Below are 53,664 nucleotides of genomic sequence, written 5' to 3' on the forward strand. Positions count from 1 at the left end.
ATCGGCGAACACCTGGACGCCGTATGGCCGCGGGTGCGGCCCGAGGAGGTCGTCGCCGAACTCCTCGGTGATGCACAGGTGTTGGCGTGCTCCGCCGACGGGCTGTTCGACGCCGACGAGCAGAAGGCGCTGCTGTGGGCGCGTCCGCCGCGGTCGTGGAAGTCGGCGCGCTGGTCGGCCGCCGATCTCGTGCTGCTCGACGAGGTCGCCGGGCTGCTGGAGCATCCCCAGGGGTACGGCCATCTCGTCGTCGACGAGGCGCAGGACCTCTCCCCGATGGAGTGCCGGGCCATCGCCCGCCGGGCGTCCTTCGGGTCGCTGACCGTGCTCGGGGACCTGGCGCAGGGGACCACGCCGTGGGCCGCGCGGTCCTGGCCGCCGCTCCTCGCCCACCTCGGCAAACCCGACGCCGCCGTGGTGCCGCTCACCATCGGGTTCCGGATGCCGCAGGCCGTCGTGGGTCTGGCGAACCGGCTGCTCGCGCGGCTCGACGTCGAGGTGCCGGCCGCCCGGTCCCTGCGCGGCGACGGGGAGTTGAGATTCCGGGAGGTGCCGCCCGGTGAGCTGCCGGGGGCCGTCGTGAACGCCGTACGGGACGCGCTCGATCGCGAGGGCTCCGTCGGGGTCGTGGCCGCCGACGTGGACGTGGACCGGGTGCGGTCGGCGCTCGGGGCGGCCGGAATCGAGGTGGGCGGGCCGGACGAGCTCGGTGCCCGGGTGTCGGTCGTCCCCGCGAGCGTCGTCAAGGGGCTCGAGTACGACCATGTCGTCGCCGTCGAGCCCGCGACGATCGCGGAGGCGGAGGAACGGGGGCTGCACCGGCTGTACGTCGTGCTGACGCGGGCGGTGTCGCGGCTGGAGGTGGTGCACGGGCGGCCGTTGCCGTTCTGAGGCTCCGGCCGCCCGTCACTTGACCTAGACGCCCTCCAGCAGCGGGATCAACTGCTCCTCCTCATACGTGAGATGAGCCTCCAGCTCGGTCGCCAGGCGTTCGATCTCGGCGCGTGCGTCCGGTCCGTCGCCTCCCTCGCCGCCGTCGCCGCCGTCGGCTTCGGAGGACACCGCGGCGCGCAACTCCTCCACCAGCGCGGCGATCTGCTCGTGCTCCTCGCGCAGCCGGGCCAGGACGGGTGCGGACTCGGGGTTGCGGTCGGCGAGGACCGGGAACATGCCGAGGTCCTCGCCGGTGTGGTGGTTGTGCAGGCCGTGGCAGAAGGTGAGGCAGTTGACGCGGAGCTGTGCGCCGAGTGCGGTGCCGTCGGCCATCTCCTTGCGGATCAGGGCGAGTTCACGGCGGAAGCCGTCATGGACGACCTTGATCGCCTCGCCGAACGAACTCGCCCTGATGTTCGGCGGGCCGTCCTGGGCGAGCTCGTACAGGGCGACCACGGGGAGCACCCGGCCCGCCTTCTCCTCGTACGCCGCCCAGCCCGGGTCCGTGTCCACGGCCCGCGCGAACGCCTGGTCCCGCTCCTCGCCCTCAAGGACGGCGGCCCGCGCGGGATAGGTGAACGCGCCGCTCTCGACGGTGACTTGGGGGTCGGCGAGGACGTTGTGGTACCAGGCGGGATGCCGGGGGGATCCGCCGGCCGAGGCGATGACCAGGACTCGGTCGCCGCCGTCGGGGAGGTAGCCGAGAGGGGTGGTGTGCGGGGCTCCGGTGCGGGCTCCGGTGGTGGTCAGCAGGAGGAGCCGGCCGCCTTCGAAGTAGCCGCCCACAGCGCCGTTGTTGGCGCGGAACTCGTCGATGATCTGTTGGTTGAAGTCGTTGGGCATACGTCTCTTTCTCGATCGCTGATGTCCCATGCGATCGGTCGCATGGGCAAAAGATTCGGCGAAGAGAAAGAACGGGCGGGCTTCTCGCCCGCGGTGGCCTCACTCAGAGGCCGGGCACCCAACTCGCTCACGGCACAAGGCCGACCCGGCAGTCATGGAGGGGACGCTAACCGGGGGAGAGGATGCGCGGCAAGCTCATATGTCCGATCCTGTTGAACGATGCTCCTTTTCCTCGATGTGGACGGGACGCTGATCCCGTTCGGGGCGACCTGGCCCTACCCGGAGTACGAGGCGCGTTTCGCGCTGCCGGAAGGCGCCGGCCATCCCCTGCTGCCCCGCGTCGACCCCGGGCTCGGGGCTCGGCTCGCGGCGCTGGACTGCGAGCTGGTGTGGGCCACGACCTGGATGGACGACGCGAACCAGTGCCTGGCGCCCTGGCTCGGCCTGCCCCCGCTGCCGCTGGTCGACTGGCCGGACGACGACGACGGCGACGGGGACTGGGGCAAGCCGCGGGGGCTGCACTGGAAGACCCGGCCACTGGTGGCCCGGGCGGACGGGCGGCCCTTCGTCTGGGTCGACGACGAGATCACCGACCTGGACCGGGCGTGGGTGGCCGCCCATCACCCCGTACGGGCACTGCTGCACCGCGTCGATCACCGGTACGGGCTCACCGACCGGGACTTCGCGACGCTGCGGGAGTGGATCAGTGGCGGCTCAGCAGCTCGGTGACCCGGGTGATCCCGTCCGTCCCGTGCCCGAGTCCGATCGCCCGGCGGGCCTGGCCCTCGGCGGCGCGCATCACGCCCGCGTCGATGCCGTGGGCCTCGGAGGCGTGGACGACATGGGCCATGGTCGAGACGGCCGAGGTGATCGGGTTGAGTTCGCCGGAGTAGGTGCCGTGGTCGGCCTGACCGGCTTCGGCCGCGAACTCTCCGAACTCCTCGCTCCCCTCTCCGACTGGGGTCACCGTCGCCTGGATCGGCTCACGGCCTCCTGACCACCCGGCTTCAGCCTCGCCCGACGGCCGCGCGCTGCCAAGTACCCACAAAAAAGTGGGTACTCCGGGACGGCGCCGGCGGGGGCTGTCCGGTACGCCGACGCGAGTACGCGGGGTTACTCCCGTTGTCAGACGACCCCGCCGTCCCCGCCCGGCACCGTGGTTCCCATGAAACTGAGCCGTCCCGCACGCCGGGCTTCCGTTGTCGTCCATGTCGTCGCCTCGGCGAGCTGGCTCGGGCTCACGCTCGGGCTGTTCGCGCTGGCCGTCACCGCCGTCACCACCGGGTCCGCGGTGACCGTCGAGGCATCCGTCCGGGCCATGCAGCTGTTCTCCGACTGGCTGCTGCTGCCGGTCGCGTTCCTCACGCTGCTGAGCGGCCTGCTGCTGTCCCTGGGCACCCCCTGGGGACTCGCGCGGCACCGCTGGGTCTACATCAAGTTCTGGCTGACCCTCGCCACGATCGCCGCCACCACCTTCGCGCTGCGCCCCGGCCTGAGCTCCACGGTCGACGCCGTCGTCGCGAGCGGGTCCGTGCCCGACACCACCGACATCGTGATGGGGCCGATCGTCTCCCTCACCGCCTATGTCTTCATGACCGTGATCTCGGTCCTCAAGCCGTGGGGGCTGACCCGGCGGGGCCGGAACGTGCGGGCGGCCGCCCGTCGTCCGGTGGGGGGCGAGCGGGTGCGGCAGGCTGCCTAGTGTCCCGTCCCGGACAAGTCCGGGACGGGAGTTGTGCACCGGGCCATCAGATCGTGTCGAGGTCCCGGTCCTTGGTCTCAGGCAGGGCCAGGGCGCACAGCAGGGAGAGCAGGGCCATGGCGCTCATGAACCAGCCGCCCACGGAGGCGCTGTAGTTCTCGGCCAGTGCCGTGACGATGAGCGGGGCCGCGGCGCCGCCGAGTACGCCGCCGAGGTTGTAGGAGAAACCGGCGCCGGAGTAGCGCATCCGGGTGCCGAACAGCTCGGGCATGTAGGCGCCCGCGGGGCCGTAGATGATGCCCATGCACAGCAGGGCGCCGCTCAGTGCCACGGCGATGAGGGCGTAGTTGCCGGTGTCGAGCAGGGGGAACAGCACCGCGCCCCAGACGACGCCGAAGGCCGCGCCGCCGACGATGAGCCTGCGTCGGCCCAGCCGGTCCGACCAGCGTGCGACGGCGTACGTGGACACGCCCAGGACCGTGACCGCGACGAGGGTGAGCAGGAGCATGTGGTTCTTGGGGATGCCCAGGTCGTCGGTCGTGTACGTCATGCAGTAGGTGGCGGCCGTGTAGAACATCACGTACACGACCGTGATCATCCCGGCGCCGAGCAGCATCTCCCGGGGGTGCTTGCGGAACGCCTCCGCCAGCGGTGCCTTGGCGGTCTCCCGCCGGTCGGTGACCTTCGCGAAGGCCGGCGTCTCGGCGATCTTGAGGCGGATGACCAGGCCTACGGCGACGAGGACGAAGGAGATCAGGAACGGGATCCGCCAGCCCCAGCTCTCGAAGGCGTCGTCGTCGAGCACCGAGGACATCAGCAGGAAGGTGAGCGTGGCGACGAAGTAGCCCACGGGAGAGCCCATTTGGGGCGCCGCCGCGTACAGGCCGCGTTTCTCTTTCGGTGCGTGTTCCACCGCGAGCAGCGCCGCGCCGCCCCACTCGCCGCCGAGGCCGAGGCCCTGGATCAGGCGCAGCAGCACCAGCAGGATCGGCGCCGCGACGCCGAGGGTGTCGTAGCCGGGCAGGAGTCCGATCAGGCCGGTGGACAGGCCCATCATCAGCAGGGAGACGACCAGGACGGCCTTGCGGCCCACGCGGTCGCCGTAGTGGCCGAAGATCGCGGCACCCAGCGGACGGGCCGCGAATCCGACCGCGAAGGTGGACAGGGTCGCCAACGTGCCCGCGGTCTCGGAGAGTTCGGGGAAGAAGGCGTCGTTGAGGACGAGCGCGGCCGCGGTTCCGTAGATGTAGTAGTCGTAGAACTCGATGGCCGTGCCGATGAAGCTGGCCGTGGCGATCCGGCGCATGCCGGTCGGGGGTACGGCGGGGGCGGTGCCGGACTGGGTGCGGCCGGGGGGTGCGGCTGAAGCCATGGCTGGCCTCCGGAGGGAGCGGTGAGGGACAGGACGCCGTCGCGGATTGCGAACAGGGTGTGAACGTAAGCCGACGGGTGTCTCCCGCTCCTTGTCCGGCCGGACAGCTCTCGGGTGCGCGTTGTGTCCGCTACGACAGTCTCCGCGCCGCTCCTGCCGTGCTCAGGGCCCCGGAAAGGCGGCCGCGTCCGGTTCCCGCAGATCCAGGCGCAGTTGGAGCATGGCCGCCAGCCGGTGCTCGGGGTCGTCGAGGTCGAGGCCGGTCAGCGCCACGGCCCTGCGGATGCGGTAGCGCAGGGTGTTGGGGTGCACGTTGAGCTGCTTGGCCACCGCCCCGACGTCCCCGAAGCCGTCGAGGTAGAGCAGCAGCGACCGGGCCAGCTCGGTGCCCTGGGTGCGGTCGCGGTCGGCGAGGGCGGCCACCGCGGGGAAGCGGAGCCGCGGCGCCTGGTCGAGCAGTTCCAAGGTGTCCCGGACGAGCAGGGCGGGGGCGAGCCGGGTGTGGGTGCCCACGGCCACTTCGGGGGTACGGCCGAGCAGTTGCAGCGCGCGATGGCCGCGCAGCTTGACGGACGGGATGTCGGCGAGACGTTCGGCGCGACCGGCGACGACCGCCTGGGCCGGCGTTCCGGTCAGCCGGCGCAACGTGGTCACCAACTCCTCGGCCCAGCGCACGAGGGGCGCTTCCTCGGCGGGCGTCGGCAGGATGGCGTAGAGCTGACCGCAGGCGTGGACGACGAGGGCGTTGTCGCGATGGGCGGCGGCATGCACGGACATCACGCCCGCGGCCTCGGCGCGCCGCGCGTCCGCCCCTACGGCGGTGGCGGCGCCCTGCTCACGAAGGTCCACGGCGATCACGTCGGCCTCGGCCGCCGGGTCGATGCCCAGGTGGGCGGCGAGCGCGGCGGCGTCGAAGCGGCCGGTCAGCAGCCCGTGGCTGAGCTCCTCACGGGAGGCGAGCCGGGCCCGGGCGTCGCCCTGGAAGTAGTGGTCGACGAGTTGGGTCGCGGCGATCCGGGCGGCGCCGCGCAGCAGCTCCGGCGCCCGTTCCGCGAGCGGCCGGTCGCCCTCCTGCACCCAGATCGTGCCGAGCGGCCGGCGCCCGGCGTTGATCCCGATCACCAGCCGCCGCCGGGCGCCCAGCTCCGGCTGCTCGGCGACCATGACGACCTCCTCGCCGGCCCGGACGCGCTGATGGACCCCGAGCCGCCGCAGCAGCGCCAGATACGGCTCCGGGCAGCTGCGGCCGAGGATGGAGCGGCGGCGCAGTTCGTCGGCCTCGTCGCCGGAACCGGCGTACGCGACCACCCGGTGGGCACCGTCCTCGACACTGACCACGCCCTGGGTGAGCGTCGCCACGGTCTGCGCCAGCGAGAACAGATCCCGGCTCGGCCCGAAGACGTCTGCGGGTGCCGCCAGGGCCGCCCGTATCTCCGCCTCCGCATGGTCCCAGCGCAGCCCCCGTGGCAGCCCGAGCACGACCACCCCGGCCTCCTCGGCCGCCACGCCCACCGCCTCCGGCAACTCCTCACCGACGATCCGCACCGCAACGGCCACGGCGCCCACGGCCCCGGCCGCCGTCACCATCGCCGCCGCCTCCCCCTCGCGCGCCCCGACCGCCAGCACCAGGGCCCCGGCCGCCCCGTCGAGCGGCTCCCCCGGCTCGGCGATGACCACGTCGACGATCTCCCCGTCGAGCGGCCCGCGGCACACCGGCCCCGGCGACACGACGTCCGCGAGCCGGCGCACCACGACACCGACGGCTGCGCGGGCGGGGGCGGGGGCGAGGGGTATGGGGGTCTCCGGCGGGGTGTCGGTCATCGGGGCAGGGTAGACGGCGGGGCTGTCATCTCGGTTGGGGACTGTCCTGTCTCAGGTAAGTCCGGGTAGTGCGAGTCGATGACCTGCGGTGCCCGGAGTTCAGTGAGACGGTTCAGCTTGTGTTCGTCTCGGTTGAGTCCAGGCATCCGAGCCGCTGCGGTGGGACCGCACCTGGGTTGAGCCGGATAGTCACGGGAACGACGGCCACCGCTCGGTGGCCCACTCCAGCCAACCCGACCACCCAGGAGGCGGACCGTCAATCTCATGACCATCGAGTTCTGAGGCGTCGGGCTCCTCGAACAGCGTCCTCCAGTGCAAGAGGTCCGCATCGCTCATGAGGAAGGTCTGATCCGGAGTGGTCGATTGGCGATTGGCGATCCGAGCGCGTTGGGTCTCATGGTCCACCGGAAGGTAAACGAGGTGACAGGACGCGCCCACAGACTTCACCAACCAGCGGATCGCGGACCTCTCGTCACGAGACCAGCATCCGAAATCCAGGATCACGTTGGTTCCGAGCCTCAGTGCCTCCAGAGCAAGCGAGAGCAGCCGTCCCTCCAGGACATCGCGCTTCCCATCCGGCTGCGGATCGCCGAACAGCGGAATCATCCACTCGTCAGGTGTTAGCCGCAGTGCACTGTGCTCCTTGGCCAGCTGCCGAGCCCTCGTGGTCTTTCCGGCCCCCGGCAGGCCGACTGTCAGAAACAACGTGGTCACACCCGGATCGTTCATGGAAACCATGCGGAGGACAACTTCTTTCTCTTTCTTTCTCTGGTGAGATCGCCGGGGTTGCGTCGAGGCCCCGCTGTGCGTGACCTCGGTGGAACAGCTCAGGAAGCCCTCGCAGGTCTGAGTTCGGAGAAGACCGCCGTTCCGCCTGGACCAGGTCGGGAAGACCGGAAACGTCGATCTGGAGTGTCCTGTCTCAGGTGGCGATGAGTGTGGCGATGCCTTCGGGGTTGCCGAGCCGGTACTCGATCTCTGCGGCTGACGACTTGACGGTCTTCATGAACCAGACGCGGCTGGTCCCGCGAAGCGGCCCCTTGGTGGGGGAAGCGGTGGTGGAACTTGGCGATGCTCTCGGCGGAGACGTAGAAGTCGTCGTCCATCGCCAGCTTTCTCCAGTGGGGAGAGGTGAACATGTGGATCAGAGCGACGCGTTCGGGGAATCCGGCTGCTGTGAGCCAGGGAGCCTTCATGTCCGGCTGGACTCCGGGCCCTTTGTCCCGGACGAGGTCGTGAAGGAGTTCGGCTCGGTGGACGAGTCGGTAGTGGCGGTGCGCGAGGCCGGCCCAGAGTCGGCCGGTGACGTCCTCACAGATGTCGATCAAGGCTGGGTCGTGCTGCCGACGAAGGCGCCAGTAGCGCTGCTGGGCTCGAACGACGTCGGGGGTGCGGGACAGGTCGAGCTGCTGCTCTGGCGCGTGGACGTGCTGACCGACCCAGAGCTTGTGGCGGATGCAGACGTTGTTGTGGACGGGCGCCCAGACCTGAGCAGGAAACGTCGCGCCGGTGCGCGCGACGACGCAGCGGCGGCAAGCCCGGCGAAGCACGTGGCCATCGGGGACCGCAGGCAGGTTCGGATGGAGGTCGTCGGCTTGGAGGTCGGAGATCGTGCGGGCCAGGTGTTGTCGGGACTGACCGCTGAGGACGCAGAGGATATCGAGGCTGGTGAGCCGGGATCCCAGCCAGCGTGACGGGGACCGTAGACGGGCCAGGGGGACATGGTTTGCCAGGGCCAGCCGACACCAGTAGGACGACTCGCACTCGCCTGGGACCGGCGGCAGGGTGACGGGCAGGGGACGGACAAGTGCCGGGCGGAACACGGGTTCACCCGGTGCGAGGCAGGGGTGAGGGGCGGCTGTGGCCGGAGGACTCGCTGCTGTGGTCGATGCGGATGCTCTTGACCGTTGTCCGGGTGATGCGTTCGCTGCCGTCGAGGATGGAGGAGATCGCAGCGGCTCGGATGAGGTGGGAGAGGCTGCCGATCATGCCGCCGGTGCGCTGGTGGAGGTGTTTCGCCATGTTCACCAGGGTTTTGGGCTCGTTCCGGTGCAGGCGGAGGGTGTTCTCCATGGATGCGATCAGGGACCTCCACTCGGCGTTGAGTGGAAAGGGACCGGTGCGGACCAGAACGCAGCGGCCGGCGAGCTGCCTGCCGCGGATGCCGGTGAACAGCCCGGACTGCTCGACGTTGATCCCGGCATAGACGAACGTCGCGGGCAGGTGCTCGGTGAAGTACTTCAGGTGGTCGGAGAGGTCCTCGCCCGCGCTGGTGGCGTGGTTGAGCAGATGGATCTCGTCGACCAGGACCAGGTCCGTGCGGGCCTCGATGAGTACTTGGCAGACCGCGCTGGTGACGTCGATGGTGTTGTGCCTCGGGCCGATCACGGGCAGGCCGAGGAACCGGGCGAACTCCATGGCGAGTTTGCGGGGGGAGCCTTTGGGCGGGGCGGTGATGTAGACAACCGGGATGCGGTCGCTTCCCGGAAACCGCTGCCTGACGCGGAGTTCGTGCAGGCGCCCGAGTTGCTTGAGCGCGGTCGTCTTCCCGGTGGTCCACTCTCCGGAGACGATGAGTCCGCGGCGGGCGCCGTGCTCACGCTGGTTGAGCAGAGTCAGCAGCCGACCCTGGTGAGCGATGTCCTTGACCGTGGACGTCCGCACGACCTGGAGTTCGGAGTGGTAGGCGATGCGGGCCTCGTCGTAGGCCTCCCGCAGTTGCGGGCTCAGGGCGTGCCACTGCTGCTCGGGCAGCAGGTCGAAGACGGCCGGGTCCTCTTCGACGAACCGGCGCCAGCCCTCCAGCCGCGTGGACGGGTCCGTGCGCTCCTCGCCGGGTTCAGGCACTTCCTCGCCGTCCGGCTCAGGCGTGTTCACCACCACCGTTCGGCCTCCTTGCGCGCGTCGAAGATCTCCAGCGGGATCACGTCAGCGAGTTCGTCCTCGTCCGTTTCCATCGGTTCGGCGGCGAGCCCTTCGGCGGGCTCGTCCGGTCTGGGCCAGGACGGTTCGGCGGTGGCCCGGGTCCGGGCGCCGACCTTGCGGTCCCGGCCGCTGCGGCGCGACGCGCGAGACGGTTTCGCGGGTGTGTCCTCCGGACCGTCGGCGGCGCGGTCCAGTAGGGCGACGGCGGCCCGGGCGATCTCGTCCTCGGTCACGGGATCGGTGCCGCGCTGGGCCAGGATGCGGCGGGCGTGGTCCCAGGCGAGTTCGCCCATCGGCGTCGGCGCGGTGCGAAGGTGCCGCCAGACGGCGGTGATCCAGCCGCCTTCGCGATGATTGCGTACCCAGACGTGGGAGATGTCGTAGGGGTCGTAGTGGACTTCCCAACTCCGCCCGTCCGGGCCGACGCCGGACGGCTGGCGTCGGATGGGGTTCAACTCCGCGCTGTCGTAGGTGCGGTGACCCAGGCGGATGCCGTAGGAGTTGATCCGCCGTCGGCAGCGGGGCAGCAGCTCGATGTACTCGTCCGGGCTGAGCGCGACCGGGACGTGCCCGGCTGCCGCGACCAGGGCGGCGTATTTTTCATTCGGGCTCAGCGCCTTGCCGGGCATCAGTGGGTCCCGCAGTCCGTCGTGCGGCCGGTTCTGCCAGTGGACGATCCATTCCTGCAGCAGTTCCTGGAGCTGGTGGATCGTCCAGGCCGCCTCTGCGGCCGGATCGGTGCCGCGGTGCTCGGTGCTGCGTCCTTTGTGGCCGGGAAGGTGCTGGACGAACATCGTGGCGACCGAGCCCAGCGTCTTCTCGATATGCGGCTTGTCCGTCGGAGTGTCCGGGTGGGCTGGCTGGAAGGACACGCCCAGCGACTGGCAGGCTGAGCGGAACGTGTCGGAGATATAGGCCTTGCCCCGGTCGCAAACGATCGTCTCTGGCGTGATCACGGGGACGGCCGCCGCCTGGGCCAGCCGCTCGTCCAGCGCCATGAGCGAGGCGTGCGGGAGCACCGATCGGGACATCCGGAGCGCGTCCGCCCAGCCCGGTCGCATCGGTTCCGGCGTCATCGCCCGGGCCAGCAGCAGTGCGGCGTCCACTGCCTTCGTCGACGGCCGCAGTACCGCTGCGGCCAGCGTGCGGGTCGCGATGTCGACGATGCCGGTCAGCTCGACGGTGTCGACCGTGCCGTCGTCGTGAACGACCAACACGTCCAGCGGAGTCGAGTCGATCTCCATCACCTCGCCCGGACGGGCTGCGGTGAGCTGACCGAACATGCCTTCCGGCTGCTTGGCCAGCGAACGGCGGGTGCGGGCCGAGCCCAGCGTGTGCCGCCCGGAGGTGACCGCCTTCAGCAGTCGGTAGAACGTCGCCCGCGACGGCAGCGGCACCACCCCGGGCCCGTGCTCGGCTTCCAGCTGGCGCTCCATCCGGCGCCGCAGCACCTGCGCGGAGACCGTGGACCGGCTTGTCTGCTCCTCCACGACCTTCCGCAGGGCCTCGACCACCCGCCGGTCGGCGCGGCCCGTGCCGTCCGCGACGGCCCGCAGCCGCGGGTCGACCAGCCCCAGCACCCCCTCACGCTCGAACCGGGCCCGCATCTCCTGCAACGCGGTCAACGACACCGCCTTACTCGCCGCCAACTCCGCAACCTTCGCCAACTCCCGCTGCCGCAGGGACCAGACCGCCGGGTCGTACTCAGGTTTAACCGACCCGTGCGGATTGTTCAGCGGCCGACCGGTGAGCATCTCCACCAGATGCCGCTGCCACCACTCCGCCCGCTCAACTGTCTTGGTCGGGAGCCCTTCCAGCACTCCAGCCGGTGGGACCACCGTGCGCACCGAGGCTGGTGTAACCACCTCGAAGCCGTCCGAGGAGAGCAGATGGGCCAGCAGCACCACGCTCGCCGACTGGCCCTCGTCGACCAGCCGGACCGCAGTCCCCTCCAAAGCGGCGACCGTATGCAGCCGCCCGTCGAAGCGGACCAGGTCACCCGCTCGCAGCAGTCGCGGACGCGACGGCATCACCGCCCCCCTCCCAGACCAGACCGAGCCTGACCTGCGTGTCCGCCGCCAGCAGCCCGGTCTCCAAGTCCGTGGTCAGAGCCCCGCGCCAGAGCAGGTGGAACGGCACCGGCAGCACCGCGATCTGGTCGCCCGTCCTCCGAGCCCCCTCCAGCAGACCGGCGCCGTCAGTGAACACATCCACCAGACGATCGGCGACGTCAGCACGGTGCACCCGCGGATGCCGGTAGCCGGCCAGCCACCGCACGTTCGCCATCAGCACCGCATCCGGCGTGCCGATCCGCGCGAAGTCCCAGCCCACCGACCGGCATGCCGTCGCGGTCACCGCGAACTTCATTGCGTCCCCCGGTCCGATCCGCTCATCCGGGCGCACGTCCACCACCAGGGCCGTGCCATCCGCGCGGCGGACGAAGAAGTCCGGCGTATGCCGCACCCGCTTCCCGTCCGGCCCTGCCCAGGACAGCCGAAACGGCTGTGAGGACATGCCCGTCGCCAGCGGGTCGAAGTCGAGCAGCATCAGGTGATCGCGCTCCAGCCACGACTCGTAGCCCACATGCCCGCCACACGTCGCCGACCAGTACCAGCCGCACCAGTTGCCCTGACCCCGGAAAGCCGGGAACCGGCGCTCGGGCCGTACCGACTCGAACCGGACCGGCCACAAACGGCACAGAGGCCCCCGCTCACGCGCCCCGGACGCGCTGACGTACTCCAGCTCGACGTCCTCCGCCGACACCTCACACGCATCCATCCGGGCCTCCGGTACGACGCCGACCAGCCACGACGACCGTAGACAGCGCGGAGGCGGCGTACCCGGAGAAGACCGAGACACCCCATCAAATGCCCGGAGATGACTGAGACGTCAGCTCACTTGCCCGGGGATCTCCGAGACTGCCCGGACATCACAGAGACAGGACAGTAGACGGCGGGGCTGTCACCTCGGTTGGGGCGGATGGTCGTGGGCGTTGTGCTCAGGCTCAGCCGAACGGGCGTGGCGTGGCGCACTTTTGCAAGCGGCTGCTTGCAATAGTTAGCGCGGGTGGTGCAAGGTGGAGGCATGGCATCGCTCAACGTCGGCAATCTCGGTGAGTACCTGCGCGAACAGCGGCGCAATGCGCAGCTGTCGCTCAGGCAGCTCGCCGATGCCGCCGGGGTGTCCAATCCGTATCTGAGCCAGATCGAGCGCGGGCTGCGCAAGCCGAGCGCGGAGGTCCTTCAGCAGGTCGCCAAGGCGCTGCGGATCTCCGCGGAGACGCTGTACGTCCGGGCCGGGATCCTCGACGCCGAACGGGATCGTGACGAGGTGGAGACGCGCGCCGTCATCCTCGCCGACCCCACGCTGAACGAGCGGCAGAAGCAGGTGCTGCTCCAGGTCTACGAGTCCTTCCGCAAGGAGAACGGATTCGAGGCCGGCGGCGAGGCGGAGGAGGGCCGCGACGAAGCGGTCGACCCGGAGCCTCAGGACATAGCGGACGACGACGCTCAGGAAGACGACGCTCGGGACGACGCCCGACCCGGCGACACCGCCGTACGCGGCATCCGCACGGCCGGCGGCAGCGACGCCGCCCCGCAGCAGTCGGCAGGCTGACGTGACCCACCTGGCCGACTGACCCGCGGGACCCAAAACCCTCAAACGCAAGTGATCCGGGAGGACCATCACCATGGCCATCACCGACGACCTCCGCAAGACCTTCAGCGACCCGACGCCGTTCTACTTCGCCGCCGGCACCGCCGACCTGGCCCTTCAGCAGGCCAAGAAGGTGCCGACCCTGGTGGAGCAGCTGCGCGCCGAGGCGCCGGCTCGTATCGAGGCCGTACGCAACACCGACCCGAAGGCCGTCCAGGAGCAGGCCGCCGCCCGCGCCAAGGAGGTCGGCGCCCGGGTCAAGGGGACGCAGGAGAACTTCCAGACCAAGGTCAACGGCTTCATCGGCTCGCTGGACGCCGACATCAAGAAGCTCGGCAGCACCCTCGACGCCGACCTGAAGAAGCTCGGCGAGACCGCCCAGGACATCGCGCTGCGCTCCGTCGGCGTCGCCGCCGAGTACGCCGTCAAGGCCCGCGAGACCTACGAGAAGGTCGCCGAGCACGGCGAGCAGGCCGTGAAGACCTGGCGTGGCGAGGCCGCCGAGGAGATCGAGGAGCTCGCCGTGGTCGTCGAGCCCAAGGCCGAGCCGGTCGAGGTCAAGGAAGAGGCGAAGCCCGCCGCGGCCACCGAGGCCAAGGCCGAGCCCGCCCCCGCCAAGAAGACCGCGGCGAAGAAGGCCACTCCGGCCAAGAAGACCACGGCCAAGAAGACGACGCCGCCGGCCAAGTAGGGCGGGCGCGTACCTCCGTCGGGCGACGGAGGGCTGGAGCGACAAGTGACAGGCGATAACGGGTCGGGCACTCCTTGAGTGCTCGGCCCGTTCTCCGGGTAGCGGCTTTCCGGTTGCGGGTACGGTGACCGCGTAAGGGACTAACCGAGTCGGGTGGTGGACGTAGTGCTGATGCAGGGGTTCGCAGGGTTCATGTGGCTGCTGAGCGTCGCCCTGATCCTTTTCAGCGGCTTCGCTCTCATTGACGCCGCTGTGCGCCGCGAGGACGCCTATCGGGCGGCCGACAAGAAGACCAAGCCGTTCTGGCTGATCATCCTCGGGATCGCCTTCGTGGTGAACCTGATCTTCAACATCCTGTCGTTCCTGCCGATCATCGGCCTCATCGCGACCATCGTGTACATGGTCGACGTCCGCCCCGCCATCCGCAGCCTCCCCGGCGGCGGCCGCGCCAACCGTGGCTCAAGCAGCGACGGCCCGTACGGCCCCTATAACGGCGGACGGTGAGTCAAGCGCCCCAAAGGGGCGCGGGGCTGTGTCGATATGCGGCTCCGCCGCGTGGGCGCGACCAGCCACAACGGACCGGCAGTCGGCATCCGGAAGAACCTGAACGGCGAATCCCGCTCAGGCCGACCGATCCAACAGCAGCACGGCGACGTCGTCAGTCAACTCGCCCCCATTGAGCTCCCGCACCTCATTGACCACCGACCGCAGCAACGCCTCCCCGGCCAACCCCTCGGAGAGCTCGCGGCGGACCAGTGACACCATGCCGTCCTGCCCGAGCCGCTCCCGGCCCTGGCCGATGTGCCCCTCGATCAGGCCGTCGGTGTAGAGCATCAGGCTCCACTCCCGCCCCAGCTCCACCTGCATCCGCGGCCAGCGGGCGCCCGGCAGCAGACCGAGCGCGGGGCCGTTGTTGTCGTACGGCAACAGGTGCGCGGGCTTGCCGGGCCGGGCCACCAGCGGCGCCGGGTGCCCGGCGAGGCACAGCCCCGCCCGACGCCCGTCCGGCGCGATGTCCACCGTGCACAGCGTCGCGAAGATCTCCTCGTCGGAGCGCTCGTGTTCCAGTACCTGCTGCAACGTGCCGAGCAGCTCGTCGCCGCACAGGCCCGCCAGCGTCAGCGCGCGCCAGGCGATGCGCAGCTCCACACCGAGCGCCGCCTCGTCGGGGCCGTGCCCGCAGACGTCACCGATCATGGCGTGCACGGTGCCGTCGGGGGTGCGGACGACGTCGTAGAAGTCGCCGCCGAGCAGCGCGCGGGAGCGGCCCGGGCGGTAGCGGGCGGCGAAGCGCAGCGAGGAACCCTCCAGGAGGGGCGTGGGCAGCAGGCCGCGTTCCAGACGCCGGTTCTCCTGGGCACGCACCCGGCCCTCGGCGAGCCGCCGCTCGGCCGTGTCGGAACGTTTCCGCTCCACGGCGTACCGGATGGCGCGGCTCAGCAGCCGGCCGTCCAGTTCATCCCGGAAGAGATAGTCCTGGGCGCCCACGCGGACCGCCTCGGCGGCACGCTCGGCGTCGCCGGACGCGGTGAGCGCGAGAACGGCGTGCCGGGGCGCGAGCTCCAGTACGTGCTTGAGTACGGCGAGCTCGTCGCCGTCGTCCGTTCGGCTGGCCGCCGGGAGGGCGAGGTCGAGCAGGATGCAGTAGACGTCGTCGGTCAGCAGCCGCTCGGCCTCGGTGAGGTTACGGGCCGTGCGGATACGGATCGGCTTGCCGGAGGCATCGAGCAGTTCGGGCACGATCGGCGAGCCGCCGGGATCGTCCTCGATCAGCAGCAGGGTCAGGTTGTTGGCGGCAGCGCCGCTCGGGTTCTCGACCGGCTCTGCCGTGCGCGGGGCCTCTTGCTTGGAGGGGCCGCGCACTGTGGACGCGGCCGGCGCCTGACCACTTTCCACGGCCGGGATCGCTCTCTGCCGCGGTACGGGTACGGGCATTGTGTTGGGTTCCTTCCCTCCCCCCGAGGGCATGGCAGGAGGACGAGGTAGTCCTCCCACCGACCGGGACCATAGCGGTTGTCGCTGCCGTAAAGGAATGGTGTGACGCACGCCGCTCAGTAGTCGGCCACTGTCATATGCCGCGTTCCGTACCGCAGTTGGACAGGGTGGCCTCAGGGCGGGAATGACGAAGGTCACGTCCCCGAAGGTTTGAACGGCCGTGCGAGGTGGGCCAGGTCACGTTGCGCACGTCACGAAACGGACGGACCGTTACACATCGTGCCGCATGGAGTGATGACTCATCCCGCCGAACAGAACCTCAGGCACCCGGCCGAACCACTCCGAGGATCGGCATCGATCCGGCGCCCGCGATCGTCACCGTGCGGCCCGGGCGCGGGGCGTGGACGATCGCGCCGTCGCCGATGTACATCGCGACATGGCTGGCGTCGTCGAAGTAGATGATGAGGTCGCCGGGGCGCATGTCCTTGATGTCGACCGACTTCAACTGCTTCCACTGCTCCTGCGAGGTGCGCGGAATGGCGTCGCCGGCCGCCAGCCAGGCCTGTGAGGTCAGGCCCGAGCAGTCGAACGTCTTCGGGCCCTCGGCGCCCCATTCGTACGACTTTCCGATCTGGGCCGTCGCGTACTCGACCGCCTTCTTGCCCGCCTTGGTGGCCTTGCCCTCGATGTCGTCGAGGATGCCGGAGTCGAGCCAGGCGGTCTGGGCCTTGTACGCGGCCTCTCGCTCCAGCTCGGCGAGGCGCTCCTTCTCTTCCTTCTCCAGGTCGGACTCGAGCTTCTCGGCCGCCGCGATCTGCTTCTTGATGGTCTTCTGGGCCGCCGCCCTGGCCTTGCGGTTCGCATCGAGCTTCGTCCACTGGGCCGAGGCGTCCTTGGCGTACTGCTCCAAGTCCTGCTGTGTGCGGGTCATTTCCCTGATCAGGGCCTTGGTGGCGCGCTCGCCCTGGAGCACGCGGCCCGCGCCGTTGAGGAACTGCTGCGGGTTGTCGCTGAGCATCAACTGCGCCTCGTCCGGCAGTCCGCCGGTGCGGTACTGGGCGCGGGCCGCGGCGCCGGCGCGCTCCTTCAGATCGGCGAGCCGCTCCTGGCCCTTGACGATCTTGTTGGCCAGGTCGACGATCTCCGCGGACTGGTGCTCGGCCTTCTCCTCGGCGGCGTTGTACGCGTCCGTGGCGGCGGCGGCCTCGCGGTAGAGCCTGTCGATCCGCTGGCGGACGACCTCAAGGTCCGCGTTCGTGACGGGAGTTGACGAGGGCGAGGAGGCCGCGGGGGCCGACGGGGTCGGTGTGGGGCTCGGTGCGGCGAATGCCATGCCCGGTGCCGCCGCCAGCACGGTGACCGCGCAGACCACGGTCACGGCCGCCGAGATCAGGCCCCGCTTGCCCGTACCCATACCCCTGCCCCCAAACTGATTTACCGTCAGTAACTTACGGACGCCCGGGGATCGTGCCACGACCCGGCACAAAACGACAGAGGCAGTGACTCTCTCCCCCCATTCAGCCCCTGGTACGACGATCTCCCCGTCTCTGTGACGAACGACTCATGGAGATCGTTCCCGCCTGCGCGGCAGTCCGGGGAAACGAGAGGGAAACCCGTCGGGTCCTGAGCCCCAAGTCATCAGAACCTGAGCCCCAATCCGTTCAGAGCCTGAGCCCCAAGCCGTCAAAGCCGGGGCGCCAACGCCGCCCACCGCACGGTCACTTCACCCTGTCGCCAGCGCATCGGCCCGTCCGTCACCGGCCAGTCGGCGGTCAGGTCCCCGACCGCGCGGATCCAGCGCTGTCGTGCGCCGTAGGACGCGTAGGGCGCGGCGGCCGCCCAGGCCCGGTCGAAGTCGCGCAGAAAGGCGTGGACCGGTTCGCCCGGAACGTTGCGGTGGATGAGCGCCTTCGGGAGGCGCTCGGCGAGGTCGGACGGCCGCTCCAAGGAGCCGAGTCGGGTCGCGAACGTGACGGTGCGCGGCCCCTCAGGACCGAGCGCCACCCACACGTGACGTCGTCCGATCTCGTCGCAGGTGCCCTCGACGAGCAGTCCGCCGCCGGAGCCGTCCGCCCGGGGGGCGAGCCGTGCGCACAGCCGCTCCCAGACGGCGGCGACCTCGCCCTCGTCGTACTGCCGCAGGACGTTGGCGGCGCGGATGAGCAACGGCCGCTGGGGGACGGGGATCTCGAAGCCGCCGTGCCGGAACGTCAGGCCCTCGCGTTCGTACGGCTGTGCCGCCCCGACCCTCGCCGGCTCGATCTCGATGCCGACGACACGCGCGCGTGGCGCGACCGTGCGGAGGCGGCCGAGCAGTTCGACGGCCGTCCAGGGGGCCGCGCCGTAGCCGAGGTCGATCGCGACCGGGTCGCTGCCGCGGCGCAGTTCGGCGCCGTGCGTGGCCGCGATCCAGCGGTCCATGCGGCGGAGCCGGTTCGGGTTCGTGGTGCCGCGCGTCACCGTGCCCACAGCGGGGAGGGCGGGTGCGTGGGATGACATGGGTACGAGGGTATGCGAACGCACTCCACCATCGAACGGTTGAGCGACCACCGGTAATGATTCGGCAAAGACCCCCGAACCGGAAATGGAGTGCCAACGTCCGGTGTTCCTCCTCTGGAGGGCCCCGACGTCCTCCCGAAGGCATGCCCGGAACGAGGAGGAACGCCACGTGAGCCAGTACGTCAGCAGGCTCGGTCGGCGCTCCCCGGCCGCGCACTCGCGGCTGCGGCTGCACCGTCGTCCCCGTCGCGTCGCGATGCTCTCCGTGCACACCTCACCGCTCCACCAGCCGGGCACCGGCGACGCCGGCGGCATGAACGTCTACATCGTGGAGCTGGCGCAGCGCCTCGCCGCCATCAACATCGAGGTCGAGATCTTCACGCGGGCGACCACCGCAGCCCTCCCCCCGACCGTCGAACTGGCCCCGGGCGTCCTCGTCCGCCACGTCGACGCGGGCCCCTACGAGGGCCTCGCCAAGGAGGAGCTCCCGGCCCAGCTGTGCGCCTTCACGCACGGCGTCATGCAGGCCTGGGCCGGTCACCGCCCCGGCTACTACGACCTCGTGCACTCCCACTACTGGCTCTCCGGCCACGTCGGCTGGCTCGCCGCCCAGCGCTGGGGCGTCCCCCTGGTGCACGCGATGCACACCATGGCCAAGGTGAAGAACGCCAACCTGGCCGACGGCGATACCCCCGAGCCCGCCGCCCGCGTCATCGGCGAGACGCAGATCGTCGCCGCCGCCGACCGGCTCATCGCCAACACCGCGGAGGAGGCCGAGGAGCTGGTACGGCACTACGCCGCCGAGCGCGACAAGGTCGCCGTGGTCCACCCCGGCGTCAACCTCGGCCGCTTCAGCCCGGCCGACGGCCGCGCCGCCGCCCGCGCCCGTCTCGGACTCCCGCAGGACGCCCTGATCCCGCTCTTCGCGGGCCGCATCCAGCCCCTGAAGGCACCGGATGTGCTCCTGCGCGCGGTGGCCGTCCTCCTCGACGAGCGCCCCGAGCTGCGCGGCAACATCGTGGTCCCCGTCGTCGGCGGCCCCAGCGGCAGCGGGCTCGCCAAGCCGGAGGGCCTCCAGAAGCTGGCCGCCCGGCTCGGGGTCGCGGACGTCGTACGGTTCCGCCCGCCCGTCGGCCAGGACCAGCTCGCCGACTGGTTCCGGGCCGCATCGGTCCTGGTCATGCCGTCCTACAGCGAGTCCTTCGGGCTGGTCGCCATCGAGGCGCAGGCGGCGGGCACGCCGGTGCTCGCGGCCTCGGTGGGCGGGCTTCCGGTGGCGGTGCAGGACGGACGTACCGGATTCCTCGTCCAGGGACACAACCCCGTCGACTACGCGCGCGTGCTGGGCGACATCGCCGACGACCCCGCACTGGCGGTGCGCATGGGCGCGGCCGCCGCCCGCCATGCGCAGTCCTTCGGCTGGGACACCTCGGCCGCCGCCACGGCGGACGTCTACACGGCCGCGACGCAGGCGTACCGCCGTCGCGTACGCTCGCTGCATGGCTGAGGCACCGAAGGCAGCGCAGGTCATCGAGGGTTTCCTGAAGGATGCCGAACTCGAGTGGGAGAGCCCCGAGCCCGGCAACTACGTCGTGAAGCTCCCCGGCACCCGCAAGCTGTCGACGACCGTCTCCCTCCTCGTCGGACGCCACTCGCTCTCCCTCAACGCCTTCGTCGTCCGCCACCCCGACGAGAACGAAGGCGGAGTCCACCGCTGGCTCCTGGAGCGCAACCTCAAGCTGTACGGCGTGAGTTACGCCGTCGACCCGCTCGGCGACATCTACGTCACCGCCAAGCTCCCCCTGGCCGCCGTCACCCCGGACGAGATCGACCGGCTCCTCGGTCAGGTCCTGGAGGCGGCGGACGGCTCCTTCAACACCCTCCTGGAGCTCGGTTTCGCGTCCGCGATCCGCAAGGAGTACGAGTGGCGGGTGTCGCGCGGTGAATCGACCCGCAATCTGGATGCGTTCACGCATCTGATCGAGCGACCTTCCCACTGATTCCAGGTACGACCTGGCCAACCAACCCCTGCGTGACCCCTTCCAGGCGCGGGGGTCTCGTGTCATGCTCACCGCCGACGCAGATATGAACGTCGTTCACATCCGTGAAGAGTCGCGTGGAAGGGCGATCGGACATGAGCCACTGGTATGCCACAGGAGTCACCAGACGCACCTTGCTCACCGCCGCCACCGCGGTGGCGGCCACCGTGGCGACCGGCGGAACGGCGAACGCCGCCGAAGTCCCCACCCTCTGGCGGGAGTTCACCCGAGCGCCCTTCGCCCACCCGCAGATCCCGTACGTCGGCCGGGCGGGCTGCCACCGCGGAGCGTCCCGTTTCCCGCGCCGCCCGGTCGTCGCCGACGTACGCGACCACGGCGCGGTGGCGGACGGCACGACCGACTCCGCCCCCGCCATCAACCGTGCCATCGCCGCTGCCGGACGGGCCGGTGGTGGCACGGTCTCCATCCCGCCGGGCACCTTCCGTATCGACGACGTGATCCGCATCGGCGACTCGAACGTCGTCCTGCGGGGCGCCGGCAGCGGCCGTACGACGCTGTACGCGACGAAGAACCTCACCGAACTCATCGGTGCCTACGGATCGCGCTACGGCGGCGACAAGTCGTCCTGGTCCTGGGCGGGCGGCCTGATCTGGCTTGCGCCGAAGGCCCGTTGGGACTCCCTCACCGCCGCGATCAAGGCGAAGGCCTGGCCCTTCGAGGGCTGGACCGGCAACAAGCGCGACGAATGGCGGACGCTGACGACCGTCGAACCCGCCCGCCAGGGCTCCTGGACGATCACCGTCGCGGACCCGTCGAGGCTCCGCGCCGGCGCCGTCGTCCTTCTCCGTCTCGCCGACGACCCCGACCACACGCTCCTGGAGCACATGTGCGGCGGCGGCCCCGGCCCCGAGGCGTACAACTGGGCCGGCATGACGAAGCTGACCTCGTACGTCCCCTACGAGTGGCCCGTCCGCATCGCCCACGTCCGCGGCCGCAAGGTCACCCTCGAACGCCCGCTCCCGCTCGACGTACGCCCCGAATGGGACCCGCGACTGACCACGCATGTCGAGGAGTTGACGGGCTCGGGGGTCGAGGGCCTCACCCTGGAGGCGCTGCAGACCCCGCAGCAGCCGCACCTCCTCGACAAGGGGTACAACGGCGTCGTACTCCAATGCGCCTACGACTGCTGGGTGGACGATGTGACGGTCCGTCATGTCGACAACGGCTTCGGCCTGGTCGCCGCCTCCGCCTGCACCCTGCGCCGCACCCGCGTGTCGGGCCGCGGCGCCCACCACCCGTACTTCTGCCGCGAGGGCTCGCACGACAACCTCGTCGAGGACTTCACGATCGAGCAGCGCACGGACCCGGCCCCGACCGGCACCCAACTGCACGGCATCAACGTCGAGGGCCTGTCCTCCTACAACGTCTGGTCACGTGGCGACATGCGGATGGGCACCTTCGACTCGCATCGCGGCCTGCCCTTCGCGAACGTCCGCACCGACATCACCGTCGACAACAACGGCCGCCACGGCGGCGACGCGATCGCGGGACCGCTGTTCGGCGCCCGCTTCACCCACTGGAACATCCGGGTGACCAACGGCCGCGCGGGCCTGATGAAGATCGACGGCCTGGCGCCCTACTCCGCCACGGTCGGCATCAACGAGGTGCGCGAGTTCGACCAGATCGACGTCCCCGACTTCACCGGCGACCTGCACTCCCGACTGGAGCTGTACGGCACCACGGACGCCGTACGACCGCGCAATCTGTACGACGCTCAGCGCGAGCTGATGCGATAGCGCCCCGGGGTCACACCCACCAACTTCTTGAAGTGCCGCGTGAGATGGGCCTGGTCGTAGAACCCGGTCGCGGTCGCCGTCTCGGCCGGGCTCGCGCCGCGCAGCAGCAGGGCGCGGGCGCGGTCGACGCGGCAGGAGTTGAGGTACTGGTGCGGGGCGATGCCGTAGGCGGTGCTGAACGCCCGTACCAGGTGGGCGGGGTGGGCATGCAGCAGCTGTGCGGCCGCGTCGAGGGTCAGGCCCTCGGCGACGTGCGCGTCGAGCAGTTCGCGCAGACGGCGGGCGAGGGCCGGATCCCGGCGCTCCCCGGCGGTCGACCGCGCCCGCAGATGCTCCCTCAGCCGCTCCCCGACGAGCGTCAGCCGGCTCTCGGCCTCCAGCTCGTCGCCGGGAAGGGCGAGCGCGGAGTGCAGCCGGCCCACCCGCTGCCGGAGCACCGGATCACGCAGGTCGGGCGAGTCGACGGCGGGCCCGATGAGGTCATCGGTCAGATGGGTCGCGTCGAGGTAGAGGACGCGCTTGCGGAAGCCGTGCGCGGTGGCGGGGGAGCCGTTGTGCGGGACGTGCGGGGGCAGCAGGGACACCGTGTCGAGCGGGGTGCCGTGCTCATGCCGGTCCAGGTCGTACCGCACGGCGCCGTCGTCCACGATGAGCAGCGTCCAGGCCTCGTGCACGTGCATCGGATAGGCGTACTCCGTGAAGTGCGCGTGGAACACCTCCACGACGCCCGGGATACGCGGGCGCCACGCGGAGACATCACGCTGCGGGGCCATGCAAAGAACGTACAAGACGGTGCCGTAGGACGGTCGGCAGTCTCGACGTATGACCACGAGCACCGAACCGATTCGCTTCGACACGAAGATCGCCGTCCTGCTGCGCGAGGACCTGGAGCCCTGGCAGCGCCTGAACGTCACCGCGTTCCTGGTCAGCGGCCTGGGCGCACAGGTCCCCGAGGTGATCGGCGAGCCCTACGAGGACGCGGACGGCGTCCTCTACCTCCCCATGTTCCGCCAGCCCGTCCTGGTCTTCGAGGCCACCAAGGAGACCCTGACGGCATCCCACGCGCGCGTGCTCTCCCGAGCCCTCCCGCGCGCCGTCTTCACCTCCGACCTCTTCACGACCGGCAACGACCGCGACAACCGGGCGGCGGTGCGTGCCGTGCCGACGGGGGAGCTGGACCTGGTGGGGATGGCGGTGTACGGGCCGCGGAACGCGGTGGACAAGGCGGTTAAGGGGGCGCGGATGCATCCGTGAGCGGTTACGCGGCGTTGACCTCCGCCTTCTTGAGGGGCGTCTGCACGGCCGCCCCCTCCGCCGGAAGCCGCCGCATGAGGAAGCCGTACCCGATGCCTGCTCCCGTCCCGACGACCGCGCACAGCCCCCACAACCACTCCGCACCCCACCGGTCGATGACGAGACCGGACATCAGCGGGGCGACGAGGGAGGCCACCGCCCAGGACATGGTGTACATGCCCTGGTAGCGCCCGCGGCCGTGCAGCGGCGACAGGCGCACGACGAGCCCGGTCTGGGTCGGGGCGTTGACGATCTCGGCCAGCGTCCAGACGCAGACCGTGAGCGCGAAGACGCCGACGGAACCGGCGAAGGCGGTGAGGCCGAAGCCGTACCCGGCGAGGAGGGAGGAGATCACGAGGAGGCGGCGAGGGTCGCGGTGCTCGATGAAGCGGGTGACCGGGATCTGTAGGGCGACGATCAGGACGCCGTTGACGGCGATCGCCATGCCGTAGTCGGCCGGGGTGAATCCGGCCTCGCCCATCGCCACCGGCAGGCCCACCATGCCCTGCTGGAAGATCAGCGCGACCAGGAAGGACAGGCCGACGACGCCCATGAAACGGCCGTCGCGCAGGACCGTGCCGAGTCCGGTCTCGTCCGCCGCCTGCTCGGCCGGGGTGCGCTCGGGGCGGGACTCCGGCAGCTTCAGGAAGACCACGATCGCGCAGATCATGGTCATGCCTGCCTCGATCAGGAAGCCGGCGCGGTAGCTGAACTCGGCGATGAAGCCGGCCGCCATGGAGGAGACGGCGAACCCGAGGTTGATCGCCCAGTAGTTGAGCGAGAAGGCCCGGACACGGTCCTCGGGGCGGACGATGTCGGCCATCATCGCCTGCACGGCGGGCCGGGAGGCGTTGCTCGCCATCCCCACCAGGAACGCGACGGCCGCGATGGCGAGCGGATGGTGCACAAAGCCCAGCAGCGCGACCGAGCCGGCCGTCGAGGCCTGCGCCACGAGCAGGGTCGGCCGCCGCCCGAGACGGTCCGTCAGTACGCCCGCGCCGACGGAGGAGATGACTCCGCCGAGGCCGTGGAGCGCGGCGACCAGACCGGCGTACGAGGCGGAGTAGCCGCGGTCGAGTGTGAGGTAGAGCGCCATGAAGGTGGCTACGAAGCCGCCGAGCCGGTTGACGAGGGTGCTGGTCCACAGCCACCAGAACTCGCGGGGGAGTCCGGAGACGGTTTCTCGGGTGGCGCGTCTCAGCGAGGCGAGCGACATCGTGATCCCCCACGGCAGTGAACTGGGTGTAAGCGGCTCAGGCGGTGAGCACAAATTACGAGGACGCTGTCGCTCCGGGCCACTGAATTAACAGATCCCGTCAACCGTCCGCTCTACGGGCGGCCGCACAACCGATCAAGGGCTTCGATTACGCTCGGGCGCATGGCCGACGCACCGTACAAGCTGATCCTCCTCCGCCACGGCGAGAGCGAATGGAACGCGAAGAACCTGTTCACCGGCTGGGTGGACGTCAACCTCAACGAGAAGGGCGAGAAGGAGGCAGTCCGCGGCGGCGAGCTCCTGAAGGACGCCGACCTTCTCCCCGACGTGGTCCACACGTCCCTCCAGAAGCGCGCGATCCGCACGGCCCAGCTGGCCCTCGAATCCGCGGACCGCCACTGGATCCCGGTCCACCGCAGCTGGCGCCTGAACGAGCGCCACTACGGCGCCCTCCAGGGCAAGGACAAGGCCCAGACCCTCGCCGAGTTCGGCGAGGAGCAGTTCATGCTGTGGCGCCGGTCCTACGACACCCCGCCGCCCCCGCTCGAGGACGGCACGGAGTTCTCGCAGAGCGACGACCCCCGCTACTCCTCCATCCCGCCGGAGCTCCGCCCCCGCACGGAGTGCCTCAAGGACGTCGTCATCCGCATGCTCCCGTACTGGTACGACGGCATCGTCCCCGACCTCCTGTCCGGCCGCACGGTCCTGGTCGCCGCCCACGGCAACTCCCTGCGCGCCCTCGTCAAGCACCTCGACGGCATCTCCGACGCCGACATCGCGGGCCTGAACATCCCGACGGGCATCCCGCTGGCCTACGAGCTCGACGCCGACTTCAAGCCGCTCAACCCCGGCGGCACGTACCTCGACCCCGAGGCCGCCGCGGCGGCTATCGAGGCGGTCAAGAATCAGGGCAAGAAGAAGTAGCCCGCACTGAAGAAGCCCCCTGCCTGCGGATTGTCCGCCGGTAGGGGGCTTTTCGGTGGGCCGGGGCCCTCATCGGGCACTTCCCCGTCAGACCCTCCGCCCGCTCTCCGCTTCCCTGTGCATCCCCGTGCACAACGCCCACACGATGAAGATGTTGATGGCGACCAGCGACAGCGCCCACAGGGGGTAGTACGGCACCCAGAGGAAGTTGGCGAAGGCGCCCAACCCGGCCACGGTCACACCGAAGAAGCGTGCCCACAGGGCTCCGGTGAGGACGGCGCATCCCGCGAGGATGAGGACGATTCCCAGGATCAGGTGGACCCAGCCCCAGCCCGCCAGGCTGAACTCGAAGACGTAGTGGCGTGTGGCGAGGAACAGGTCGTCCTCGGCGACGGCGGCGATGCCCTCGAAGAGCGCCATCGCCCCACCGAAGATCATCAGCGCTGCGGCGAGGACGGTGGCACCGGATGTGGGCCCGTGCCAGGGACGCGGATCGGTGTCGGCCCATCCGGGTCGGGTGGCATCACTGGCCATGTCGGCCTCCTTGGCTGGCAGGGCCATCCGGGCGGTCGAGCGGCCCGGACTGGCTGGATCCCCGATCTCAGCGTGGCACGACGGAACTCCGTCGGCATTCCGAGGCCCAGGGGCTCAAGCCGCGGCCTCGGCCAGGCGGTGGAACGCCTCGGTGGTGGCGGGGTGGACGATCTCGTCCAGCAGGTGGCGCCACTCGGGGTCGGGAACGGTGGCGTGGGCCTGATCCCAGGCGGTGAGCAGCGGGGCGAGTTCGGTCTCGCCGGGGGCCCCGGTCAGGGCGTCCACCGTGGTGCCGGTCGGTGAGGAGAGCAGCGCGTTCATGGGAGTTCCTTCCGGATGAGGACTGCCGGCCTATGGGATCTGGTGGGCTATGGGATCTGCCGGCCCTGGGGGTCTGCTGGCTACAACGATGTCGCCGTACGCCTGCCGGAACCATGGAGTGCCCCACCGAATCAAGGGTGCAGCTACCTCCACCCCGGGCCGGGGGGCTGGTTCGTACGGCATCCCGGCCCCGCCCGCGGCACAGTGGATGTATGGATGCAGTGAACGCAGCGGACGCAGATCGCACCAACCCGTTGGCCGGGGCGACCCCGGCGACCCGGCTGCCCGCGCAGGATCTGGAGCGGGCTCGGCGCTTCTACTCCGAGCGGCTCGGGCTCGACCCCGTGGAGGAGCGGCCCGGCGGGCTGAAGTACCGGACCGGTGGGGTGGAGTTCGTGGTGTTCGAGTCGACGGGGACCTCGCCCGGCACCTTCACCCAGATGGGGTGGAAGGTCGACGACGTCGACGCGGTCGTGGCCGAACTCAAGTCGCGTGGCGTGGAGTTCGAGGATGTCGAGATGCCCGCGCTGTACGGCGGCGGCCGGACCCGGGACGGGATCCTCGAAGTCGACGGCAACTACCCGAGCACCGGCGCACGCGGCGAGCGTGGTGCCTGGTTCCGGGACAGCGAGGGCAATCTGCTCGCCATCGGCTCCCCGGTGACGTGAAATTCGGTGGGGCACCGGTGACACCTCCCGCTAACCTCCGGGCCATGACCCGACACCGCAAGGGAGATGCCGCGTAGGCCCCCGTCCGTCGTACGGCGCGATCTGCCCGTGCGCTTCCGACCCGACCGTGTCCGCTTCCTGGATCCGCAGATCGGCCGTCTCTCGGCCGGGTGCGCGGCCGATATCCGCCGGCTGGAGCGGCAGCGGTTCGGCGCAGGCACCACTGCCAGGGCCTTCCGGTCCTGGTCGGCCCTTGCCCACGGCCCCCTGAGGGCTATCGCCCCCGAACCGTTCGCCGTCACCCGATGCGGTCTCGCCGAGTGCTGCGAGCCCGACTACTCCCGCGACGTCCTCGAAGAGGTCCTGCACGCCCTGCCGGCCAGGTCGGCGCGTGAGCTGCGCAGGCTGGTCGCTGTGCTCGACGCGAGGATCGTGAGCCGGGCGCAGGTCATCCCCGTACCCTCGCCCGGTGTCCCGTGGTGGCGTGAGCACCTCTGATGCGCCGGCCGTCAGATCGACAGCGGGACCGCATGGACCTCGTCGGCCTTGTGCCCCGCGCGCTCGTGGACGCGCTGGACCGCCTCGGCCGAGGGGGCCTCGGAGAGGCAGTAGACGAGTCCGGACTCCGGGTCGGCCCAGGCCCGCTCGAAGTGCACGCGCTCGTCCTTCTCCACGGCGAGGTCCGCGTTGTGGGCCTCGCGCAGCTGATCGGCCGTGATGCCCTTCATGTTGTGGTGTACGTCCATGAACTGAGCCATGGCCTCGCACCTCCTTCGCGCTTCCCGCGAGTGCGCTCGCCCGCTCTTCCTCCATGCTGCGCCCGTACGGCCGTACCGACCAACGCAGGAGGGGCCCCGGCGCGATGCCGGGGCCCCTCCGGAGAACTGCTCGATCAGCCGCACTGGCACGGATTGCCGGACTGGCATCCGCACTGGCAGCCCGAGCCGCAACCGCACGCGCCGATCAAGGTCAGGCTCCTGATCTCGGCGGGCTGCTCGGTCGGACGTTCCTGCGTGGGGTCGGGTGTCGTACCGGGCGTGCTGGGGGATTCGGCCATGGTCCCTCCTGGATGCTGGTACCTGTGCCCATTCCATGCCCGCCACGCAGGTCGCATCAACGGCGCACGGAGGCTCTGTCGCACGCCCCCGTGCGGAAATCCGTCGAGTCTCAGGCGCCCTCGGTGCCCGGCGCCGGCTGGATGTCCGGCTGGATGTCGGGCTGGAGCTCGTCCGCGTGCTCGCCTGTGACAAGGAACACAACGCGCTTGGCGACGGCCACGGCGTGGTCGGCGTAGCGCTCGTAGTAGCGGCCGAGCAGGGTGACGTCGACGGCGGTCTCGATGCCGTGCTGCCACTTGTCGTCCAGCAGGTGCTGGAAGAGCGTGCGGTGCAGCAGGTCCATGGCGTCGTCGTCCGACTCCAGCTGCAACGCCAGGTCGACGTCCTTGGTGATGATGACCTCGGCGGCCTTCGCCATCAGACGCTGGGCGAGCTGGCCCATCTCCAGGATGGTGGCGTGCAGGTCGTGGGGGACCGCGCGCTCCGGGAAGCGCAGCCGGGCCAGCTTGGCCACGTGCTGGGCCAGGTCGCCCGAGCGCTCCAGGTCGGCGGACATCCGCAGTGAGGTGACGACGATGCGCAGGTCCGTCGCCACCGGCTGCTGGCGCGCCAGCAGGGCTATGGCCCTGGCCTCCAGGTCGTGCTGGAGCTCGTCGACCTTCTTGTCGCCCTCGATGACGCTCTCGGCCAGCTTCAGGTCGGAGTCGAGGATCGCCGTCGTGGCGCGCCCGATCGCTGATCCGACCAGCCGGGCCATCTCGACCAGACCGTCACCGATCGAGTCGAGTTCCTCGTGGTACGCGTCCCGCATCAGGGTTCCTCTCGTACGTCTGTTTCAGTGGCTGCCGGGGGCCGGGCCCGGTGTGTAGGTCCTGCTGAAACCGGCGCTTCGCACCCCACGCTCATACGATCCGGCCTGCACGCGTCCGTTTTCGCCACCCCAAATGAACCAACCCTAGCTCCAAGGTGAACTCTGGGCGACGAGTGTTCGAGGTCGCACTCCGATGGCTGTGGCCACCGAGGCTGCCATGCCTAACCTGGGTGCATGGACGTGAACGCGGCGGTCGCCGCAGCGGCAGCGATCGCCGGTGTGCTCACCGGCGTCATCGCCATGCTGGCGTTCCGCTGGAGCGAACGCGACCAGAAGCGACCCACGAGGACCTCATTGCACACCGACCCGGTCCTTCCGCCGGGCGTCGACACGGTCCTGTCCGTGCTGCGCTCCTCGGCCGTCGTCCTCGACGAGGGGGACGCCGTCGTCAAGGCCAGCTCGGCGGCGTACGCCCTGGGCCTGGTCCGCGGCGGCAAGCTGGCCGTCGAGCCGATGCTCCAGATGGCCCGCGACACCCGGCGCGACGGAGAGATACGGCAGGTCGAGCTGGACCTCCCCCGGCGCGGCACCGGCCGCGGAGAGGCCCTCGCGGTCTCCGCCCGGGTCGCACCTCTCGGCTCCCGCCTGGTGCTCCTCCTCGTCGAGGACCTCACCGAGGCCAGACGCATCGAGGCGGTACGGCGCGACTTCGTCGCGAACGTCAGCCATGAGCTGAAGACGCCGGTGGGCGCTCTCTCCCTCCTCTCCGAGGCCGTCATGGACGCCTCGGACGATCCGGAGGCAGTGGAGCGTTTCGCCGGCCGTATGCAGATAGAGGCCACCCGCCTGACCAACCTGGTCCAGGAGCTCATCGACCTGTCACGGGTGCAGAACGACGATCCGCTCGAGGACGCCGAGCCCGTCCGGGTGGACGAGCTGGTCGCCGAGGCCATCGACCGCTGCCGGCACGCGGCAGGCACCAAGCAGATCACCATGGCCGCGGCAATCGGGGGGCCCGGAGGGCCTTCGATCGAGGGTGGTGGTGGGAGACGGGCGGGCACCGCCGACCTGCATGTCTGGGGCAACCGCGGCCAGCTCGCCGCCGCCCTCGGCAACCTCGTCGAGAACGCCGTCAACTACTCGCCCGCCCGGACCCGCGTCGGCATAGCCGCCCGCAAGGTGACCGCGTCCGGCGGCGCCAGTATCGAGATCGCCGTGACCGATCAGGGCATCGGCATCTCGGAGAAGGACAAGGAGCGCGTCTTCGAGCGCTTCTACCGCGTCGACCCCGCCCGCTCCCGTGCCACGGGCGGTACGGGCCTCGGGCTGGCGATCGTCAAACACGTGGCCGCCTCGCACGGCGGGGAGGTCTCGGTGTGGAGTTCCGAGGGACAGGGCTCCACGTTCACTCTGCGGCTGCCGGAGGCGGGTGTGGCCCGTGACCGCGCACAGCAGCACCCCGCCCTCGACGACGAGGCCGGGCAGTCCGCCACCGTCCCATCCTCTGATCCATCCCAGTACGAACCGCTTCCCGCCCCGGAGGTCCTTCCGTGACCCGAGTGCTCGTCGTCGAGGACGAGGAGTCCTTCTCCGACGCCCTGTCATACATGCTCCGCAAAGAGGGCTTCGAGGTCGCCGTCGCGACCACCGGGCCCGACGGACTCGACGAGTTCGAGCGCAACGGCGCCGACCTCGTCCTCCTCGACCTGATGCTGCCCGGCCTGCCGGGCACCGAGGTGTGCCGCCAGCTGCGCGGCCGCTCCAATGTCCCCGTCATCATGGTGACCGCCAAGGACAGCGAGATCGACAAGGTCGTGGGCCTCGAAATAGGAGCCGACGACTACGTCACCAAGCCGTTCTCCTCGCGCGAGCTGGTCGCCCGCATCCGGGCCGTCCTGCGCCGCCGCGGCGAGCCCGAGGAGGTCACCCCGGCGGCCCTGGAGGCCGGCCCCGTCCGCATGGACGTCGACCGCCACGTCGTCACCGTCTCCGGCTCCAAGGTCGACCTCCCCCTCAAGGAGTTCGACCTCCTGGAGATGCTCCTGCGCAACGCCGGCCGCGTCCTGACCCGTATGCAGCTCATCGACCGCGTCTGGGGCGCCGACTACGTCGGCGACACCAAGACCCTCGACGTCCACGTCAAGCGCCTCCGCGCCAAGATCGAGCCGGACCCGGGCGCGCCCCGGTACCTGGTGACGGTGCGTGGGCTCGGCTACAAGTTCGAGCCGTAAACCGATTCGGTACGACGCCGAAGGGCGGGACCTCTCCGGAGGTCCCGCCCTTCGTCCGTGTACGGCTGCTCAGTGGCCGGCGGCCTCGTTCGAGGCGGAGCCGGTGGCCGTGGCGCTCGCGGAGGCCGCGTCGGTCGGCGTGCCGCTCTGGGCGCCGGTCTCCGACTCGGCCGGGGTGCCGGTCGCCGTGTCCGTCGGCGAGCCGGAGGTGCCCTCGCCCGGCTTCTGCGAGGAGGGCGACGAGCCGCCCGGCGCCGCCGGCACCTCGGTCGGGCCCCAGCTGGAGAAGTAGCTCTCGGCCGGGACGACGAAGGCCTGGAGGCTCACGTCGCCGGTCGTGCTGAAGGTGAAGGTGGTCTTCTGGACGTCGCCGTCCTCCATGGCCTCGCTGCTGCCGGACAGGACGGCGGAGGCGTTGCCCTTGCCGCCGAGGATCAGCGAGCCGCCGGCCGGGATGGAGAAGTTCTTGCCCTTGGCCGGGGTCAGCTTGGCGGTGCCGGCGCCGTCCACGGTGATGGAGTCGAGCGTCTGCGCGGTGTCGCCGCTGTTGAACAGGGTCGCGGCGACCGCGGCGGGGCCGGTGGACTCGGCGTCGGGCTGGGTGATGACGACGGCGTTCTGGATCTTGATGTCGCCGACCGTCGTGGCGGCGTTGTCCGGCTTGACTTCCAGGGTCTGGGCGTTGTTGCCGGCCGCACACGCGGAGAGCGAGGCGATCGAGAACGCGATGGCGGCGGCCGCGAGGGCACCGCGTCGAAGGCTGCTGCTCACGGCGGCGGCAACTCCTTGACTCGAACGAGGAGGGCGCATAAAGCCGCCCTAAGTGTCTGTCAGCGGCCTTAGGTTACCGAGCCGTTCCCGCGCGACCGCACCCGACCCTCCCCAAGAGGCCGGCTTCCCTCAGCAGGCGGCAGTCGGCGTACCCGCAGAAGTGACCCGTGAGTCACTTAGCCGCGACACCAGTCCGCCATTCACATAAGTGGCCGAGATCAAGTGGCCGACAACGCGACCGACAACACGCCGACATACCCGAACCACCCGCGCGCAAATTTTCGTGAAGGAATGCGCGGCCGTCCGGAGAATTGATCACCGACCGGCGAGTCGGCCACCCGTGATCAATTCCGGATTCGTCTCGTAGCCGACTCCACGCACCGAACGGAGTAGCGGAAGTCGAGCACTTGGAAGCGGACATATGAGGACGTTCGTCCACTTGGAGGGGGCTCCGGATGTGTGTAACGTGCGGGTTTCTCTCTGCCCGAAGAGCCGCTCCGACCTGCGAATACCGTCTTCCGGTCGGCTCGTGCAGCACGTTCCTGTTGCTGTTGTCAAGCCCCGAGATATGCCCTGACCTGCGAAAACGCCATTCAGAACCCGCCGTTTCCGTGTTACCCTGGATAGCCACGGAAGGGGTACCTGTCACATGACGTTCAAGGTTGGCGACACCGTGGTCTATCCCCATCACGGGGCCGCGCTGATCGAGGCCATCGAAACTCGCCAGATCAAAGGCGTGGACAAGACCTACTTGGTGCTGAAGGTCGCCCAGGGTGACCTGACGGTACGTGTGCCAGCGGACAATGCGGAGTTCGTCGGCGTGCGTGATGTGGTCGGTCAGGACGGGCTGGACCGGGTCTTCGAGGTGCTGCGCGCGCCGTACGCCGAGGAGCCCACGAACTGGTCCCGTCGTTACAAGGCAAATCTGGAGAAGCTCGCCTCCGGCGATGTCATCAAGGTCGCGGAAGTCGTACGTGACCTGTGGCGTCGTGAGCGCGAGCGTGGACTCTCCGCCGGTGAGAAGCGCATGCTCGCCAAGGCGCGCCAGATCCTGGTGAGCGAACTCGCCCTCGCGGAGAACACGAACGAGGACAAGGCCGAGGCCCTGCTCGACGAGGTCCTCGCGTCCTGACGCAGGCGACAACCACGCCGTACTGCTCAGAACATTGAATGCCGCGGTGCCCGATGACGTATTTGCTGTCGCCGGGCGCTGCGGCATGTTCGCGCCCGGAGCTACCGCTGACACCGCGCGGTGATGTCGTACGCATTCCGTACGGTCGGGGAAGGGACCCCCGATAATGGTGTGCCGGGCCCGGGCAGCTGGCTCGACCGGGGTCACGGAAGGGTTCCGGTCAAGGCGTCGCGCCCGGCACGGTGTGGCCATACCCAAGTAGGCCGAGCACACAAACCTGACAGGAACCGATGTCTGACGATTCGCGCCCTTCGCCCGCGTCCACCGCTCGTACCGCCGCGGTGATTCCCGCCGCCGGCCGGGGCGTGCGCCTCGGCCCGGGCGCCCCCAAGGCACTCCGTGCGCTGGGCGGGACCCCCATGCTGATCCACGCGGTGCGCGCGATGGCCGCCTCCCGTGCCGTCTCCCTCGTGGTCGTCGTGGCCCCGCCGGACGGCACCGCCGAGGTCAAGTCCATGCTGGACGCGCACGCGCTGCCGGAGCGGACGGACTTCCTCGTGGTGCCCGGCGGTGCGTCCCGGCAGGATTCGGTGAAGCTGGGCCTGGACGCCCTGCCCCCGGGCTACTCCGTCGTTCTGGTGCACGACGCGGCACGGCCGCTCGTCCCCGTGGACACGGTGGACGCCGTGATCGAGGCGGTACGGGACGGTGCGCCGGCCGTGGTGCCCGCCCTCCCGCTCGCCGACACCGTCAAGCAGGTCGAGCCGGCCGGGACGCCGGGCGACCCCGAGCCGGTGGTCGCCACGCCGGACCGCTCCCGTCTCCGGGCCGTACAGACACCGCAGGGTTTCGACCGGGCGACGCTGGTCCAGGCGCACGAGTCGGTGACCTCCGACGTCACCGACGACGCCGGCATGGTCGAACAGCTGGGCCTGCGCGTCGTGGTCGTGCCCGGCCACGAGGAGGCCTTCAAGGTCACCCGCCCCCTGGACCTCGTCCTCGCGGAGGCGGTCCTCGCCCGCCGGAGGCTGAACGATGGCTTCTGACGCACCGATCCCCCAGGTCGGCATCGGCACCGACATCCACGCCTTCGAGGACGGCCGCGAACTGTGGTGCGCCGGCCTGAAATGGGACGGCGAGGGACCGGGCCTGGCCGGACACTCCGACGCCGACGTGGTCGCCCACGCCGCGTGCAACGCCCTCTTCTCGGCGGCCGGATTGGGCGACCTCGGGCAGCACTTCGGCACCGGTCGGCCCGAGTGGTCCGGCGCGTCCGGGGTCACTCTGCTCACCGAGGCCGCCCGGATCGTCCGCGAGGCGGGGTTCCGGGTCGGCAACATCGCCGTCCAGGTCGTCGGACCCAGGCCGAAGATCGGCAAGCGCCGGGACGAGGCGCAGAAGATCCTTTCGGAGGCGGCGGGGGCACCGGTGTCGGTCTCCGGGGCGACGACGGACGGTCTGGGATTTCCGGGGCGGGGCGAGGGGCTCATGGCGGTGGCGACGGCGCTGGTGGTGCGGACCGGCTGAAACGCCCCACCCGCATTTGTGACCAGAACGTCGCAGGGCATTCCTGTCCGCCCACTACCCTTGGACCCGTGACCATTCGCCTGTACGACACCAGCGCCCGGCAGATCCGTGACTTCATCCCGCTCACGCCGGGTTGTGTCTCGATCTACCTGTGTGGCGCCACCGTGCAGGCCGCACCGCACATCGGGCACATCCGCTCCGGGCTCAACTTCGACATCCTGCGCCGGTGGTTTGAGTACCGCGGCTATGACGTGACCTTCATCAGGAACGTCACGGACATCGACGACAAGATCATCACCAAGGCCGCCGACCAGGGCCGACCCTGGTGGTCGATCGGCTACGAGAACGAGCGGGCGTTCAACGACGGCTACCACGCGCTCGGTTGCCTGCCGCCGACGTACGAACCGCGTGCCACCGGCCACATCACCGAGATGGTCGAGATGATGCGCGGGCTGATCGAGCGCGGTCACGCCTACGAGGCCGACGGCAACGTCTACTTCGACGTGCGGTCCTTCCCGCAGTACCTCCAGCTGTCGAACCAGGAGCTGGACAACCTGCTCCAGCCCTCCGGCGAGGGCGAGACCGGCAAGCGGGACCCGCGTGACTTCGCCATGTGGAAGGCCGCCAAGCCCGGCGAGCCGACCTGGGAGACGCCCTGGGGACGCGGCCGCCCCGGCTGGCACCTGGAGTGCTCGGCGATGGCCCACAAGTACCTGGGTCCGGCCTTCGACATCCACGGCGGCGGACTCGACCTGATCTTCCCCCACCACGAGAACGAGATCGCCCAGGCCAAGGCCTACGGCGACGACTTCGCCCAGTACTGGGTGCACAACGCCTGGGTCACCATGAGCGGCGAGAAGATGTCCAAGTCGCTCGGCAACTCGGTGCTGGTCTCCGAGATGGTCAAGCACTGGCGCCCCATCGTCCTGCGCTACTACCTCGGCACCCCGCACTACCGCTCGATGATCGAGTACAGCGAGGAGGCGCTGCGCGAGGCCGAGTCGGCGTTCGCGCGGATCGAGGGCTTCGTGCAGCGCGTCGTCGAGCTGGCCGGGGAAGCCGTCGCCCCCGCCCCCGAGGTACCGCTCGCCTTCGCCGAGGCGATGGACGACGACCTGGGCGTCCCGCAGGCGCTCGCCGTCGTGCACACCACCGTCCGGCAGGGCAACTCGGCGCTCGCGGCCGACGACAAGGAAGCCGCCGTGGCCCGCCTCGCCGAGGTCCGTGCCATGCTCGGCGTCCTCGGCCTGGACCCGCTCGACCCGCACTGGGCCGGTGAGGGCAACCGGGGCGAGGATCTCCACGGCGTCGTCGACAGCCTCGTACGTCTGGTCCTCGACCAGCGTGAGGCGGCCCGCACCCGCAAGGACTGGGCCACCGCCGACGCGATCCGCGACCGGCTCAACCAGTCGGGACTCGTCATCGAGGACGGTCCGCAGGGTCCGCGCTGGACGCTCGGTCCGCGCTGAGCCTTTCTTGATCGATTGTGCCGCCCGGCCGTCCGGGCGGCACACTTGCTACTGACGTACGTAAATTCACCCGCACCACACAGACAGGTAGGTCATGGCCGCTAACAACCGCCGCATGTCCGGCAAGAAGGGCGCGCAGGTCGGCAGTGGCGGCCAGCGGCGCAAGGGCCTGGAGGGCAAGGGCCCGACCCCGCCCGCCGAGATGCGCAAGGGACACAAGAAGAACCGTGTCGCCAATGCCAAGGCGAAGCAGGCGGTACGGCGTCCCACGGCCCGGGGCCGTGGCGGCAGGTCGACGTCGGAGCTGGTCGTCGGGCGCAACCCCGTCTTCGAGGCACTGCGCGAGGGCGTGCCCGCGACCACGCTGTACGTCCAGCAGTTCATCGACAACGACGAGCGGGTCCGCGAGGCACTCCAGCTCGCGGCCGAGCGCGGCGGCATCAACCTCATGGAGGCGCCGCGCCCCGAGCTGGACCGGATGACGAACGGCCTGAACCACCAGGGCCTCGTCCTCCAGGTCCCGCCCTACGAGTACGCCCACCCCGAGGACCTCGCCGCCGACGCGGCCGACGCCGGCGAGGACCCGCTCATCGTCGCCCTGGACGGTGTGACCGACCCGCGCAACCTCGGTGCCGTCGTCCGCTCCGTCTCCGCCTTCGGCGGCCACGGCGTCGTCGTACCGGAGCGCCGCGCGGCCGGCATGACGGCCGGAGCCTGGAAGACGTCCGCGGGCACCGCCGCCCGCACCCCGGTCGCCCGCGCCACGAACCTCACCCGCGCCCTGGAGTCGTACAAGAAGGCGGGCATCACCGTCGTCGGCCTCGCCGCCGACGGCGAGGTCGAACTCGGCGACCTGGAGGCCCTGGGCGGCCCGGTCGTCATCGTGGTCGGCAGCGAGGGCAAGGGCCTGTCCCGGCTCGTGGGGGAAACCTGCGACCACCGCGTACGGATTCCGATGCCGGGCGGCGCCGAGTCGCTCAACGCCGGTGTGGCGGCGGGGATCGTGCTGTACGAAGCGGCCCGGCGACGCGCCTGACGGCAGCACGGGCGAACACGCGTGCGCGGGCTCGCCCGTGCGGGGCATTCCTGGCGTCCAGGGCAACCTTGACGGGGTCCGGACACTTCCGGCGAGTCAAAGCAGTGTCCTAACTCCATGTCACTCGGTTAGTTGAGTGTGGACACCAGAACACCCCGCACACCCACGGGGGACCGCTCGTCGGGATACGACGACGCTCCCGCGCTGAGCATGGTGAAGGTGCCGAGCGATCCGGCGCAGATCATCGTCAATCATCTGAGCTTCCGCGTGCAGTTGGGCGCCTCGACCCGGCGGACCCAGTCGCCGCGGGTCGCACGGCACATGCGCGCCACGGAGGACTCCGCCCGTATCCCGGCCGCCGCCTCCGCCCCCGGCACCCGCCGCCGCGCCCCCGTCGTCTGGAGCGGGAAGTCCGATCCGGACGACACCGGCGCCCACCGGCTGCTCCAGGCGGTGCGCGGCGGCAGCGTCCGGCACGGCGAGGAGCCGGCCACCGACGCCGGAGCCACCCAGGTCCTCCCGCGCATCGACGAGGGCGGCTACGGCGGATACGACGACCTCACGGCGCAGACCCGCGAAGCGCCGCTCGTCGGCGCCCAGCGCGGCCCCGACTCCGGCGAGACCCGGCTCCTGCCGCAGATGCGCTCGGCCGGCAGCGCCTACGACGAACCCGCCTATGCAGGCGAGCAGTTCGACGAGGACTACGGCTACGAGGACGACGCCGACTCCGACACACCGGGCAGGCGCTACGGCGACGACCCGGCCCGGCACGCCTATTACCCCGGCCGCCGGATGAACCTCGGCGTCGTCCTGCTCCCGCTGCGCATCTTCCTCGGCTTCATCTCCATCTACGCCGGCATGGGCAAGCTCTGCGACCCCGTCTACTTCGACGGCGGCAAACGCGGCTCCATGACCAAGTGGCTCAACACCCTGCACCCGTGGGACGTTGCCGAGCCGCTGCGCCAGTTCGCGCTGGAGCACCCTGTCGGGGCCGGCCTCGTCATCGCCTTCTTCCAGGTCATCGTGGGTGTCCTCACGGTCCTGGGCTGCTGGCAGCGGGTCGCCGCCGTCGTCGGTGCACTGCTGTCGGCGGCGCTGCTCGTCACCGTCAGCTGGAAGAGCGTCCCGGCCTACGACGCCCCCGACATCATCTACCTCGCCGCCTGGTCCCCGCTGATCATCGCCGGCGCCCCCGTCTACTCCATCGACGGCCGCCTGGGCGGCAGCGCCTGGCGTCGTCTCGGCCCCCGTGCCGACATCTGGGAGCTGCGCAGCTACGTCCTGCGTCGCGGCGCCCTCATCACCGCCGTCGTCACCGGGCTCACCCTGCTCGTCGGCTCCCTGCTCGGCGGCGCCGTCCGCGACGCCGACCGCGTGGTCGTACCCGGCCCCGGCGAGGCGCCGCGCAACGAACTGCCGGGCTCCCCGCTCCCGCAGAAGCCCGGCAGAAGCGCCCAGGAACGCACCCCGAGCGCCTCCAACGCACCCACCCAGGGCGCCACATCGGGCACGAGAAGCCCCTCCGGCGCCGCGACCACCCCCGGCGCCTCCCGCAACGCCGGCACCGCCCCCGGCGCCCCCAGCCAGACCCAGGGCACCGCGGGCCAGGCCCCACCCCAGCAGTCCTCCCCGGCTGACGAGGCCCCCAGCACCAGCACGGGCCCGACCTCCGGCGGCACCACCGGCTCCCCGGGCGGCGGCACGGGAGGCTCCCCCTCGGACGACGAACCGGGCTTGGTGGGCGGCCTGTTGGGCTAGCTCACGGGCTGAACCTTTCGAGATGCGGGTTCCCCGCGCCCCATAGGGGCGCGGGGAACTGCGCGCTCAGCCCCCATCGACCCGCAGTCGAACGATCAACCTACGCGCCCCCACCCCGCAGCGAGCGCAGCTCCTTCGCAGCCTCCGTCAGGTCCTTCGCCGTATCGATGGCACGCCAATACGCCCCCTGCGGAAGAGGGAACCCCGCCAGCCGCCGCTCCCGCGCCAACCGCGGAAACGTCGTCCGCTCATGATCCCCCCGCTCCGGAAGCATCTCGGCGAACTCGGGCGAGAAGACGTACACACCCGCGTTGATCTCGAACGTCGACGGCGGTGCCTCGATGAAGTCCGTGATGTGTCCGAAGCCGTCCGTCTGCACGGCGCCCCACGGGATCCGCGGACGGGCCAGCGCAAGGGTCGCTATGGCGTCGCGCTCGGCGTGGAAGTCGGCCATGTCGCGCAGCGAGAACCGGGTCCAGATGTCGCCGTTGGTGGCGTACCAGTGCCGGTCCGGGTGGGGGAGGTGCGCGGCCGCGTACTTGAGACCGCCGCCGCGGCCGAGCGGCTCGGTCTCGACGACGGTCGTGACGCGGACGGGGAGGTCGGCCGATTCCAGCCACTTCTTCAGGACGTCGGCGAGGTGGCCGCAGCTGATGACGACGTCCGTGACGCCCTCATCGGCGAGCCAGACGAGCTGATGGCCGATGATCGGCGTCCCCGTACCGGGGATCTCGACCATCGGCTTGGGCCGGTCGTCGGTGTACGGGCGCAGCCGGGAGCCCTGGCCGCCGGCCAGGACGACGGCCTGAACGGGGCGGGACGCGACGTTCGGATCGGTCATGACCGAACTGTACGTCGCGTCCCACCGGCCGCTTCGGGGCGGCAACCACTGTCGCTCAGCTGTGCGCGCCCGCGACCCCCGAGGCGAACGAGGTGTCGCAGACCGGTCGGGAGAAGGACTGGGCCCGGTTCGCGCCGTAGACACGGACCGCGGCGCGGCCGAGGTCGCGGGCGAGGGAGGCACAGTGCCGGGCGAGCGACGGGCGCTCGTTGACCGCCTGCTGGAGGTGGGTGAGCGCGATGCCGGGGTCCTTCTCCTGGAGTTCGGTCAGGAGTTGGTCGCGCAGCACCTCCTGGGGTGCGCGCTTCTTGACGGGCGCGGCCAGGTCTTCGGAGGACGCGGTGAGCACCGAGTTCGAGGAGTTCCCCGACCAGTTGACTCGGGTGACCGCGAGGGTCCCGGAGAGCACCAGGACGACGGGCAGGACGAGGGCGAGGGAGCGGCCGATCCGGCGGGCGGGGCCCCGGCCGCGTCGCGTCTGTTGGGTAGTGGAGTGCTTCACGCGAGTGAGGGTAGCGTCCGGTGATGATTTGGCGACATTCAGTCACCGGTTCGGGGGATAGAGAGGTGGCTCGGATTGGGTAACGCGTTGACGCACGCTGCTCGAAATGACCGTCTCTGCCGGGGTATTTGTCGACAACGAAAAGAGCCCCGCAGCGCTCTGCGGGGCCCGATTCGTCAACCTGGGTGAATTACCCGGGGTTGTACTGCCTGTTCTCAGTCGGAGAGTCGCTCGCCCGTGGAGGTCGAGAACACGTGGGTCTCGCCCGGCCGCGGCACGACGTGCAGCGTGGCGCCCTTCTCGGGCACCGCACGGCCGCTCACGCGGACGACCAGGTCCTTCAGCTCGTCGCCCACCTTGGCGCTGCCGTAGACGTACCCGTCGGCGCCGAGCTCTTCCACGACGTTGACGGAGACGGCGAGGCCGGCCGGAGCGTCCTCGCTCTCCTTCGACAGGGAGCTCGCGGCACCGCCGTTCTGCTCGACGATGTCGAAGTGCTCGGGACGGACGCCGACGGTCACGGTGGTGTCACCCTTGTCGGCGGCGGCGGTGAGTGCCTCGCGGTTGACGGGCACCACGCTGTTGCCGAACTTCACACCGCCGTCGGTGATCGGGACCTCGACCAGGTTCATGGCGGGGGAGCCGATGAAGCCGGCGACGAAGAGGTTGGCCGGGCGGTCGTACATGTTGCGCGGCGAGTCGACCTGCTGGAGCAGACCGTCCTTGAGTACGGCGACCCGGTCGCCCATCGTCATGGCCTCGACCTGGTCGTGGGTGACGTAGACGGTGGTGATGCCGAGGCGGCGCTGGAGCGACGCGATCTGCGTACGGGTCGAGACGCGGAGCTTGGCGTCGAGGTTCGACAGCGGCTCGTCCATGAGGAACACCTGGGGCTCACGCACGATGGCGCGACCCATGGCGACACGCTGGCGCTGACCGCCGGAGAGCGCCTTCGGCTTGCGGGCCAGGTAGTCGGTGAGGTCGAGGATCTTCGCCGCGTCCTCGACCTTCTGGCGGATCTCCGCCTTCGGCACACCGGCGATCTTGAGCGCGAAACCCATGTTGTCGGCGACCGTCATGTGCGGGTAGAGCGCGTAGTTCTGGAACACCATGGCGATGTCCCGGTCCTTCGGCGGCAGGTGCGTGACGTCGCGGTCGCCGATGCGGATGGCGCCGGAGTTGACGTCCTCGAGCCCCGCGAGCATGCGGAGCGAGGTGGACTTGCCGCAGCCGGACGGACCGACGAGGACGAGGAACTCGCCGTCCCCGACCTCGATCTCCAGACCATCGACGGCGGGCTTCTCGGTGCCCGGGTAGATCCGGGTCGCCTTGTCGAACGAAACAGTGGCCATGGTGAAGGGCCCCCTTCTACCGGCAGGAACGTGCCGGACGATCCGTTGTAGGAAGGTGGTGTGCCACGGCGGCTTGACGCCGTTGTGGTGTAGTCCACACAGGTGAACTGGGTCAGGACGGTACCTGGCGTTCACCTGGTCTGTCAGTACCCGGGTCGATGTGAACTTCGACGAAATTTTCGAGCGTGGGATCCTGATATGTAACCGGTGCTACATTCGCCGGTGTGACCAATGATGGACGCTGGCTCGTCCTCGTGCTCAGGATCGCCGCCGAGCCCTCCCGGCACCGGGTGGCCGTCTGGCGCGAGCTGCGCAAGATCGGGGCGCTCTCGCTCGGGCCGGGCGTCTGGGCCGTACCGGACCTGCCGGTCTTCGCCGCCGGGACCGCCCGGGCGCTGGAACTCACCGAGCGTGCCGCGGGCGAGGCCGTCGCGCTGGCCGCGACCGGACGCGGGGCGCAGGACGGGCAGCGGCTGCGCGCCCTCTTCAACACCGCCCGCTCCGCCGACTGGGCCGAATTCCTCGCCGACTGCGGCAAGTTCGAGGATGAGCTGGCCAAGGAGATCCGCATCGCCAAGTTCACGCTGGCCGAGTTGGAGGAGGAGGAACAGTCCCTGGAGCGGCTGCGGCGCTGGCACCGGGATCTGACGGCCCGCGATGTGTTCGGCGCGCCCGAGGCGGCCGAGGCGGGCGAGCGACTGAGGGCCTGCACGGCAGCCTGCGAGGACTACGCCGAGCGCGTGTTCGCGGCCCTGCACCGCTCGCCCGAGGAGGGAACGGACGGATGAGCCGGCCACGGATACGCCCGCTGCGCGCTGCCGGCGGCGAGAGGGTGGGCGTATGAGCCGGTCACGGATACGCCCCCTGCGCGCTGCCGACGGCGAAGGGACGGACGTATGAGCACCGCACCCACCCTCCAGACCGCCCCCGGCCGCCAGATGTGGCCCCTCTACGCCGCCGGATTCACCACCGCCTTCGGGGCGCACGGCATCGCCGCCAACCTCGGTGGGCACTCCGAGGACGCGGTGACCTCGCTGCTCGTCCTCGGCGGACTGCTCGCCCTGTACGACGGTGCGGAGGTCGTGCTCAAGCCCCTGTTCGGGACGCTCGCCGACCGGATCGGGGCCCGGCCGGTGCTCCTGGGCGGGCTGGTCGCCTTCGCGCTCGCCTCCGCCGCGTACGTCGTCGTGGACAGCCCCGGCTGGCTCTGGGCCGCCCGGCTCGGTCAGGGGGCCGCCGCCTCCGCCTTCTCGCCCTCCGCGTCCGCGCTCGTCGCCCGGCTGAACCCGGCGGCCAAGCACGGGCGGGCCTTCGGCAGTTACGGCTTCCACAAGTCCATCGGCTACACCCTCGGCCCGCTGCTGGGCGGCGTCCTGGTGTGGGCCGGCGGCCTGCCGCTGCTCTTCGCCGTCCTGGCCGCACTCGGCGCCGCGGTCGCGCTCTGGGCGGCCGTGGCCGTCCCGCACGTCCCCCCGCTGCCCAAGTCCCGCCAGACCGTGCTCGACCTGGCCCGGCGCCTCGCCGACCCCGTCTTCCTGGGGCCGACCGCCGCACTGGCCGCCGCCACCGCCGCCCTCTCCGTCGGCGTCGGCTTCCTGCCGGTCTCCGGCTCGGTCGCCGGACTCGGCACCGTCGCCACCGGCGCGGCCGTGTCGGTGCTGGCGGCCTGCGCGGCGGCCGTCCAGCCGAGGGCCGGGCGCGCACTGGACGAAGGCCGCCTCACCGTGCGCGCCGGCCTCATCGCAGGGTTGCTGACCACGGCGGCCGGACTGGCGTGCGCGATGCTCCCGGGGCTCACCGGAGTGCTCGCCGCCGCGGCCCTGATCGGAGTGGGCACCGGCCTGATCACCCCGCTCGGCTTCGCCGCCCTGGCCGCCTCGACGCCCCCGGAACGGCTCGGCCAGACCATGGGCTCCGCCGAACTGGGCCGCGAACTCGGCGACGCGGGCGGGCCGTTGCTCGTCGCGGGCGTGGCCTCGCTGGCCACGCTGACGTACGGCTACGCGGCCCTCGCGGTGCTGATCGCGGCCTTCCCGATGCTCGCCCTCGTCAGCGGACGACTGCGGCACCGTCCCTGACCTGCTCCGCCGGGGTGTCGCGCAGCCCCAGCCGCAGATGCTCCACGTGATAGAGGGCCTGGTCGAGCAGTTCGGCGACATGGTTGTCGTAGAGCGCGTAGATCACCGAACGGCCGCGCCGCTCACCCGTCACCAGACCGAGGTTGCGCAGCAGCCGCAGCTGATGCGAACAGGCCGACTGCTCCATCCCCACGGCGTCCGCGAGTTCGGTCGCCGCACACGGGCCCTCCTGGAGGCGGGCCAGGATCCGCAGGCGCGAGGGTGTGGCGAGGGCCTGAAGCGTCGTGGCCACATCGGCGGCGCCCACGGCCTCGAGGCGCTCGCGCGCGGTGGCGGTGGTCTTGGCGTCAGCTCCGTGGCCCATGTCCTTCATCCTACGGAGGCCGACACATGAACGCATGAATGGCTCTTCATGTAGTCCTGTACGGTGGAAACAGCGGCGCCGGGCTCACGGCTCACCGCCACCTCGTCATGCCCTCGCGCCACATGCCCTTGGGTCTCATGCCTCGTGCCCTGTGAAGGACGCCCGCCCCATGACCTCCACCGTCACCCGGCCGACGGCCGACCGGACCGCGTCTGCGCGCCCCCAGGAAGCCCTCCGCCGCCGCACTCGCCTCCTCGCCCTCCCCGAGGCACGCTGGGCCGCCGCGGCCACGGCCTGCTTCCTGCTCGCGCTGCCGCTCCAGCTCACCGGCGCCCCCGCCTGGACCTGGGGCCCGCTGTACGCCCTGGCGTACGCCACCGGCGGCTGGGAGCCGGGCTGGGAAGGCCTCAAGGCCCTCAGGGACAAGACGCTCGACGTCGACCTGCTGATGATCGTCGCCGCCCTCGGTGCCGCCTCCATCGGCCAGGTCATGGACGGCGCTCTCCTCGTCGTCATCTTCGCGACCTCGGGCGCGCTGGAGGCCCTGGCCACCGCCCGTACCGCCGACTCGGTCCGCGGCCTGCTCGACCTGGCCCCCGCCACGGCGACGCGCCTCACCACCGACGGCGGCGAACAGACCGTCGCCGTGGCGGAGTTGGCGGTCGGCGACCTCGTCCTCGTACGACCCGGCGAACGCGTCGGCGCCGACGGGCGGGTGCTCGACGGAGCGAGCGAGGTCGACCAGGCGACCATCACCGGCGAACCGCTGCCGGCCGCCAAGGAACCGGGCGACGAGGTCTTCGCGGGAACGCTGAACGGCACGGGTGCCCTGCGTGTACGGGTCGAACGGGACGCCTCCGACTCCGTGATCGCCAGGATCGTACGGATGGTGGAGGAGGCGTCCGAGACGAAGGCGCCCACCCAGTTGTTCATCGAGAAGGTCGAACAGCGCTACTCGATCGGCATGGTCGCCGCCACCCTGGCCGTCTTCCTCGTCCCGCTCGCCCTCGGCGCGGCGCTCACCGGCTCGCTGCTGAGGGCGATGACCTTCATGATCGTCGCTTCGCCGTGCGCGGTCGTCCTGGCCACCATGCCGCCGCTGCTGTCGGCGATCGCCAACGCCGGACGGCACGGCGTCCTGGTCAAGTCGGCGGTCGTGATGGAACGCCTGGGACAGGTCGACACGGTCGCCCTCGACAAGACGGGCACCCTGACCGAGGGCACACCGAGGGTCACCGACGTACGGCCGCTGACGGGCTCCGGCCTCGACGAGTCCGCCCTGCTCACGCTGGCCGCAGCAGCCGAGCATCCCAGCGAACACCCCCTCGCCCGCGCGATCGTGGACGCGGCACGCGAACGCGGTCTCGCCTTGCCGGAGACGAAGGACTTCGACTCCACTCCGGGCGTCGGGGTGACCGCGGGGGTCGGCGACCGGATCGTGGCCGTGGGCACACCGGCGCGGCTGGTGCACGGCGACGACGACACGTCCGCGGTGGTTGCCCGGCTGGAGGACGAGGGCCGTACGGCGGTCCTGGTGACGGTCGACGGCGTCCCGGCGGGCGTGCTGGGCCTCGCAGACCGGCTCCGCCCGCACGCGGCGGCCACGATCGCCTCCCTCACGACCCTCACCGGAACCAGGCCCGTCCTGCTGACCGGCGACAACCCGCGTGCCGCCGCGCATCTGGCCGCCGAGGTCGGCATCGACGACGTACGCGCCGGGCTGCTCCCTCAGCGCAAGGTGGAGGCGGTGAGGGAACTCGAGGCCGCCGGACGCAGGGTGATGGTCGTGGGCGACGGCGTCAACGACGCCCCCGCCCTGGCCGCCGCCCACTCCGGCGTCGCGATGGGGCGCGCCGGCTCGGATCTCGCGCTGGAGACGGCGGACGCGGTGATCGTCCGGGACGAGCTCACCACGGTGCCCGCGGTGATCGCCCTTTCACGGCGGGCCCGGCAGTTGGTGGTGCAGAACCTGGTGGTCGCCGGGGTGTTCATCGCGGCGCTGGTGACCTGGGACCTGGCCGGGACCCTGCCGCTGCCGCTCGGTGTGCTGGGGCACGAGGGATCGACCGTGCTGGTCGGGCTCAACGGTCTGCGGCTGCTGCGGGAGGGGGCGTGGCAGCGGGCGCAGCGTGCTGCGGGGCGATGAGCTGCGGCTCTGCACGACTCGTGGCAGCGGTGCCGGACGCCGCGACCGCCTTCAGGTCACGGGCCACGGCAGCGCCGATCAGCTCGGCGTCCCCGGCACCCACGTGGCTGACGACGGTGAGCGTGTAGGCGTCGGCGGTGTGGACGAGGCAGAGGTTCGCCGTGCCCGGTGGAGAGAGCTGCGGCAGCGGGACGATGCGCGACAGGGGGCGATCGTGCAAGTGGCTCGGATTGTCCCGCCACTTGAACGCGGTGCACAGGCTGGTGGTGAGCTCGGGGCGGGCCAGGCGCCTGGCCATCGCCTCGGCCAGCCACGGCATGGTCCGTGCGGAGGCCTGGAGTGCGGGAAGGAACACGCGGTGGGCGTCGCACCGGTGGTGCAGTGCCGCGACCAGGTCCTGGCACGCCTGTAGCCGGTCCACCGGGGACTCGACGTCGATGGGCAGCGGACTGCGCAGCACGGTGACGCCGTTGCCCAGCTGTTGTGCGTTGTGGCGCGTCCGCAGGTCGACCGGCACCGTGGCGTAGAGGGGGGTCGGTCCCTTCGGCCAGGAGCGCAGGGGGCCGTAGCAGGCGCGCAGGGCGCCGGCGTAGGTGCTCAGGAGGAGTTCGTTGAGGGTCGCTCCGCGCCCGCCGGCCGGCTGGCGGCGGGCGGTGCGCATCATCTGCGGGTCGAGCTCGACCACGGCCACCGACGGCCGCATGTCGCCGGAGGGCGCCGACGGCAGGGGCTGGCTGGGGACCCCGATGCGGCGCAACTCCCTGAGCACGGTGGCCGGGCCGATGCGCGGGCGCGGGCCCGCCGTCATGGCCGGGCCGGGTGCCGAGGGCGCTGCGGCGTCGTCCATCAGCAGCCGGAAGAGCGTCTCCAGTGATCTGCCGTCCAGCAGGGCGTGATGGGCGAGCAGCACGATCGCGTGGTCGCCCGCCGGGGTGGCGTGTGGCGTCACCAGCAGCTGCCACAGGGGCCGTTCCGGCGGCAGCGGGTGACTGACGCCGGCCGTCAGCAGGGAGTCCAGGTCCTGGTCAGTGGCGGTGATGTGCGCGGCGGGATCGAACGGCCGGGTGGCCGTCCACCGGTGGCCCGACAGCGCCGCCGGCCCGGTGGGGGGCTGGAGGACCCAGCTCATCCGGTCCAGTGCGCCCCATCGTTCGCGGACGCGGGTCCGCACCTGCGCCAGGTCGAACGGCCTTCCGGGAAACACCGCGGCGATGCCGATCGTCCCCGGCAGCCCGTTGCGGAGGTGCCCTTCGTCGAAGGCCGACAGCCTCATGTTCCACAGCCTCTCGTTCTTGGTGGTGCAGCTGTCCGAGCCCCGCCTCCGGTGATCAACCGTCGGGTGAGTCGAACACGACACAGGCGTTGTGGCCGCCGAAGGCAAAGCTGTTGCTGATGACCGCGCCGTCCGGGATCTTGCGGGGTTCAGCCGTGACCACGTCCAGTTCGCAGCGCGGGTCCAGCCGCGTGAGATGGGCGGTCGGAGGCACGAGCCCTTCATGCACCGACCAGGCCGCGATCACCGCCTCCAGTGCTCCCGCCGCCCCCAGCGCATGCCCGGTGACTGCCTTGGGCGCGGTCACCGGCACCGCGCGCGGGCCGAACAGGGCGGCGATGGCCTGCGCTTCCGCGAGGTCGTTCAGCTCGGTGCCGGTTCCGTGCGCGTTGACATGGGTGACGGCGTCGGCGGTCGTGCCGGCGTCGGCGAGCGCCTGCTCCATACAGGCCCGGGCACCGGCACCGTCCGGATGCGGCGCGGTGAGGTGGTGGGCGTCCGAGGTACGCCCGTATCCGGTCAGCGTGGCGTAGATCCGGGCGCCCCGCGCACGGGCCAGGTCCAGCCGTTCCAGTACGAGGAAGGCCGCGCCCTCGGCGAGGACGAACCCCTGCCGCCCGACGTCGAACGGCCGTGACGCGGCAGCGGGATCCGCGCACTCGGTGACCATCGCGCCGGACCGGCCGAAGGCCATCGCGGTCGTGGGAGTCAGCGGACTCTCATGTCCTCCGGCCACCACCACGTCCGCGGCCCCCGTCCGGATCATCTGCATCGCCTCACCCACCGCGTGCGTTCCGGAGGCACACGCGGTGGACACCGTCAGACTGGGGCCGGTGATATCGAGCTTGGCACTCACCCAGTACGCCCCCGCGTTGTGCATCAGCCGCGACGCGTACAGCACATCGGGCCGGCCGATGCCGTTCTCCTGGCTGATCACGCCGCCGTAGCCGGTGCCGGTGACCACCGCCCGCCGGCCGGGGGGCACATGGAGCCCTCCGGCGTCCTCCACGGCGTCCGCGGCGGCGCACACGGCCAGCTGTGCCGACCGGTCGGCCCGCCGTACCTCCTTGGGCGTCAGATGTCCGCAGGGGTCGAAGGCGGTCATCGGACTCGCCGGGTACACGACGGTGCCCTCGTCGTCGAAGGCATGCAGCGACGTCCCTGAACGGCACGTCAGGAGGCTCTCCCACAGCGCCGCCGGGCTCGCTCCGGCCGTGCAGCGGACGCCCAGGCCCGTGACGGCGACGGCGTGCCGGGGGGTCACCGGGCGGCGATGGGGCTGTGGGCGGCCTGGGCGCGCAGCTGCACGATGAGGTCGGCGACGTCACCCACGGTGGACACCCCGGTCGTCTCGGTGCCCCGCAGGGACACCCCGAACAAGTCCTCCGACGCCGCCTGGAGTTCGGTGATGTCCAGGCTGTCGGCGCCCAGGTCGGCCACCAGCCGGGCCTGCGGCACCACCGCCTCCGGCGGCACCGACATCACCTGCGCGCACAACGGGCGCAGTGCTTCCCATACGTCAGCTACCTCTGGGTATTCGGCTTCCATGCAACTGTCTCCGTTTCCTGGTGCCGTCAGGGTTGGGTGTGCCGAGCCCAGGTCTCGAACTCCGCGACGACCGCGTCGGCGAGCCGCCGCGCGTCGTTCGGGCGCAGGTTGCACACCACGGTGAGCGTGACCGCGTCCCCCGCCTGGGCCAGGGCGAAGCTGGCCGTGCCCGGGTGGTGCAGGGGCGGCAGACCGACAGCGCGCACGAGCGTGCGGCCGTGGAAGGTACTCGATCCGCCGGGCCACTTGATGGCTGTCGTCGCGGTCGCCGCAAAGCAGGAGTGGCGGCCGCGGTTGGTGAGGAGTCGGGTCACCCACGGGCCCGTCCGCCGTGCCGCTTCCGCTGCGGGAAACAGCACGGTGTCGTGTACGGCGGCCCGTGCGGGGACCCCGGCCAGCGCGGTCTGACACGCCCGCAGACGCGCCACGGGTTCGTCCACGTCGACGGGCAAGGGGACCCGAACCACCGTGAGGGCATTGCCGAGTTCGCTCGGATCGGTCCGGGTGCGCAGATCGCACGGCACGGCCGTGTACGCCGGTTCATCCCACTCGCGCCACCGCCGTACGGGCCCGTACTCGGCACGCAGCGCGCCGGCCACCGCTCCAACGAGCAGTTCGTTCAGCGTCGCGCCACGGCCCTCGGCGGGCTGCCGGCGTGCGGCTCGGACCGTGTGCGCGGACAGTGCGCTCACCGCGACCGAGGCGGACGTCCGCCCCGGCGACTCCATCGGCAGGGCCTGTCCCCGGGCCGTCATCGCCCTGAGCTCCCTGCCCGTCGCCCGCAGCCCGGTACGCGACAGGGGCGCCGGCCGGGCCGCCCCCCTCACCTGCGCGGGGTCGTCCATCAACGACCGCATCACCGTCATCAGGGAGCGTCCGTCCAGCAGCACATGCTGAGCCACCAGCGCCAGGGCGAAACCGCCGCCGTGCGCGGCATCCGGGACCACGAAGAGCCGCCAGGGCGGCACCCCGCCGGCAAGCGGCCGGTCCACGCTCTCCGCCCACAGGTCGTCCAACTTGTTCCGGGCCGGGACGACATGCACGGCGGGATCGAACGGGCCCGGTACGACCCACCGCGCGCGGTCGAGCACACGGTTCATCCGCTCCAGGCCCGTCCACCGCTCGGCGACGCGCGCCCGTACCTCGGCCACATCGGGCCGCTCACCGGAGAAGACCGCCGCCAGGCCGACAACTCCCGGACATCCGTTGAGCAGCAGCATCTCGTCGGCACAGGACAGTCTCATGCGACAGGTCGCCATACCCTTCCCATCGCGAATCGGTTCTGCACGACACCGAGCACCTCCAAGAGACCACTCCAGCACCATACACGTAGAGTTACGAGGTGATTACCGAGCGCATACGGCGCGATGGGCGGTGCAGAACTACGCCCGCACCGTGATGGTGCGGGCGTTGGACTGCGAGGCCGATCACGGTGCGCTCGGAGGAACATCCGGCGCCGCTACGGTCCCGAACGCTTCAGACGGTCTGCTCAGAACGCCTCGCTGTTGCAGCCCATGTCCGAACCGAGGTCGGTCGGCTGCGCGCCCGGGTTGCCCTCGCCGTTGAGCGCGTTGCCCAGCGCGCCGTTGATGGCGCCGACGCTGCCGAGGATGTCGATGTTCATGTCGTGCGAGCGACATTCGATGCTCTGCGTCACGTCGAAGTCGTTGCCCCGCTCGCCACCGCGACCGTGGTCGTGCGCGAGGGCGGGGCTGACGCCGAAGGAGCCGACACTGCCGAGGACAGCACCCACGAGGGCGACCTTCTGAAGCTTGTGCATTTCTTCTCCGTTGAACGAGCGGATGTACTTACTGCGGGGGGACGATCAGCCGAGTCGGGGCAGACCCAACTGGCCCACGGGAGGCGCCGCGACCTGGCCGAGGCCGAGCCCGGGCACCTGCGGTACGCCGCCGCCCGTCGGCGCGATCAGCGGGTTGATGAGCGGGTTCACCTGGGGGTTCACCTCCGGGTTCACCTGCGGGGCGACGCGCGGCGGGGGCTCCGGGTTGAACACCTGCGGAACGGCGACCTGCGGGGCCACCTGCGGGGTGACCTGCGGCGACGACTGCGGGGAGACCTGCGGCACCACCTGCGGCTGCTGCGGAGCGGCCTGCTGCTGCCCGTAAGGCGAGTTGGAGGCCTGCGCGGTGCCCGTCGACGAGGCCCACGCCGAGGCCTGGCCAGCGTGCTGCGGGGCAGGAGCCGGGGCGGGGGCGGGGGCGGGGGCGGGGGCCGGGGCCGGCGCCGGGGCGTACTGCGGCGCCGGCTGCTGGTACGGCTGCTGGCCCCTGACCTCCGCGGTGCCCATCGAATTGGCCACTGCCTGGGCCTGCTGGGGCGCCTGGTACTGGGGGGCCGGCGCGTACTGCGGCGCCTGGTACTGAGGAGCCGGCGCCGGTGCGTAGTACTGGGGCGCCTGGTACTGAGGAGCGGGCGCCGGCGCGTACTGCGGCGCCGGGTAGTACGGGGGAGCAGGCGCCGCGGCGGCGCCGTACCCGACGGGAGAGTCGGCATGGCTGACGCCGGCGCCGATGGCGGACAGACCGCCGGCCGTTGCTACGACGAGCGCGGCCTTGTGAAGCTTGCGCATGGAACCCTCATGCCCTTCATTACCTGTGCAAGGAAAATCCGTTGTATTCAGTGCAGTCTTGCGTGCGCTCAGTCTGATGTTCGTGCTGCGCCCTAACAGGGGTAATTCCTGGGCTGTCATGTGGACTTCACGCTGGAGCCGGCAGCGGATCCGACGCCCCTCTCCAATTCAAGATCGCTGCCCTCTCTCAGCTGGCAACGAAATTCCACCCGGCCTGGTCACGGGCTCCAAAACGTCGTCACTCATTTGCCATCGATCGGATTATCGGCTCACGCTGCAAATGGGTGACCGCACCCCGACTCACGTGACTGGAACCGAAGTTGTCTCGTTGGCTGCACTGGCACACATCAGAATTTCAATACGTTCCGTGCACAGGTCAATGAAGGGCCGAGGTTCCATGCGCAAGCTTCAGCAGGTCGCGCTCGTCGTCGCAGCAGCCGGCGGTCTGTCCACCGTCGGCGCCGGCCCAAGCTTCTCCGCCCCCGTGGCGTACAACGGTGCCCCGCCCCCCGTTTCGCAGCCGGACGCGCAGGCCGCCGCGCTGACTTCCTCTCAGGCCACTTCGCACAGCTCCGGCCCGGCCATGCAGCGGCAGGCCGCCCCGCAGCGGGGCGCCGATGTCAGCCCGCAGGTCAACCCCCAGCTGAGCCCGCAGTTCAACCCGCAGATCACCCCGCAAGCGGCGCCGCAGGCGGCCCCGGCGCAGGGTGACCCGCTGAGCCAGACCAACCTCTTCCGCCCCTCCCAGGAGTGCAGCCCGCAGTCCGTGCTCAACGCCGCCGTCCCGGTCGCCGTACTCGCCGCCGCCGAGAACAAGGGCGTCGACTGCGACCAGGCGAACAGCCAGGCGAATTCCTTCGCCCACGCCCGCGCAGGCCGCTAGGGCGTATTTCAGAAGTGGACCGAGGCCGGGCGGCGTTGATACCCAACAGGGCGTCGACGCCGCCCGTCTGTCGGAGCACACCGAGCGGCAGCTGAGCGACGGGCTGCGCGATGCGGCTTCAGAGTGGCTTCCAGTACGACATTACGAACCTCGGCGCGTCGCCGGGCATGTTGGGATATTTCCTATTAATCTCCCGTAACTGTACGAAGTCGATCTTTCACAGATCGAACCCACCTCACTCCACCGGAGATGACATGCACAAGCTTCGCAAGGCCGCCGTGGTGGTCGTCGCCCTCGGCAGCGTCGGGATCCTGAGCGCCGGCTCCGCCAGCGCCAACGGCCAGGACGGTCACGGCGGCAAGGACGGGGGCAAGTTCAGCGTCCTGCAGAGCTCCAACTGCAAGTCGCACGACCTGAACCTCGACGTCCTCGGCCAGGTCGGCGTCCTCAACGGCCTGCTGGGCAACGCGCTCAACGGCGAGGGCAACGCCGGTGGGCAGGACACCCACCTCGGCTCGTCGATGGGCTGCAACAACAGCGCGTTCTGATCGCGTGACGGCCGCCACGGGCGGCCTGGACGGGAAACAGGTCCCGGTATCGAGCCGCAGGCTCGGTGCCGGGACCCCTTTTTGCGCTCTACCGACATCGCTATTTGCGCGCGGCGTCAAGTATTTTCCGTCCTTCGGCCAAGGTGGTGACACTTTCCCGAATTCGGCGTGCCGTCGGGTGCTTTGAAATATTTCTTATTACCCTCCGTAACTGTACGAAGTCGATCTGTTGCAGATCGCACCCACTCCACTCCACCGGAGATGAACATGCACAAGCTCCGCAAGGCCGCCGTCCTGGTCGTCGCCCTCGGCAGCGTCGGACTCCTGAGCGCCGGCACCGCCCTCGCCGACGGGCACGACGGGCACGGGGGCAAGGGCGGCCGGGGCAAGAACGGCACGACCATCAACGTCCAGCAGAGCACCAACTGCAGGTCGCACGACGCCAACGTCTCCGTCCTCGGCCAGGTCGGCATCCTCAACGGCGTGGGTGGCAACCTGCTGAACGGCGAGGGCAACTCGGGCACGCAGGAGACCGGTCTGGGCTCGTCGATGGGCTGCGACAACACCGCCTTCGACAAGTAAAACAAGTAAGCCAAAGCCTCAAAACGAAAATGCCGGA

General features: G+C 70.6%; 55 protein-coding genes and 2 pseudogenes (1 of these 57 cut by a window edge). 29 read left to right on the top strand and 28 right to left on the bottom strand.

Features of this window, described 5'->3' with window-relative positions; genetic code table 11:
• Positions 1-891, top strand: partial view of a HelD family protein gene (locus ACIHFB_RS31600; RefSeq protein WP_400128747.1) — the end only. Its footprint begins 1,146 nt before the window's first position; the window shows 891 of its 2,037 coding nt (coding positions 1,147-2,037); its start codon lies off the left edge, out of view; the stop codon is at positions 889-891.
• Positions 892-915: 24 nt separating this feature from the next.
• On the opposite strand, the gene ACIHFB_RS31605 is transcribed toward ACIHFB_RS31600, so the two are convergent.
• The gene (locus ACIHFB_RS31605) at positions 916-1,776 is read right to left on the bottom strand and encodes a nitroreductase/quinone reductase family protein (protein ID WP_400128748.1); all 861 of its coding nucleotides are present in this window, start codon (positions 1,774-1,776) and stop codon (positions 916-918) included.
• A 219-nt stretch (positions 1,777-1,995) separates the two neighbouring features.
• On the opposite strand from ACIHFB_RS31605, the gene ACIHFB_RS31610 reads away from it, so the two are divergent.
• Positions 1,996-2,505: an HAD domain-containing protein gene (locus ACIHFB_RS31610; RefSeq protein ID WP_365275321.1), complete on the top strand. Its 510-nt coding sequence runs from the start codon at positions 1,996-1,998 to the stop codon at positions 2,503-2,505.
• Here ACIHFB_RS31610 and ACIHFB_RS31615 read toward each other — a convergent pair.
• A pseudogene (locus ACIHFB_RS31615) lies at positions 2,480-2,713 on the bottom strand (NAD(P)-dependent oxidoreductase); the annotation flags it as partial. The gene ACIHFB_RS31610 and the pseudogene ACIHFB_RS31615 overlap by 26 nt on opposite strands.
• Here ACIHFB_RS31615 and ACIHFB_RS31620 point away from each other — a divergent pair.
• Both ACIHFB_RS31620 and ACIHFB_RS31625 read left to right on the top strand, forming a co-directional pair.
• A pseudogene (locus ACIHFB_RS31620) lies at positions 2,675-2,773 on the top strand (transcriptional regulator); the annotation flags it as partial. The pseudogenes ACIHFB_RS31615 and ACIHFB_RS31620 sit on opposite strands and share 39 nt — an antisense overlap.
• A 168-nt stretch (positions 2,774-2,941) precedes the next feature.
• Positions 2,942-3,478 carry a DUF2269 domain-containing protein gene (locus ACIHFB_RS31625; protein WP_365275324.1) on the top strand — a complete coding sequence of 179 codons (537 nt, stop codon included), beginning with the start codon at positions 2,942-2,944 and terminating at the stop codon, positions 3,476-3,478.
• A 46-nt stretch (positions 3,479-3,524) separates the two neighbouring features.
• Here ACIHFB_RS31625 and ACIHFB_RS31630 read toward each other — a convergent pair whose 3' ends face one another.
• From ACIHFB_RS31630 to ACIHFB_RS31640, 3 genes are all read right to left on the bottom strand, one after another.
• Positions 3,525-4,850 carry an MFS transporter gene (locus ACIHFB_RS31630; RefSeq protein ID WP_365275327.1) on the bottom strand — a complete coding sequence of 442 codons (1,326 nt, stop codon included), beginning with the start codon at positions 4,848-4,850 and terminating at the stop codon, positions 3,525-3,527.
• Between the two features lie 162 nt (positions 4,851-5,012).
• A complete protein-coding gene (locus ACIHFB_RS31635; RefSeq protein WP_400128749.1) occupies positions 5,013-6,671 on the bottom strand; it encodes a PucR family transcriptional regulator in 1,659 nt (552 codons plus the stop codon).
• 189 nt (positions 6,672-6,860) lie between these two features.
• Positions 6,861-7,385, bottom strand: coding sequence for an ATP-binding protein (locus ACIHFB_RS31640; RefSeq protein ID WP_365276749.1), 525 nt, complete (start codon positions 7,383-7,385; stop codon positions 6,861-6,863).
• A 218-nt stretch (positions 7,386-7,603) separates the two neighbouring features.
• On the opposite strand from ACIHFB_RS31640, the gene ACIHFB_RS31645 reads away from it, so the two are divergent.
• Positions 7,604-8,365, top strand: coding sequence for a hypothetical protein (locus ACIHFB_RS31645; protein ID WP_400128750.1), 762 nt, complete (start codon positions 7,604-7,606; stop codon positions 8,363-8,365).
• Between the two features lie 133 nt (positions 8,366-8,498).
• Here the strand turns inward: ACIHFB_RS31645 and ACIHFB_RS31650 are convergent, their stop codons facing one another.
• From ACIHFB_RS31650 to ACIHFB_RS31660, 3 genes are read right to left on the bottom strand one after another with little or no spacing between them, the layout of a single operon-like run.
• Positions 8,499-9,554 carry a TniB family NTP-binding protein gene (locus ACIHFB_RS31650; RefSeq protein WP_400128751.1) on the bottom strand — a complete coding sequence of 352 codons (1,056 nt, stop codon included), beginning with the start codon at positions 9,552-9,554 and terminating at the stop codon, positions 8,499-8,501.
• Positions 9,545-11,626, bottom strand: a complete 2,082-nt coding sequence (locus ACIHFB_RS31655; RefSeq protein WP_400128752.1) for a Mu transposase C-terminal domain-containing protein — start codon at positions 11,624-11,626, stop codon at positions 9,545-9,547. The genes ACIHFB_RS31650 and ACIHFB_RS31655 overlap by 10 nt, the downstream gene beginning before the upstream one ends.
• Positions 11,592-12,374, bottom strand: a complete 783-nt coding sequence (locus ACIHFB_RS31660; protein WP_400128753.1) for a TnsA-like heteromeric transposase endonuclease subunit — start codon at positions 12,372-12,374, stop codon at positions 11,592-11,594. The genes ACIHFB_RS31655 and ACIHFB_RS31660 overlap by 35 nt, the downstream gene beginning before the upstream one ends.
• A 306-nt stretch (positions 12,375-12,680) precedes the next feature.
• Between ACIHFB_RS31660 and ACIHFB_RS31665 the strand changes: the two genes are divergently transcribed.
• From ACIHFB_RS31665 to ACIHFB_RS31675, 3 genes are all read left to right on the top strand, one after another.
• Positions 12,681-13,211, top strand: a complete 531-nt coding sequence (locus tag ACIHFB_RS31665; RefSeq protein WP_400128754.1) for a helix-turn-helix domain-containing protein — start codon at positions 12,681-12,683, stop codon at positions 13,209-13,211.
• A 73-nt stretch (positions 13,212-13,284) separates the two neighbouring features.
• Positions 13,285-13,941: a hypothetical protein gene (locus ACIHFB_RS31670; protein ID WP_365275349.1), complete on the top strand. Its 657-nt coding sequence runs from the start codon at positions 13,285-13,287 to the stop codon at positions 13,939-13,941.
• Positions 13,942-14,112: 171 nt separating this feature from the next.
• Positions 14,113-14,445, top strand: a complete 333-nt coding sequence (locus ACIHFB_RS31675) for a DUF2516 family protein (protein WP_365275352.1) — start codon at positions 14,113-14,115, stop codon at positions 14,443-14,445.
• Positions 14,446-14,562: 117 nt separating this feature from the next.
• On the opposite strand, the gene ACIHFB_RS31680 is transcribed toward ACIHFB_RS31675, so the two are convergent.
• The 3 genes from ACIHFB_RS31680 to ACIHFB_RS31690 form a co-directional block, all read right to left on the bottom strand.
• Complete coding sequence (locus ACIHFB_RS31680) at positions 14,563-15,876, bottom strand: PP2C family protein-serine/threonine phosphatase (RefSeq protein WP_400128755.1); 1,314 nt, start codon at positions 15,874-15,876, stop codon at positions 14,563-14,565.
• A gap of 319 nt (positions 15,877-16,195) precedes the next feature.
• Positions 16,196-17,290, bottom strand: coding sequence for an NlpC/P60 family protein (locus ACIHFB_RS31685; protein ID WP_365275358.1), 1,095 nt, complete (start codon positions 17,288-17,290; stop codon positions 16,196-16,198).
• Between the two features lie 269 nt (positions 17,291-17,559).
• The gene (locus tag ACIHFB_RS31690; RefSeq protein ID WP_365275361.1) at positions 17,560-18,375 is read right to left on the bottom strand and encodes a class I SAM-dependent methyltransferase; all 816 of its coding nucleotides are present in this window, start codon (positions 18,373-18,375) and stop codon (positions 17,560-17,562) included.
• A 169-nt stretch (positions 18,376-18,544) separates the two neighbouring features.
• Here ACIHFB_RS31690 and mshA point away from each other — a divergent pair, with 169 nt between their 5' ends.
• From mshA to ACIHFB_RS31705, 3 genes are all read left to right on the top strand, one after another.
• Entirely contained in the window at positions 18,545-19,882 is a 1,338-nt protein-coding gene (gene mshA / locus ACIHFB_RS31695) for a D-inositol-3-phosphate glycosyltransferase (protein ID WP_365275364.1), read from the top strand.
• The gene (locus ACIHFB_RS31700) at positions 19,875-20,375 is read left to right on the top strand and encodes a YbjN domain-containing protein (RefSeq protein ID WP_400128756.1); all 501 of its coding nucleotides are present in this window, start codon (positions 19,875-19,877) and stop codon (positions 20,373-20,375) included. The genes mshA and ACIHFB_RS31700 overlap by 8 nt, the downstream gene beginning before the upstream one ends.
• A gap of 134 nt (positions 20,376-20,509) precedes the next feature.
• Entirely contained in the window at positions 20,510-22,171 is a 1,662-nt protein-coding gene (locus tag ACIHFB_RS31705) for a glycosyl hydrolase family 28-related protein (protein WP_400128757.1), read from the top strand.
• Here the strand turns inward: ACIHFB_RS31705 and ACIHFB_RS31710 are convergent.
• The gene (locus ACIHFB_RS31710) at positions 22,150-22,944 is read right to left on the bottom strand and encodes an AraC family transcriptional regulator (protein WP_400128758.1); all 795 of its coding nucleotides are present in this window, start codon (positions 22,942-22,944) and stop codon (positions 22,150-22,152) included. The genes ACIHFB_RS31705 and ACIHFB_RS31710 overlap by 22 nt on opposite strands.
• A gap of 49 nt (positions 22,945-22,993) precedes the next feature.
• Between ACIHFB_RS31710 and ACIHFB_RS31715 the strand changes: the two genes are divergently transcribed.
• Complete coding sequence (locus tag ACIHFB_RS31715) at positions 22,994-23,425, top strand: DUF2000 domain-containing protein (protein WP_365275375.1); 432 nt, start codon at positions 22,994-22,996, stop codon at positions 23,423-23,425.
• 4 nt (positions 23,426-23,429) lie between these two features.
• On the opposite strand, the gene ACIHFB_RS31720 is transcribed toward ACIHFB_RS31715, so the two are convergent.
• Positions 23,430-24,680, bottom strand: coding sequence for an MDR family MFS transporter (locus tag ACIHFB_RS31720; protein ID WP_400128759.1), 1,251 nt, complete (start codon positions 24,678-24,680; stop codon positions 23,430-23,432).
• A 162-nt stretch (positions 24,681-24,842) separates the two neighbouring features.
• On the opposite strand from ACIHFB_RS31720, the gene ACIHFB_RS31725 reads away from it, so the two are divergent.
• The gene (locus ACIHFB_RS31725) at positions 24,843-25,604 is read left to right on the top strand and encodes a phosphoglyceromutase (RefSeq protein ID WP_400128760.1); all 762 of its coding nucleotides are present in this window, start codon (positions 24,843-24,845) and stop codon (positions 25,602-25,604) included.
• An 87-nt stretch (positions 25,605-25,691) separates the two neighbouring features.
• Here the strand turns inward: ACIHFB_RS31725 and ACIHFB_RS31730 are convergent, their stop codons facing one another.
• Both ACIHFB_RS31730 and ACIHFB_RS31735 read right to left on the bottom strand, forming a co-directional pair.
• Positions 25,692-26,042, bottom strand: a complete 351-nt coding sequence (locus ACIHFB_RS31730) for a hypothetical protein (protein ID WP_365276752.1) — start codon at positions 26,040-26,042, stop codon at positions 25,692-25,694.
• A 210-nt stretch (positions 26,043-26,252) separates the two neighbouring features.
• Positions 26,253-26,459 (bottom strand): hypothetical protein, encoded by a 207-nt coding sequence (locus tag ACIHFB_RS31735; protein WP_400128761.1) that lies wholly within the window; start codon positions 26,457-26,459, stop codon positions 26,253-26,255.
• A 212-nt stretch (positions 26,460-26,671) separates the two neighbouring features.
• On the opposite strand from ACIHFB_RS31735, the gene ACIHFB_RS31740 reads away from it, so the two are divergent.
• The gene (locus ACIHFB_RS31740) at positions 26,672-27,127 is read left to right on the top strand and encodes a VOC family protein (protein WP_365275386.1); all 456 of its coding nucleotides are present in this window, start codon (positions 26,672-26,674) and stop codon (positions 27,125-27,127) included.
• Between the two features lie 66 nt (positions 27,128-27,193).
• Positions 27,194-27,625: a hypothetical protein gene (locus tag ACIHFB_RS31745; RefSeq protein WP_400128762.1), complete on the top strand. Its 432-nt coding sequence runs from the start codon at positions 27,194-27,196 to the stop codon at positions 27,623-27,625.
• Between the two features lie 11 nt (positions 27,626-27,636).
• Here the strand turns inward: ACIHFB_RS31745 and ACIHFB_RS31750 are convergent, their stop codons facing one another.
• A complete protein-coding gene (locus ACIHFB_RS31750) occupies positions 27,637-27,885 on the bottom strand; it encodes an SCO4226 family nickel-binding protein (protein ID WP_365275391.1) in 249 nt (82 codons plus the stop codon).
• A 409-nt stretch (positions 27,886-28,294) separates the two neighbouring features.
• Positions 28,295-28,996 (bottom strand): phosphate signaling complex protein PhoU, encoded by a 702-nt coding sequence (gene phoU / locus ACIHFB_RS31755; protein WP_400128763.1) that lies wholly within the window; start codon positions 28,994-28,996, stop codon positions 28,295-28,297.
• Positions 28,997-29,230: 234 nt separating this feature from the next.
• Here phoU and ACIHFB_RS31760 point away from each other — a divergent pair, with 234 nt between their 5' ends.
• Both ACIHFB_RS31760 and ACIHFB_RS31765 read left to right on the top strand, forming a co-directional pair.
• Positions 29,231-30,550, top strand: a complete 1,320-nt coding sequence (locus tag ACIHFB_RS31760) for an ATP-binding protein (RefSeq protein ID WP_365275397.1) — start codon at positions 29,231-29,233, stop codon at positions 30,548-30,550.
• The gene (locus ACIHFB_RS31765) at positions 30,547-31,227 is read left to right on the top strand and encodes a response regulator transcription factor (RefSeq protein WP_015659563.1); all 681 of its coding nucleotides are present in this window, start codon (positions 30,547-30,549) and stop codon (positions 31,225-31,227) included. Before ACIHFB_RS31760 ends, ACIHFB_RS31765 begins: the two co-directional genes overlap by 4 nt.
• 69 nt (positions 31,228-31,296) lie before the next feature.
• Here the strand turns inward: ACIHFB_RS31765 and ACIHFB_RS31770 are convergent, their stop codons facing one another.
• Positions 31,297-31,998 carry a copper chaperone PCu(A)C gene (locus tag ACIHFB_RS31770; protein WP_400128764.1) on the bottom strand — a complete coding sequence of 234 codons (702 nt, stop codon included), beginning with the start codon at positions 31,996-31,998 and terminating at the stop codon, positions 31,297-31,299.
• Between the two features lie 649 nt (positions 31,999-32,647).
• Between ACIHFB_RS31770 and ACIHFB_RS31775 the strand changes: the two genes are divergently transcribed.
• The 6 genes from ACIHFB_RS31775 (at position 32,648) to ACIHFB_RS31800 (ending at position 38,920) form a co-directional block, all read left to right on the top strand.
• The gene (locus tag ACIHFB_RS31775; RefSeq protein WP_003953493.1) at positions 32,648-33,130 is read left to right on the top strand and encodes a CarD family transcriptional regulator; all 483 of its coding nucleotides are present in this window, start codon (positions 32,648-32,650) and stop codon (positions 33,128-33,130) included.
• Between the two features lie 290 nt (positions 33,131-33,420).
• A complete protein-coding gene (gene ispD, locus ACIHFB_RS31780) occupies positions 33,421-34,176 on the top strand; it encodes a 2-C-methyl-D-erythritol 4-phosphate cytidylyltransferase (protein WP_400128765.1) in 756 nt (251 codons plus the stop codon).
• The gene (ispF, locus tag ACIHFB_RS31785) at positions 34,166-34,657 is read left to right on the top strand and encodes a 2-C-methyl-D-erythritol 2,4-cyclodiphosphate synthase (protein ID WP_365275408.1); all 492 of its coding nucleotides are present in this window, start codon (positions 34,166-34,168) and stop codon (positions 34,655-34,657) included. The genes ispD and ispF overlap by 11 nt, the downstream gene beginning before the upstream one ends.
• 68 nt (positions 34,658-34,725) lie before the next feature.
• The gene (gene cysS, locus ACIHFB_RS31790; RefSeq protein WP_365275411.1) at positions 34,726-36,126 is read left to right on the top strand and encodes a cysteine--tRNA ligase; all 1,401 of its coding nucleotides are present in this window, start codon (positions 34,726-34,728) and stop codon (positions 36,124-36,126) included.
• Between the two features lie 94 nt (positions 36,127-36,220).
• A complete protein-coding gene (rlmB, locus tag ACIHFB_RS31795) occupies positions 36,221-37,162 on the top strand; it encodes a 23S rRNA (guanosine(2251)-2'-O)-methyltransferase RlmB (RefSeq protein ID WP_365275414.1) in 942 nt (313 codons plus the stop codon).
• A 138-nt stretch (positions 37,163-37,300) separates the two neighbouring features.
• Positions 37,301-38,920, top strand: a complete 1,620-nt coding sequence (locus tag ACIHFB_RS31800; RefSeq protein WP_365276755.1) for a DoxX family membrane protein — start codon at positions 37,301-37,303, stop codon at positions 38,918-38,920.
• Between the two features lie 100 nt (positions 38,921-39,020).
• Here the strand turns inward: ACIHFB_RS31800 and ACIHFB_RS31805 are convergent, their stop codons facing one another.
• The 3 genes from ACIHFB_RS31805 to ACIHFB_RS31815 form a co-directional block, all read right to left on the bottom strand.
• A complete protein-coding gene (locus ACIHFB_RS31805) occupies positions 39,021-39,761 on the bottom strand; it encodes an NDP-sugar synthase (RefSeq protein ID WP_400128766.1) in 741 nt (246 codons plus the stop codon).
• 55 nt (positions 39,762-39,816) lie between these two features.
• Positions 39,817-40,263 (bottom strand): hypothetical protein, encoded by a 447-nt coding sequence (locus ACIHFB_RS31810; protein ID WP_365275420.1) that lies wholly within the window; start codon positions 40,261-40,263, stop codon positions 39,817-39,819.
• Between the two features lie 215 nt (positions 40,264-40,478).
• The gene (locus ACIHFB_RS31815) at positions 40,479-41,615 is read right to left on the bottom strand and encodes a sn-glycerol-3-phosphate ABC transporter ATP-binding protein UgpC (RefSeq protein WP_365275423.1); all 1,137 of its coding nucleotides are present in this window, start codon (positions 41,613-41,615) and stop codon (positions 40,479-40,481) included.
• A 224-nt stretch (positions 41,616-41,839) separates the two neighbouring features.
• Between ACIHFB_RS31815 and ACIHFB_RS31820 the strand changes: the two genes are divergently transcribed.
• Together ACIHFB_RS31820 and ACIHFB_RS31825 are read left to right on the top strand one after the other, a co-directional pair.
• Entirely contained in the window at positions 41,840-42,403 is a 564-nt protein-coding gene (locus tag ACIHFB_RS31820) for a Chromate resistance protein ChrB (RefSeq protein WP_400128767.1), read from the top strand.
• A 108-nt stretch (positions 42,404-42,511) separates the two neighbouring features.
• On the top strand, positions 42,512-43,693 hold the full coding sequence (locus ACIHFB_RS31825) for an MFS transporter (protein ID WP_365275429.1): 1,182 nt from the start codon (positions 42,512-42,514) through the stop codon (positions 43,691-43,693).
• Here the strand turns inward: ACIHFB_RS31825 and ACIHFB_RS31830 are convergent.
• Positions 43,665-44,057 carry a metalloregulator ArsR/SmtB family transcription factor gene (locus tag ACIHFB_RS31830; RefSeq protein ID WP_365275432.1) on the bottom strand — a complete coding sequence of 131 codons (393 nt, stop codon included), beginning with the start codon at positions 44,055-44,057 and terminating at the stop codon, positions 43,665-43,667. The genes ACIHFB_RS31825 and ACIHFB_RS31830 overlap by 29 nt on opposite strands.
• Before the next feature lie 169 nt (positions 44,058-44,226).
• Here ACIHFB_RS31830 and ACIHFB_RS31835 point away from each other — a divergent pair, with 169 nt between their 5' ends.
• On the top strand, positions 44,227-46,203 hold the full coding sequence (locus ACIHFB_RS31835; RefSeq protein ID WP_365275435.1) for a heavy metal translocating P-type ATPase: 1,977 nt from the start codon (positions 44,227-44,229) through the stop codon (positions 46,201-46,203).
• Here the strand turns inward: ACIHFB_RS31835 and ACIHFB_RS31840 are convergent.
• The 6 genes from ACIHFB_RS31840 to ACIHFB_RS31865 form a co-directional block, all read right to left on the bottom strand.
• On the bottom strand, positions 46,139-47,476 hold the full coding sequence (locus ACIHFB_RS31840; RefSeq protein WP_365275438.1) for a wax ester/triacylglycerol synthase domain-containing protein: 1,338 nt from the start codon (positions 47,474-47,476) through the stop codon (positions 46,139-46,141). The genes ACIHFB_RS31835 and ACIHFB_RS31840 overlap by 65 nt on opposite strands.
• Before the next feature lie 55 nt (positions 47,477-47,531).
• Positions 47,532-48,740, bottom strand: coding sequence for a beta-ketoacyl-[acyl-carrier-protein] synthase family protein (locus ACIHFB_RS31845; protein WP_365275441.1), 1,209 nt, complete (start codon positions 48,738-48,740; stop codon positions 47,532-47,534).
• Positions 48,737-49,024 carry an acyl carrier protein gene (locus tag ACIHFB_RS31850; protein ID WP_365275443.1) on the bottom strand — a complete coding sequence of 96 codons (288 nt, stop codon included), beginning with the start codon at positions 49,022-49,024 and terminating at the stop codon, positions 48,737-48,739. Before ACIHFB_RS31850 ends, ACIHFB_RS31845 begins: the two co-directional genes overlap by 4 nt.
• A 26-nt stretch (positions 49,025-49,050) precedes the next feature.
• A complete protein-coding gene (locus ACIHFB_RS31855) occupies positions 49,051-50,268 on the bottom strand; it encodes a WS/DGAT domain-containing protein (RefSeq protein ID WP_365275446.1) in 1,218 nt (405 codons plus the stop codon).
• Between the two features lie 245 nt (positions 50,269-50,513).
• The gene (locus ACIHFB_RS31860; protein WP_365275449.1) at positions 50,514-50,804 is read right to left on the bottom strand and encodes a hypothetical protein; all 291 of its coding nucleotides are present in this window, start codon (positions 50,802-50,804) and stop codon (positions 50,514-50,516) included.
• 45 nt (positions 50,805-50,849) lie between these two features.
• Entirely contained in the window at positions 50,850-51,614 is a 765-nt protein-coding gene (locus ACIHFB_RS31865) for a hypothetical protein (RefSeq protein ID WP_365275452.1), read from the bottom strand.
• Positions 51,615-52,011: 397 nt separating this feature from the next.
• On the opposite strand from ACIHFB_RS31865, the gene ACIHFB_RS31870 reads away from it, so the two are divergent.
• The 3 genes from ACIHFB_RS31870 to ACIHFB_RS31880 all read left to right on the top strand — a co-directional run bounded on the left by ACIHFB_RS31870 (position 52,012) and on the right by ACIHFB_RS31880 (position 53,627).
• Complete coding sequence (locus tag ACIHFB_RS31870) at positions 52,012-52,497, top strand: hypothetical protein (protein ID WP_365275455.1); 486 nt, start codon at positions 52,012-52,014, stop codon at positions 52,495-52,497.
• 254 nt (positions 52,498-52,751) lie between these two features.
• Positions 52,752-53,045 (top strand): hypothetical protein, encoded by a 294-nt coding sequence (locus ACIHFB_RS31875; protein WP_365275458.1) that lies wholly within the window; start codon positions 52,752-52,754, stop codon positions 53,043-53,045.
• A gap of 267 nt (positions 53,046-53,312) precedes the next feature.
• A complete protein-coding gene (locus tag ACIHFB_RS31880; RefSeq protein ID WP_365275461.1) occupies positions 53,313-53,627 on the top strand; it encodes a hypothetical protein in 315 nt (104 codons plus the stop codon).
• Positions 53,628-53,664: the final 37 nt, after the last annotated feature.

It is taken from the genome of Streptomyces sp. NPDC051963, from assembly GCF_044593495.1.
Taxonomy (GTDB): Bacteria; Actinomycetota; Actinomycetes; order Streptomycetales; family Streptomycetaceae; genus Streptomyces.

Bases quoted from the DNA above. Each gene is read 5' to 3' on its own strand.
- ACIHFB_RS31675 (WP_365275352.1), top strand. From the start codon at position 14,113: ATGCAGGGGTTCGCAGGGTTCATGTGGCTGCTGAGCGTCGCCCTGATC.
- ACIHFB_RS31655 (WP_400128752.1), bottom strand. From the start codon at position 11,626: ATGCCGTCGCGTCCGCGACTGCTGCGAGCGGGTGACCTGGTCCGCTTC.
- ACIHFB_RS31670 (WP_365275349.1), top strand. From the start codon at position 13,285: ATGGCCATCACCGACGACCTCCGCAAGACCTTCAGCGACCCGACGCCG.
- ACIHFB_RS31625 (WP_365275324.1), top strand. From the start codon at position 2,942: ATGAAACTGAGCCGTCCCGCACGCCGGGCTTCCGTTGTCGTCCATGTC.
- ACIHFB_RS31850 (WP_365275443.1), bottom strand. From the start codon at position 49,024: ATGGAAGCCGAATACCCAGAGGTAGCTGACGTATGGGAAGCACTGCGC.
- ACIHFB_RS31855 (WP_365275446.1), bottom strand. From the start codon at position 50,268: ATGAGACTGTCCTGTGCCGACGAGATGCTGCTGCTCAACGGATGTCCG.
- ispD (WP_400128765.1), top strand. From the start codon at position 33,421: ATGTCTGACGATTCGCGCCCTTCGCCCGCGTCCACCGCTCGTACCGCC.
- ACIHFB_RS31740 (WP_365275386.1), top strand. From the start codon at position 26,672: ATGGATGCAGTGAACGCAGCGGACGCAGATCGCACCAACCCGTTGGCC.
- ACIHFB_RS31660 (WP_400128753.1), bottom strand. From the start codon at position 12,374: ATGGATGCGTGTGAGGTGTCGGCGGAGGACGTCGAGCTGGAGTACGTC.
- ACIHFB_RS31690 (WP_365275361.1), bottom strand. From the start codon at position 18,375: ATGTCATCCCACGCACCCGCCCTCCCCGCTGTGGGCACGGTGACGCGC.
- ACIHFB_RS31665 (WP_400128754.1), top strand. From the start codon at position 12,681: ATGGCATCGCTCAACGTCGGCAATCTCGGTGAGTACCTGCGCGAACAG.
- ACIHFB_RS31635 (WP_400128749.1), bottom strand. From the start codon at position 6,671: ATGACCGACACCCCGCCGGAGACCCCCATACCCCTCGCCCCCGCCCCC.
- ACIHFB_RS31830 (WP_365275432.1), bottom strand. From the start codon at position 44,057: ATGGGCCACGGAGCTGACGCCAAGACCACCGCCACCGCGCGCGAGCGC.
- ACIHFB_RS31875 (WP_365275458.1), top strand. From the start codon at position 52,752: ATGCACAAGCTTCGCAAGGCCGCCGTGGTGGTCGTCGCCCTCGGCAGC.
- ACIHFB_RS31815 (WP_365275423.1), bottom strand. From the start codon at position 41,615: ATGGCCACTGTTTCGTTCGACAAGGCGACCCGGATCTACCCGGGCACC.
- ACIHFB_RS31705 (WP_400128757.1), top strand. From the start codon at position 20,510: ATGAGCCACTGGTATGCCACAGGAGTCACCAGACGCACCTTGCTCACC.
- ACIHFB_RS31715 (WP_365275375.1), top strand. From the start codon at position 22,994: ATGACCACGAGCACCGAACCGATTCGCTTCGACACGAAGATCGCCGTC.
- ACIHFB_RS31745 (WP_400128762.1), top strand. From the start codon at position 27,194: ATGCCGCGTAGGCCCCCGTCCGTCGTACGGCGCGATCTGCCCGTGCGC.
- ACIHFB_RS31730 (WP_365276752.1), bottom strand. From the start codon at position 26,042: ATGATCTTCGGTGGGGCGATGGCGCTCTTCGAGGGCATCGCCGCCGTC.
- ACIHFB_RS31825 (WP_365275429.1), top strand. From the start codon at position 42,512: ATGAGCACCGCACCCACCCTCCAGACCGCCCCCGGCCGCCAGATGTGG.
- ACIHFB_RS31840 (WP_365275438.1), bottom strand. From the start codon at position 47,476: ATGAGGCTGTCGGCCTTCGACGAAGGGCACCTCCGCAACGGGCTGCCG.
- ACIHFB_RS31725 (WP_400128760.1), top strand. From the start codon at position 24,843: ATGGCCGACGCACCGTACAAGCTGATCCTCCTCCGCCACGGCGAGAGC.
- ACIHFB_RS31610 (WP_365275321.1), top strand. From the start codon at position 1,996: ATGCTCCTTTTCCTCGATGTGGACGGGACGCTGATCCCGTTCGGGGCG.
- ACIHFB_RS31760 (WP_365275397.1), top strand. From the start codon at position 29,231: ATGGACGTGAACGCGGCGGTCGCCGCAGCGGCAGCGATCGCCGGTGTG.
- ACIHFB_RS31720 (WP_400128759.1), bottom strand. From the start codon at position 24,680: ATGTCGCTCGCCTCGCTGAGACGCGCCACCCGAGAAACCGTCTCCGGA.
- ACIHFB_RS31645 (WP_400128750.1), top strand. From the start codon at position 7,604: ATGAGTGTGGCGATGCCTTCGGGGTTGCCGAGCCGGTACTCGATCTCT.
- phoU (WP_400128763.1), bottom strand. From the start codon at position 28,996: ATGCGGGACGCGTACCACGAGGAACTCGACTCGATCGGTGACGGTCTG.
- ACIHFB_RS31775 (WP_003953493.1), top strand. From the start codon at position 32,648: ATGACGTTCAAGGTTGGCGACACCGTGGTCTATCCCCATCACGGGGCC.
- ACIHFB_RS31750 (WP_365275391.1), bottom strand. From the start codon at position 27,885: ATGGCTCAGTTCATGGACGTACACCACAACATGAAGGGCATCACGGCC.
- ispF (WP_365275408.1), top strand. From the start codon at position 34,166: ATGGCTTCTGACGCACCGATCCCCCAGGTCGGCATCGGCACCGACATC.
- ACIHFB_RS31630 (WP_365275327.1), bottom strand. From the start codon at position 4,850: ATGGCTTCAGCCGCACCCCCCGGCCGCACCCAGTCCGGCACCGCCCCC.
- ACIHFB_RS31880 (WP_365275461.1), top strand. From the start codon at position 53,313: ATGCACAAGCTCCGCAAGGCCGCCGTCCTGGTCGTCGCCCTCGGCAGC.
- ACIHFB_RS31735 (WP_400128761.1), bottom strand. From the start codon at position 26,459: ATGAACGCGCTGCTCTCCTCACCGACCGGCACCACGGTGGACGCCCTG.
- ACIHFB_RS31700 (WP_400128756.1), top strand. From the start codon at position 19,875: ATGGCTGAGGCACCGAAGGCAGCGCAGGTCATCGAGGGTTTCCTGAAG.
- ACIHFB_RS31860 (WP_365275449.1), bottom strand. From the start codon at position 50,804: ATGCACAAGCTTCAGAAGGTCGCCCTCGTGGGTGCTGTCCTCGGCAGT.
- ACIHFB_RS31680 (WP_400128755.1), bottom strand. From the start codon at position 15,876: ATGCCCGTACCCGTACCGCGGCAGAGAGCGATCCCGGCCGTGGAAAGT.
- ACIHFB_RS31870 (WP_365275455.1), top strand. From the start codon at position 52,012: ATGCGCAAGCTTCAGCAGGTCGCGCTCGTCGTCGCAGCAGCCGGCGGT.
- ACIHFB_RS31710 (WP_400128758.1), bottom strand. From the start codon at position 22,944: ATGGCCCCGCAGCGTGATGTCTCCGCGTGGCGCCCGCGTATCCCGGGC.
- ACIHFB_RS31605 (WP_400128748.1), bottom strand. From the start codon at position 1,776: ATGCCCAACGACTTCAACCAACAGATCATCGACGAGTTCCGCGCCAAC.
- ACIHFB_RS31835 (WP_365275435.1), top strand. From the start codon at position 44,227: ATGACCTCCACCGTCACCCGGCCGACGGCCGACCGGACCGCGTCTGCG.
- ACIHFB_RS31685 (WP_365275358.1), bottom strand. From the start codon at position 17,290: ATGGGTACGGGCAAGCGGGGCCTGATCTCGGCGGCCGTGACCGTGGTC.
- ACIHFB_RS31865 (WP_365275452.1), bottom strand. From the start codon at position 51,614: ATGCGCAAGCTTCACAAGGCCGCGCTCGTCGTAGCAACGGCCGGCGGT.
- ACIHFB_RS31805 (WP_400128766.1), bottom strand. From the start codon at position 39,761: ATGACCGATCCGAACGTCGCGTCCCGCCCCGTTCAGGCCGTCGTCCTG.
- rlmB (WP_365275414.1), top strand. From the start codon at position 36,221: ATGGCCGCTAACAACCGCCGCATGTCCGGCAAGAAGGGCGCGCAGGTC.